At 44.8% G+C, this 57,671-nt stretch carries 55 protein-coding genes (1 of these 55 running past the window's edge); 37 read left to right on the top strand and 18 right to left on the bottom strand.

All coding sequences use genetic code 11. From position 1 onward, the window contains the following. The 7 genes from AC1XUF_RS08870 to AC1XUF_RS08840 all read left to right on the top strand — a co-directional run. Nucleotides 1–3,223: the 3' portion of an RHS repeat domain-containing protein gene (locus tag AC1XUF_RS08870; RefSeq protein ID WP_483341359.1), read on the top strand. The gene continues 26 nt to the left of window position 1, outside the view; the window shows 3,223 of its 3,249 coding nt (coding positions 27–3,249); its start codon lies beyond the left edge, outside the window; the stop codon is at nt 3,221–3,223. Nucleotides 3,224–3,228: 5 nt separating this feature from the next. Then, the gene (locus AC1XUF_RS08865) at nt 3,229–3,627 is read left to right on the top strand and encodes a hypothetical protein (protein ID WP_483341357.1); all 399 of its coding nucleotides are present in this window, start codon (nt 3,229–3,231) and stop codon (nt 3,625–3,627) included. Between the two features lie 99 nt (nt 3,628–3,726). Then, nucleotides 3,727–4,554 carry an RHS repeat-associated core domain-containing protein gene (locus AC1XUF_RS08860; RefSeq protein ID WP_483342017.1) on the top strand — a complete coding sequence of 276 codons (828 nt, stop codon included), beginning with the start codon at nt 3,727–3,729 and terminating at the stop codon, nt 4,552–4,554. An 8-nt stretch (nt 4,555–4,562) separates the two neighbouring features. Then, nucleotides 4,563–4,985 (top strand): hypothetical protein, encoded by a 423-nt coding sequence (locus AC1XUF_RS08855; protein ID WP_483341355.1) that lies wholly within the window; start codon nt 4,563–4,565, stop codon nt 4,983–4,985. A gap of 30 nt (nt 4,986–5,015) precedes the next feature. Next, nucleotides 5,016–5,402 (top strand): RHS repeat domain-containing protein, encoded by a 387-nt coding sequence (locus tag AC1XUF_RS08850; protein WP_483341353.1) that lies wholly within the window; start codon nt 5,016–5,018, stop codon nt 5,400–5,402. Nucleotides 5,403–5,709: 307 nt separating this feature from the next. Beyond that, nucleotides 5,710–6,765, top strand: coding sequence for an RHS repeat-associated core domain-containing protein (locus AC1XUF_RS08845; protein ID WP_483342016.1), 1,056 nt, complete (start codon nt 5,710–5,712; stop codon nt 6,763–6,765). Continuing rightward, nucleotides 6,755–7,117, top strand: coding sequence for a hypothetical protein (locus tag AC1XUF_RS08840; RefSeq protein WP_483341351.1), 363 nt, complete (start codon nt 6,755–6,757; stop codon nt 7,115–7,117). The genes AC1XUF_RS08845 and AC1XUF_RS08840 overlap by 11 nt, the downstream gene beginning before the upstream one ends. 95 nt (nt 7,118–7,212) lie before the next feature. On the opposite strand, the gene AC1XUF_RS08835 is transcribed toward AC1XUF_RS08840, so the two are convergent. After that, nucleotides 7,213–7,800, bottom strand: a complete 588-nt coding sequence (locus tag AC1XUF_RS08835) for a transposase (RefSeq protein WP_483341349.1) — start codon at nt 7,798–7,800, stop codon at nt 7,213–7,215. Continuing rightward, a complete protein-coding gene (locus tag AC1XUF_RS08830) occupies nt 7,778–8,002 on the bottom strand; it encodes a transposase (protein WP_483341347.1) in 225 nt (74 codons plus the stop codon). The genes AC1XUF_RS08835 and AC1XUF_RS08830 overlap by 23 nt, the downstream gene beginning before the upstream one ends. Nucleotides 8,003–8,205: 203 nt before the next feature. Here AC1XUF_RS08830 and AC1XUF_RS08825 point away from each other — a divergent pair, with 203 nt between their 5' ends. The 6 genes from AC1XUF_RS08825 (at nt 8,206) to AC1XUF_RS08800 (ending at nt 13,579) form a co-directional block, all read left to right on the top strand. After that, nucleotides 8,206–8,568, top strand: a complete 363-nt coding sequence (locus AC1XUF_RS08825; protein WP_483341345.1) for a hypothetical protein — start codon at nt 8,206–8,208, stop codon at nt 8,566–8,568. Between the two features lie 537 nt (nt 8,569–9,105). After that, the gene (locus tag AC1XUF_RS08820) at nt 9,106–9,738 is read left to right on the top strand and encodes a hypothetical protein (RefSeq protein ID WP_483341343.1); all 633 of its coding nucleotides are present in this window, start codon (nt 9,106–9,108) and stop codon (nt 9,736–9,738) included. Nucleotides 9,739–9,823: 85 nt separating this feature from the next. Continuing rightward, nucleotides 9,824–11,239, top strand: coding sequence for a BamA/TamA family outer membrane protein (locus AC1XUF_RS08815; RefSeq protein ID WP_483341341.1), 1,416 nt, complete (start codon nt 9,824–9,826; stop codon nt 11,237–11,239). 119 nt (nt 11,240–11,358) lie between these two features. Then, nucleotides 11,359–11,943 carry a hypothetical protein gene (locus AC1XUF_RS08810; RefSeq protein WP_483341339.1) on the top strand — a complete coding sequence of 195 codons (585 nt, stop codon included), beginning with the start codon at nt 11,359–11,361 and terminating at the stop codon, nt 11,941–11,943. 5 nt (nt 11,944–11,948) lie between these two features. After that, complete coding sequence (locus tag AC1XUF_RS08805) at nt 11,949–12,656, top strand: peptidylprolyl isomerase (protein ID WP_483341337.1); 708 nt, start codon at nt 11,949–11,951, stop codon at nt 12,654–12,656. 11 nt (nt 12,657–12,667) lie between these two features. Next, nucleotides 12,668–13,579: an SDR family oxidoreductase gene (locus AC1XUF_RS08800; protein WP_483341335.1), complete on the top strand. Its 912-nt coding sequence runs from the start codon at nt 12,668–12,670 to the stop codon at nt 13,577–13,579. Here the strand turns inward: AC1XUF_RS08800 and glgP are convergent. The 6 genes from glgP to AC1XUF_RS08770 all read right to left on the bottom strand — a co-directional run bounded on the left by glgP (nt 13,573) and on the right by AC1XUF_RS08770 (nt 19,178). Then, nucleotides 13,573–15,219, bottom strand: a complete 1,647-nt coding sequence (gene glgP, locus AC1XUF_RS08795; RefSeq protein ID WP_483341333.1) for an alpha-glucan family phosphorylase — start codon at nt 15,217–15,219, stop codon at nt 13,573–13,575. The genes AC1XUF_RS08800 and glgP overlap by 7 nt on opposite strands. A 94-nt stretch (nt 15,220–15,313) precedes the next feature. Beyond that, the gene (locus AC1XUF_RS08790; protein WP_483341332.1) at nt 15,314–16,453 is read right to left on the bottom strand and encodes a multinuclear nonheme iron-dependent oxidase; all 1,140 of its coding nucleotides are present in this window, start codon (nt 16,451–16,453) and stop codon (nt 15,314–15,316) included. Nucleotides 16,454–16,471: 18 nt separating this feature from the next. Further along, nucleotides 16,472–16,633, bottom strand: a complete 162-nt coding sequence (locus AC1XUF_RS08785) for a chryseobasin-related MNIO class RiPP peptide (protein WP_483341331.1) — start codon at nt 16,631–16,633, stop codon at nt 16,472–16,474. 145 nt (nt 16,634–16,778) lie between these two features. Beyond that, nucleotides 16,779–17,645, bottom strand: a complete 867-nt coding sequence (locus AC1XUF_RS08780) for a hypothetical protein (protein ID WP_483341330.1) — start codon at nt 17,643–17,645, stop codon at nt 16,779–16,781. 94 nt (nt 17,646–17,739) lie between these two features. After that, a complete protein-coding gene (locus AC1XUF_RS08775; RefSeq protein ID WP_483341329.1) occupies nt 17,740–18,306 on the bottom strand; it encodes a hypothetical protein in 567 nt (188 codons plus the stop codon). 107 nt (nt 18,307–18,413) lie between these two features. Further along, nucleotides 18,414–19,178, bottom strand: coding sequence for a 3-keto-disaccharide hydrolase (locus AC1XUF_RS08770; RefSeq protein ID WP_483341328.1), 765 nt, complete (start codon nt 19,176–19,178; stop codon nt 18,414–18,416). 220 nt (nt 19,179–19,398) lie between these two features. On the opposite strand from AC1XUF_RS08770, the gene AC1XUF_RS08765 reads away from it, so the two are divergent. The 3 genes from AC1XUF_RS08765 to AC1XUF_RS08755 all read left to right on the top strand — a co-directional run bounded on the left by AC1XUF_RS08765 (nt 19,399) and on the right by AC1XUF_RS08755 (nt 25,936). Then, on the top strand, nt 19,399–21,243 hold the full coding sequence (locus tag AC1XUF_RS08765; RefSeq protein WP_483341326.1) for a 3-keto-alpha-glucoside-1,2-lyase-like domain-containing protein: 1,845 nt from the start codon (nt 19,399–19,401) through the stop codon (nt 21,241–21,243). Between the two features lie 28 nt (nt 21,244–21,271). Further along, entirely contained in the window at nt 21,272–23,209 is a 1,938-nt protein-coding gene (locus AC1XUF_RS08760) for a c-type cytochrome (protein WP_483341325.1), read from the top strand. Between the two features lie 201 nt (nt 23,210–23,410). Then, the gene (locus tag AC1XUF_RS08755; protein ID WP_483341324.1) at nt 23,411–25,936 is read left to right on the top strand and encodes an ATP-binding protein; all 2,526 of its coding nucleotides are present in this window, start codon (nt 23,411–23,413) and stop codon (nt 25,934–25,936) included. Here AC1XUF_RS08755 and AC1XUF_RS08750 read toward each other — a convergent pair. Next, entirely contained in the window at nt 25,924–27,294 is a 1,371-nt protein-coding gene (locus AC1XUF_RS08750; RefSeq protein ID WP_483341323.1) for a sigma-54-dependent transcriptional regulator, read from the bottom strand. The two genes, AC1XUF_RS08755 and AC1XUF_RS08750, sit on opposite strands and share 13 nt — an antisense overlap. Nucleotides 27,295–27,417: 123 nt before the next feature. Further along, nucleotides 27,418–27,720 carry a hypothetical protein gene (locus AC1XUF_RS08745; RefSeq protein WP_483341322.1) on the bottom strand — a complete coding sequence of 101 codons (303 nt, stop codon included), beginning with the start codon at nt 27,718–27,720 and terminating at the stop codon, nt 27,418–27,420. Between the two features lie 580 nt (nt 27,721–28,300). On the opposite strand from AC1XUF_RS08745, the gene AC1XUF_RS08740 reads away from it, so the two are divergent. The 13 genes from AC1XUF_RS08740 to cysM all read left to right on the top strand — a co-directional run bounded on the left by AC1XUF_RS08740 (nt 28,301) and on the right by cysM (nt 41,022). Next, nucleotides 28,301–29,026 (top strand): ferritin-like domain-containing protein, encoded by a 726-nt coding sequence (locus AC1XUF_RS08740; RefSeq protein WP_483341321.1) that lies wholly within the window; start codon nt 28,301–28,303, stop codon nt 29,024–29,026. A 25-nt stretch (nt 29,027–29,051) separates the two neighbouring features. Beyond that, entirely contained in the window at nt 29,052–29,843 is a 792-nt protein-coding gene (locus AC1XUF_RS08735) for a ferritin-like domain-containing protein (protein WP_483341320.1), read from the top strand. Nucleotides 29,844–30,067: 224 nt separating this feature from the next. After that, the gene (locus AC1XUF_RS08730; protein WP_483341319.1) at nt 30,068–31,297 is read left to right on the top strand and encodes a sulfite oxidase; all 1,230 of its coding nucleotides are present in this window, start codon (nt 30,068–30,070) and stop codon (nt 31,295–31,297) included. Nucleotide 31,298: 1 nt separating this feature from the next. After that, on the top strand, nt 31,299–31,712 hold the full coding sequence (locus tag AC1XUF_RS08725) for a hypothetical protein (RefSeq protein ID WP_483341318.1): 414 nt from the start codon (nt 31,299–31,301) through the stop codon (nt 31,710–31,712). Further along, nucleotides 31,709–32,263 carry a thermonuclease family protein gene (locus AC1XUF_RS08720; protein ID WP_483341317.1) on the top strand — a complete coding sequence of 185 codons (555 nt, stop codon included), beginning with the start codon at nt 31,709–31,711 and terminating at the stop codon, nt 32,261–32,263. The genes AC1XUF_RS08725 and AC1XUF_RS08720 overlap by 4 nt, the downstream gene beginning before the upstream one ends. Nucleotides 32,264–32,275: 12 nt before the next feature. After that, nucleotides 32,276–32,875 carry a hypothetical protein gene (locus AC1XUF_RS08715; protein ID WP_483341316.1) on the top strand — a complete coding sequence of 200 codons (600 nt, stop codon included), beginning with the start codon at nt 32,276–32,278 and terminating at the stop codon, nt 32,873–32,875. A 99-nt stretch (nt 32,876–32,974) separates the two neighbouring features. Beyond that, nucleotides 32,975–34,117: a hypothetical protein gene (locus tag AC1XUF_RS08710; protein WP_483341315.1), complete on the top strand. Its 1,143-nt coding sequence runs from the start codon at nt 32,975–32,977 to the stop codon at nt 34,115–34,117. 77 nt (nt 34,118–34,194) lie between these two features. Further along, on the top strand, nt 34,195–35,586 hold the full coding sequence (locus AC1XUF_RS08705) for a hypothetical protein (RefSeq protein WP_483341314.1): 1,392 nt from the start codon (nt 34,195–34,197) through the stop codon (nt 35,584–35,586). Between the two features lie 31 nt (nt 35,587–35,617). Beyond that, a complete protein-coding gene (locus AC1XUF_RS08700) occupies nt 35,618–36,127 on the top strand; it encodes a GNAT family N-acetyltransferase (protein WP_483341313.1) in 510 nt (169 codons plus the stop codon). 125 nt (nt 36,128–36,252) lie between these two features. After that, nucleotides 36,253–37,971 (top strand): AMP-binding protein, encoded by a 1,719-nt coding sequence (locus AC1XUF_RS08695; protein WP_483341312.1) that lies wholly within the window; start codon nt 36,253–36,255, stop codon nt 37,969–37,971. A gap of 67 nt (nt 37,972–38,038) precedes the next feature. Then, a complete protein-coding gene (locus AC1XUF_RS08690) occupies nt 38,039–38,770 on the top strand; it encodes an alpha/beta fold hydrolase (protein WP_483341311.1) in 732 nt (243 codons plus the stop codon). A 78-nt stretch (nt 38,771–38,848) separates the two neighbouring features. Beyond that, nucleotides 38,849–40,060, top strand: coding sequence for an alpha/beta hydrolase family protein (locus AC1XUF_RS08685; protein WP_483341310.1), 1,212 nt, complete (start codon nt 38,849–38,851; stop codon nt 40,058–40,060). Nucleotides 40,061–40,149: 89 nt separating this feature from the next. Next, on the top strand, nt 40,150–41,022 hold the full coding sequence (gene cysM / locus AC1XUF_RS08680; protein WP_483341309.1) for a cysteine synthase CysM: 873 nt from the start codon (nt 40,150–40,152) through the stop codon (nt 41,020–41,022). A 63-nt stretch (nt 41,023–41,085) separates the two neighbouring features. Here the strand turns inward: cysM and AC1XUF_RS08675 are convergent, their stop codons facing one another. Beyond that, on the bottom strand, nt 41,086–41,505 hold the full coding sequence (locus tag AC1XUF_RS08675) for a cytochrome B (RefSeq protein ID WP_483341308.1): 420 nt from the start codon (nt 41,503–41,505) through the stop codon (nt 41,086–41,088). A gap of 153 nt (nt 41,506–41,658) precedes the next feature. On the opposite strand from AC1XUF_RS08675, the gene AC1XUF_RS08670 reads away from it, so the two are divergent. The 3 genes from AC1XUF_RS08670 (at nt 41,659) to AC1XUF_RS08660 (ending at nt 43,043) form a co-directional block, all read left to right on the top strand. Next, entirely contained in the window at nt 41,659–41,961 is a 303-nt protein-coding gene (locus AC1XUF_RS08670) for a DUF4286 family protein (RefSeq protein ID WP_483341307.1), read from the top strand. A gap of 229 nt (nt 41,962–42,190) precedes the next feature. Next, the gene (locus AC1XUF_RS08665) at nt 42,191–42,562 is read left to right on the top strand and encodes an HPF/RaiA family ribosome-associated protein (RefSeq protein WP_483341306.1); all 372 of its coding nucleotides are present in this window, start codon (nt 42,191–42,193) and stop codon (nt 42,560–42,562) included. A gap of 67 nt (nt 42,563–42,629) precedes the next feature. Further along, nucleotides 42,630–43,043, top strand: a complete 414-nt coding sequence (locus tag AC1XUF_RS08660) for a MaoC family dehydratase (protein ID WP_483341305.1) — start codon at nt 42,630–42,632, stop codon at nt 43,041–43,043. Between the two features lie 56 nt (nt 43,044–43,099). On the opposite strand, the gene AC1XUF_RS08655 is transcribed toward AC1XUF_RS08660, so the two are convergent. The 3 genes from AC1XUF_RS08655 to AC1XUF_RS08645 form a co-directional block, all read right to left on the bottom strand. After that, complete coding sequence (locus tag AC1XUF_RS08655; RefSeq protein ID WP_483341304.1) at nt 43,100–43,279, bottom strand: histone H1; 180 nt, start codon at nt 43,277–43,279, stop codon at nt 43,100–43,102. A 260-nt stretch (nt 43,280–43,539) separates the two neighbouring features. Then, nucleotides 43,540–44,811 (bottom strand): aminotransferase class I/II-fold pyridoxal phosphate-dependent enzyme, encoded by a 1,272-nt coding sequence (locus AC1XUF_RS08650; protein WP_483341303.1) that lies wholly within the window; start codon nt 44,809–44,811, stop codon nt 43,540–43,542. Nucleotides 44,812–45,043: 232 nt separating this feature from the next. After that, the gene (locus AC1XUF_RS08645) at nt 45,044–45,832 is read right to left on the bottom strand and encodes a hypothetical protein (RefSeq protein WP_483341302.1); all 789 of its coding nucleotides are present in this window, start codon (nt 45,830–45,832) and stop codon (nt 45,044–45,046) included. A 509-nt stretch (nt 45,833–46,341) separates the two neighbouring features. On the opposite strand from AC1XUF_RS08645, the gene accC reads away from it, so the two are divergent. The 4 genes from accC to AC1XUF_RS08625 all read left to right on the top strand — a co-directional run bounded on the left by accC (nt 46,342) and on the right by AC1XUF_RS08625 (nt 50,998). After that, complete coding sequence (gene accC / locus AC1XUF_RS08640; RefSeq protein WP_483341301.1) at nt 46,342–47,847, top strand: acetyl-CoA carboxylase biotin carboxylase subunit; 1,506 nt, start codon at nt 46,342–46,344, stop codon at nt 47,845–47,847. Between the two features lie 269 nt (nt 47,848–48,116). Next, on the top strand, nt 48,117–49,166 hold the full coding sequence (gene queA, locus AC1XUF_RS08635; RefSeq protein ID WP_483341300.1) for a tRNA preQ1(34) S-adenosylmethionine ribosyltransferase-isomerase QueA: 1,050 nt from the start codon (nt 48,117–48,119) through the stop codon (nt 49,164–49,166). A gap of 84 nt (nt 49,167–49,250) precedes the next feature. Continuing rightward, nucleotides 49,251–49,919 carry a 2-C-methyl-D-erythritol 4-phosphate cytidylyltransferase gene (locus tag AC1XUF_RS08630; RefSeq protein WP_483341299.1) on the top strand — a complete coding sequence of 223 codons (669 nt, stop codon included), beginning with the start codon at nt 49,251–49,253 and terminating at the stop codon, nt 49,917–49,919. After that, on the top strand, nt 49,916–50,998 hold the full coding sequence (locus AC1XUF_RS08625; protein WP_483341298.1) for a winged helix DNA-binding domain-containing protein: 1,083 nt from the start codon (nt 49,916–49,918) through the stop codon (nt 50,996–50,998). The genes AC1XUF_RS08630 and AC1XUF_RS08625 overlap by 4 nt, the downstream gene beginning before the upstream one ends. A gap of 18 nt (nt 50,999–51,016) precedes the next feature. Here the strand turns inward: AC1XUF_RS08625 and AC1XUF_RS08620 are convergent, their stop codons facing one another. From AC1XUF_RS08620 to AC1XUF_RS08605, 4 genes are all read right to left on the bottom strand, one after another. Further along, a complete protein-coding gene (locus AC1XUF_RS08620) occupies nt 51,017–52,312 on the bottom strand; it encodes an alpha/beta hydrolase family protein (protein WP_483341297.1) in 1,296 nt (431 codons plus the stop codon). Between the two features lie 4 nt (nt 52,313–52,316). Further along, a complete protein-coding gene (locus AC1XUF_RS08615; RefSeq protein ID WP_483341296.1) occupies nt 52,317–53,459 on the bottom strand; it encodes an acyltransferase family protein in 1,143 nt (380 codons plus the stop codon). A gap of 70 nt (nt 53,460–53,529) precedes the next feature. Then, nucleotides 53,530–54,288: a glucosamine-6-phosphate deaminase gene (locus AC1XUF_RS08610; protein ID WP_483341294.1), complete on the bottom strand. Its 759-nt coding sequence runs from the start codon at nt 54,286–54,288 to the stop codon at nt 53,530–53,532. Between the two features lie 5 nt (nt 54,289–54,293). Then, on the bottom strand, nt 54,294–55,697 hold the full coding sequence (locus tag AC1XUF_RS08605; protein WP_483341293.1) for a Gfo/Idh/MocA family protein: 1,404 nt from the start codon (nt 55,695–55,697) through the stop codon (nt 54,294–54,296). A gap of 146 nt (nt 55,698–55,843) precedes the next feature. On the opposite strand from AC1XUF_RS08605, the gene AC1XUF_RS08600 reads away from it, so the two are divergent. Next, nucleotides 55,844–56,860, top strand: coding sequence for a LacI family DNA-binding transcriptional regulator (locus tag AC1XUF_RS08600; RefSeq protein WP_483341291.1), 1,017 nt, complete (start codon nt 55,844–55,846; stop codon nt 56,858–56,860). Nucleotides 56,861–57,671 lie beyond the last annotated feature (811 nt).

Here is a 57,671-nt window from a genome sequence, read left to right as displayed (position 1 = left end):
GCTGCTATTCGCATCATTTGAAACTGCCAACGCACAGCAAACCAATTCACAGAATTACATCATTTCAAAAACTTATAAACAGGCTGGGGCGAATGAAAACGATGTCAGCCAGGTTACGACGGACGTTGCATATTTTGATGGGCTGGGAAGGCCTGTCCAGCATATTGGTGTGAAGCAAAGTCCCGCTGGCGATGATTGGATTCAGCCCGGCGAATACGACAATCTGGGCCGAAAGTCAAAGGATTTCCTGCCTTATGCCTCAGCCGGCAACGGTGCCTTTCAGCCCAGCGCGACTACCAGTGTGAATGCCTGGTACGCCGCAAACACGGCAGGACTACAAAAGCTGGGCGCGAATGATCTCGACAGGCCATTTACCGAAAGCTTTTTCGAGGAGTCGCTCAACGGGTCAACCGGCCAACGCGCGCCAGGCAACAGAAGTGCAAACTCGTCCGTCCAGTATTTCACGAATGCTGCGAATGAAGTTAAAAGGTACGATTACAATCCGGCCAACAATACAATTTCTCAAAACGGCAGCTACAACCCGGCGGTGCTGACGAGGATTCAGCTTACCGACGAACAGGGAATTGTCAGTAACCAGTACATGGACAAAGCCGGACAACTGGTGTGCAGGTACGACCCGGGTAGCGGCTACACTTACTATGTCTACGACAATTTGGGATTGTTAAGGGGTGTACTGCAACCTAAATTCCAGGAAGACGCCAACTTCTTCAGTTTCGCATTTCTGTACGAGTACGATTCCCGGAACCGGGTGGTAAAGAAGCAGCTTCCGGATGCAGGCGCGGTTGAGATCGTCTACGACCAGTTTGACCGGCCGGCGCTGTCAAGGGACGCCAATCAGCTTGCGCGGGGCGTCTGGGGGTTTACCAAATACGACGCATTAAACCGACCTGTCGTGACCGGCGAAATCGCGTCTAATGACAGCCGGGCTACCTGGGCCACGAATGTGAATGCGGCCGTGCAACACCACGAAAGCAGGAATAATGCAGTTATCGCAGGTTACACATTGAACAACACCGCACCCAAAACAGCTTCCGAAACCGACATTTTAACGATCACATTTTATGATGATTATGCTTTTTCGAAGGCGGCAGGCCTTTCATATACCGGCACTTATTATCCAGCCAGTAATCTCAGTGTCAAAGGTTTTCAAACAGGCGGGCGGACAAGAATGCTGCCTGGCAGCGGCGGGGCGGGAGGTTTTCTCACTTCGGTCACTTACTACGACTATGAATATCGGGTTGTGCAGACAGTCCGGGAATTGTACGACCTGGGCGCCACTGCCCTCGAGCGGGTATCGACCAAGTACAGATTTGACCTCGCACCGGTAGTTGAGGAGCAGAAGACCGAGCAGATCCTTTCCGCAGCAGTTACCAACATGCATTTGGCAACTTATTCTTACGACCACGCAGACAGGCTTTTGAGTATCAAAGAGAAGGTTACGGCAGGCAACAAAACCAAAGAAGTGTACACGCTTGCGCAACGTTACAATACGCTCGGGCAACTACAAAGCAAATGGTTCCACTCCAAAGACGGGACTAAATTCCGCCGCCGGACAGACTTTACCTACAACCTCAGAGGCTGGGAAACTGACGCCAAAACCGTTTACAAACAATCAGATGCCACGCCTCAGCAGACGTTTTACGCGCTTCATACCAGCTATCGTAACAATGCGAATTACAGCAACGGCAGCGTGGATTCGCTTTTGTGGCGGAATGTAAATGAAGCTTCATTCACGGCAGGTTTGAAATTCAGCTATGACGGCGCAGGCCGGTTATCGGGCTCACTGGGCCTTTTCGGCAATACAAATGTCGAGAGCGGGATTACTTATGATAAAAACGGTAACCTGATGACGCTGAACCGTGCAGGAGCCGCTGTGGACAACCTGACCTATTCTTACACCGGCAACAGGCTTTCGGGTGTTATCGATGCTTCGGGCAATAGTTCGGGCGTAAAAAACGGACCCAACAGCTACTCGTATGACGCCAACGGAAACATGACCAACGACGGCAACCGCGAGGCCACGCTCACCTACAATTATCTGAATTTGCCTAAAACCGTCACAATCGGCGCAAATCCGGCCTTCACTTATGACTACGACGCTACGGGCCAGAAACACAAATATGTCAATGCAACCGACGCATTTACTGCGAAGTATGCCGGTATCTTTCAATACGACGGCAACAATGCCTTGAAGCGCGGCGCAACTTCGGAAGGCCAGGTAATCGTTACGCCGGACTCGCTACGCTTTGAATACTATCTCAAAGACCATCTGGGTAATGTCCGCATTGTATTCAACGAAAAAGGTGAATTTGTGCAGAGGACAGACTATTATCCTTTCGGTCTGGCTATTCCGGAAGACGGAAAAACCGTAGCCGAGCGCAACAATGTTAACCGTTTTCTGTATAATGAGAAGGAGTTGCAGGTGGGTAGTGGCTTTCTGGATTATGGGGCGAGGATGTATATGCCGGAGGTTGGGCGTTGGGGTACTGTTGATCCGCTGGCAGATTTATCCCGCAGATTTTCTCCCTATGTTTACGGATATAATAATCCGCTCAGGTTCACTGATCCGGATGGAAGGTTAGCCGATGACCCGCAAAAAGGCATACTGCAACGTATTTTTGATTTTCTCGGGCTTTTTAAAAGACCGGAATCACAGGAAGAAGCAGCCACTTATGCGAACCGACAAGAGAGGTTTAATGAAACGGTCGGCGCTATACAAAGCGGCGCGGATGAGCTGAAAAGTAGGGCTGAATGGGTACCTTTTCTCGGGCCGGTTACTGATATTAGTCAGGGGGCGGTTAAGAAGGATAGGACGCAGGTTGTGCTGGGGATGGCTGGGTTGGTTCTTGATGGAGTGTCCGGGTCACGAAGTCCCGGAAGGAACCTTGCGCTGGGTATCGATAAACACCTATTTGATTTTGCTTCCCGTTTCCGGTTTGACACCTACCGGAACTTTTCAAATGGATGGCAGAGAGAAAAAATTTTGGCCGAAATCATTAATACTGATAATGCTTTACATTTTAACTTAACCGACTTTTCAAAATACCAATATTCGAGATTCAAACCCACCGATTTTGTGACTTACGGCAACATTACAAATTGGGAACTATATACTATTTACCATACCCCCGGTGCTTTGGAGAGAACAACTTTCTACAAGTTAGTTAACGGAGTTTATCAAGTAGTAACGAAACCATTCTAACCATTATGACTGAATTTAAAAATAGGCAATTTAGAATTTGGGCTTACACGATTAGTCACAGAGGACTACTATTAAGAAGTGAGCAAAAATACGAAGATGTAGAAGGCTATGACGAGGTCTATGGATTCAATATAGACATCGAATTTGATAGCGTTGCATACATTGACATCCCTTGTTCAATTATCAACTTACAGCTTAAACAAATAGAAGATGGATTTCCAGATAAGCTATTAAAATTCACAAAGCATCCTGATTCAAATGTGTTTGAACTGACTTCTAATGAAGGAATATATTATATCGTTGCAGATAGTTATTTGATTGGACGTAACAACTGGGATCCATCAGAGAGTCGAATTTCAAATATGTGGCTGAACCATGATGAAATTTTAGCTACCTCAAAATAATAATAGTAAATAGAAATTGAATGTCTTCGGCCACGGACGCACGATAAAGTACTTATTAATAAGAGCTTTATCGTGCTTTAAGCAGTATGTTGAACAACCATAAAGGTCTGTAGTAGCTTTCTGGATTATGGGGCGAGGATGTATATGCCCGAGGTTGGGAGGTGGGGTACTGTTGATCCGCTGGCGGAGAAAGGAAAAGAATGGTCTCCCTACGTGTATGCTTTCAATAATCCAATACTATTTATTGATCCCTTAGGTCTGAGTCCCTCAACACATACTGATGAAGATGGCAAAGTGGTGGCTGTCTATGACGATGGAGATTTAGGGGTGTATAAACATGATGGAAACAAGGATGAAGCCGAAAAAGCTGTAAAAAGTGGGTATAGTAAGACTAATACAGATGCTGATGGCAAAAAAATGGGAAAGAGTTTGCACGCCCTAAGCTTTGCAGATCAAAGTCTCTACAATGATTATGGTATAGTAGCAGCTGGTCGAATCAAGATTGATTTTGGTTCCACCGCCCTGACCGACAGAGTTCAGGGAATAATCAATTCTGATCCCTTTGTGATTGATTATTTCAATAGGGCTGGCACTGGTGGAGATTGGGATATTAAAGCACATGTTTCTAATGGATCGTTGTTATATGGCAGATACGCATCGCCAAGGGATGCGGGGAATTTCGCAGCCGGGGCGGTAGCACAATCGTCAGGGATGGAGCCCATAGTTCAATTTGGTTTTGGTGCCTATAACCTGACTGGAAATAACAAACCATTAACCCTCGCCTTGACTGCCGGAGTTAGCTTATTAACCAGGATCAGCCCTGCATTGGGTTTGGGGACGGCATATTTGATTGGAAAATATGGAGAAGACAAACTCTCCCAACGATCAATAGATATTGGTAAAGAATTTATTCGCAAAAGAAGATGATGAAGGATATGAAAAATTGGCTCATTTTAATGGCAGTGGTGCTTTGCTCTTCATGCTGCGACACGCATATAGAAGTCACCTATGAGTATGAGGGCACAGTAATTAAGCGAGTGGACGAGTGTGGCGTTTCCACCTTTTACTACAATGAAATTTCAGGGAAGTCTTCCCAAGTGTCGGCTAGATACTCGGGAATCAACGATGGGTTTACCGGGTATCTCGTTTTCGGTGAAAAGGGTAAAGTGACGCTGCTTTCCGGCGACGGTAGTTTTCGATCAGAGAATAACGGCACAAATAAATTTAATTTTAAAAGAATTAGCTACGAAGATGTTCCGCCAGGCAAGGGCGTTTATTACATTATGCTTGCTACCAAAGCCGAGAGGAAAAGGAATGCGAATACGGGAAGTGATGTAAAGGTCACTTACGATGATTAATCTCGATGGGTAGTAAACAACCCTCTTCTATTGGAAACTAAACTGGTTGATAATTATAAGCAGAACAGGCTCCGTTCCGGACCCTGTTCTGCTCCCTACCTGGTAGCATTGACTGAAGGCCAGGCAAAGCTCAAAAATGGGTCCGCGAAGTTTGAGTATTATCTGAGTGACCATTTGGGGAATGTGAGGGTTGTTTTCGACCTATTGGGACCGATTGAGCAGCAGACGGATTATTATCCATTCGGATTAAGCATTGACAGAAATAATCCCGTAACCACTCCGGCAGCTAGAAATTCCGTTAATCGCTATCTTTACAATGAAAAAGAATTGCAGGTGGGGACTGGTCTTCCGAATTATGGAGCGAAGATGTATATGCCCGAAATTGGACGTTGGGGCGTTGTTGATCCGCTGGCATAAAAGCGGGAGTGGCTTTCACCATACAATTATGCTCAAAACAATCCTCTTATTAGGGTTTATCAAACAGGTGCTTTGGATGAACCTTGGTACAAAAGAGTTTGGGATACGGTACAATCAGCGGCAGCTCCGGCCTCGTTTACTCTTGTAAAGTCTGAGCAGGTAAGACTTCTGTAACTGGGATTTTGCCTGTAAAAGTGCCACAACTAGCTAAACCGCAAATCCGGCCTTCACTTATGACTACGACGCTACGGGCCACAAACACAAATATGTCAATGCAACCGACGCATTTACTGCGAAGTATGCCGGTATCTTTCAATACGACGGCAACAATGTCCTGAAGCGCGGAGCAACTTCGGAAGGCCAGGTAATCATTACGCCGGACTCGCTGCGCTTTGAATATTATCTTAAAGACCATCTGGGCAATGTCCGCATCGTATTTAATGAGAAAGGGGAAGTCATTCAGAATACGGAGTATTATCCCTTTGGGCTTGCCATTCGGAAAGACGGGAAAACGTTGGCTGAGCGGAATGGCATTAACCGTTTTTTGTATAATGAGAAGGAATTGCAGGTCGGGAGCGGATATCTGGATTATGGGGCGAGGATGTATATGCCGGAGATTGGGAGATGGGGTACGAGCGATCCGCTTGCGGAGAATAATAGGCGATGGAGTCCCTATACCTACGGGAATAACAACCCGATCAGATTTATTGATCCTGATGGAATGCTCTCAGTACACGTAAATGAAGAAGGAACCGTTCTGGGGAACTACAACGATGGCGACCAAAGTGTTTATCTTCATGAAGGAGCTAAATCATTTAGGGACTATAAAAAAGACTATGACAAACAGACCAATACTTCTGCTTACGGCGAAAAAATAGGTGAACTAGGAGGTGAAATTAATATCGAAAAAATCTACTCCAATATCTTAGAGAAAAATTCTTCGGTGGCCGAAGGGATGGGTTTGATAGAATATTATAATAAGGTGAAAAATGGCGCAGAATGGGATTACAAAAATCGTACGAACACAATTTTTGGCCTTGTAAATGTCCTTGGAGATAATACCAAATTTGTGTTTGAGGGCAACAAAATGGAGGCTCAGGATATAGGTAATCATCATTACGGGGTAATTGGCAGGGCAGCGGGATTTAACGAAAGGCTTTTATTAGAGCAGGCAGGTTTGGCGCAGATCAGAGCGGGCACATCAATGCCTGAATGGCAAAACTACAGATGGACAACCGTGCCCGGCGTCGGTGTTAGCATGCCATCGGCAGTGCCCTTACCTCCCTATGGCGACGACCCGAGAGATCAGCGATTTATTAAAAGTGGATTTAATTACTTTAACAGGCACAATCATGAAAGGTAAAAAATTGTCAGTAGTCGCACTTTTATCATGTTTGCTCTTGATCGTCTTGGCAGTGTTTTTAATAAACTATCCATGGCTCAGTGGTGACAGAAAGCCTCTTGCTAAAATTTATTTCAACGACACAGCTCTTGATATTACATTCATTCAATCATCTATATCACGAGATTTTGTTCAGATTACCTATACTGATAAGAAAGGAAATCAGAAAATACTTAAAAATATTCAAGACAAAAATCGCCTTGATGGATATCTCACCCCAAATGACTCAACAGTCAGGCTAATTTTAAATAGAGGTCGTCGAAGTATCAAAGCAGACACTGTTGATATATCGCTTCAATCATTTAAAGAGTAATAATGCAATGGTAGAATTTTGAACAAAAAAACCGGGCTCCCTAAGCGGAGCCTGGTTTGCTCAGAATGTGTTGGGGAATTAAGTTTGGCCTATTATTAGATCCTTTGCAACATTAACTGAGTGTTTGCCAAATACAGCCAAGCTACCGAAGATGATGTGGTATATTCATAATCTTTGACAAGTCTTCGGAAATAGTTTGTCCACGCGATAGTTCTTTCGACTACCCAACGCTTTGCGACAGGCACAAATCCTTTGATGGATTCAGGCCGTGAAGCCTTTTCAAAGTCAATCCCGAATTCCTTCATTGTATCAGCAAAAACTCCATTATATGCCTGGTCTCCATAGATTTTTTTAAGTCGTTCATCGAAACATAAAATATCCGCTGCCAAGAAAAGCCCGGCCGGGCCGTCTCCCACGTTAGCGGCATGTGCATGGGCGAACCATAATCGACCGCCACTATCAACCAATAGTTGTCGTTTCCGGCCATTCACTCTTTTATTCGCATCAACTCCACGATTTTCAAAAATCATAGGGGAGAGTTTAACGCTCTGGCTGTCAACGCATAATATTGAAGGCCACTCTTCTCGTCCTTGCAATTTCCGATCTAGCTTATTAAGTGCCAGATTTATTTTTTCTAGCAGACCGTTTGTTTTCCACTTATCAAACCGGGTGGCCGGAGCCATAATAATAAATTGCTTGCCAATTAGGCCATTTAGGCGGCAAATTTCGCCACTGGCAACCCGTGCGAACTATGAAAAGTAAAGCATTCATAACTTCTCGCAGGTCTAATTTTCTTCTTCGTTTTAACCGGGTCGCCGGGCGATTAAAAAAGGGCGAAATTGCCTCCCATTGGGGGTCGGTCAGTTCTAAAAACTGTTTGTTCACATCTTTGAAGTTTGGTCACAACAAAGTTGATACGATCCCCGATAATTTCAATTTCCCAACAAGCTCTTAGGCTTGATATCATTGTTGATCCGAACGGAGCGGAGAGCTCACAACAGTATCTTTTAAATGGAAACGGTAATCCATTCAAGGGAAATAATGGGAAATACGGTAGCGGAATTAATTATGCTTCCAATATGGGTTAGGTGGACGAAAACAATAACCTGCATAGCCCTCTGTCAGGCTTATACCACGAATTAATCCACGCCAATCTAAGATTTGAAGAAGCCAGCGTTTTCAATAAAGCTATAACTGCCGATCAAAAAAACAGTGCAGGGGATTGGATGAAAAAGCGCAATAGTTGGACAGCAGGAGGAACAGGAATTCCAGGATACATGAATAATGAGGAGTATTTCGTGACAAAGAAAGAAGCAGCATACCAAAGGAAATATTTAGGAGAGATTGCCCGTCCTAATCACCGCGGAGACACCTATAAAACTACTGGTGTTTCTTCCATCATTCCTGCCAATAGGGTTACTCCAAAATTTAAACCAAGAATGAATCCATGAAAATTATAATGCTTCTTTTAATATGTTTTTTGAGTCTCTCTAATCTCAGAAATAATCAACCAAAAGTGATTTACACAAAATGCTGGGGCTTTCGCACAACGACGACAGTGCCCACCTATGAAAAGTCATTTGATCAGAAAAACAGTAAGAACACCCCATTTCTGGTAGAAAAAGCGATCTCAAACAAAGATAGTATTGCAAAGATTGTTCGCATTTTGTCCTCGATTTTGAAACAGCAGCCGGTCAGGTTGGACGACTATAGCATAAGAGCCTCCATTGCGTTGAGCAATTCTCCAAGCTCTAAATATTACTTTAACTGGGATAAAAAACATCTTATATACAACCAAAAAATATATGTACTATCCAAAGCTGAAATGAGTAATCTGTCAAGTCTGCTTGAACTTTGCAATTAATTTATTTCGATGATACTTGAGAGTGGTGGAGATCAAACCCACTACTTTCAAGTCATTCATAAATTCACTATTGCAACCGCCATCGATACATTAAATCTCCATCACACATTAACAATGAATCAAAATGAAAACAAAAATTATTCACTGCCTTTTCCTGCTTCTTACTATCGCCTGCAAAAAAGATGAAGATGTAATCTTCGATTCCAATTCCTATAATGGCGAGTATCCTAAAAATCCCGACGGGAGTCAGATTACGACTTACACTCCGGAAATCCAGGGAGGAAAACTGAATATCAGTTACAATGGTCATCCATGGAACCATACGCCCTATTTTTCAATAGCATGTCAGGAAATATATCCTGCGGACACCGCCGTTAAAACCCGGCAATTTGAAATCGACATCAATGCATTCAGCAGATCCTATGATCAGCAAATATGCACGCGGGAAATTTTGCACTTCCTGCTTCCACTGAAACTCGACGCTTTTGTTCTCAATGCCTACTCCAAGGATGAGCAGTCCGAATCTGATATCATCAGGTTCGGTACCGAGAATTGCGATGTTGCGAAAGATAGCTACAAGCTCGACAGGAGTAAACTGAGCTTCATCAATATCAAAGAGTTTGATAAGGATACGATCAACATACGCATCGATTTGAATCTAAGTTTCATCATGACCGGCCGCAATGCTGGTTCAGGGCCGGTGTATCCGGAAAAAGTGAACTTAGCGGGCAGCCTGCAGACCATTGTAAAAAAGTAAACACCTGCCTCTCGGCGATCTTTGACAAATTTTCACCATATTCCGAGAAAAAAATCGTTTCGATGAGGAAACCCGGGTGTGACGAATGAAGTGTTATAAAGGAATTTACTTTCTGCTGTTTTTTTTAACCACTGCCGGATCTGCTTATTCTCAAACGGTTGTACCGGATTCCAGCAACCGTGTCCTTATCGGCGAGATCAGGGTAGAAGGCAATCATAAAACCCGCTCAGGCATTATCCTCAGGGAAATCGACATCAAGCCTGGTGATACCCTCACAGCCGAAGCCCTGAAAGAAAAACTTGAAATCGACCGGCGAAAAGTGGTCAATACCAACCTTTTCATAACGGTGGAGCTGCTTCCTCAGGCAGCAGCCGACTCAGTGCACACGGATATCCGCATCGTTGTAAAAGAAAGGTGGTATTTTATCTCATTACCTGTATTCCAGCTGGCCGACCGGAATTTCAACGAGTGGTGGTACGAACGCAAACGGGACCTTTCACGGACTACTTACGGCGTTTACCTGAGTTACGGAAATGTAAGCGGCAGGGCTGACAAACTGCGATTTCTCGCAGAATTCGGGTTTATACCCAAATTCGAACTTGCTTATTCACTCCCCTATATTGACAAGGCCAAGAAAACAGGTATGACCATCGGAACATCCTATTCTATTAATAAAACAACCGCATTCCGCACCTGGCGGGACAAGCTGCAATATTTTAACAGTGAGGATATCAACAGAAAGAGGTTTACCACCTACGTGAGCTTCACACGACGTAACAAGTTTTACACTTTCCACTCCGTAGACCTGCGGTGGAGCTATACACAAATCTCGGACACAATCGCGTTGCTCAATCCCAACTATCTGCTGCATGCACGGAAGGAACAGAAATATTTCCAGCTGACCTACACGTTCAGTTACGACAGAAGGGACAATGTACAATATGCATTGCTTGGGCAAACGCTGGGCCTCCAGATTTCCAAGTCGGGGCTCCTGCCGACAGACCATGTAAATACCCTTTATTTATATGGTTCCTATCGCAAATATTTCGCTCTGGGCAAAAAATGGTTTTTCAACACTGGCTTAAAAGGGCGTGTTTCCTTCCCTAAAAAACAACCATATCTGCAGACGATCGGCCTGGGTTACCGTAACGACCTGGTCCGGGGTTATGAGTTATATGTGGTTGACGGACAGGATTACGGACTTATTAAAAATGAATTGAAATACCGCCTTTTTTCTGTTCAAAAACACCTTTCGTTCATCCCGCTGAGGCAATTTAATACGCTCCCGCTAGCGGTTTATATCAATTCTTTCGCAGATGCCGGGTACGTCAAAAACAGTTATCCGGAGTTCAGTAACACCAAGCTTGGCAACTCAATGCTTTATGGCGCCGGGGCTGGCCTTGACGTGGTTACTTTTTACAATATCGTTACGCGTTTCAATTTTACAGTCAACGGAAAAGGGGAACGGAGGTTCTTTTTCAATGTGGCGAGAGAATTTTAGCGATTTTCTAACCTCGGAAATATGGCTAAATTGCAAATATGTCCTGTCCTGATGACCCCGAAGGCATGACTATTTTACCGGATTTTAAACCTGAATGAACGAACATAATATACACCTTCATGAAATATTTGAAAAGCTGGCTGCCAGCCGTCCTATTGGCAACGATTGCAATAGCTTGCGACACCAAAACCAGTGAAAAGACCGAAAACTCCCCTGATTCAGTACTATTACCGTCGCCTGCGGCAAACGACCTGAACAGCAATCAATCGGCGTTGTTGAAGATGATTCTGGGAAATTCCGACGGCAGTATCGTGAGAGGCGTAGCCTTCGGGGACCCTATCAGCAAGGTCAAGGCCGCCGAAACCTTTGAGATGTTCGAGGAAACGCCTGACCACCTCGGATATACGTCTGAAACAGCACAACTGGAAACCATTGATATTCAATACTTTTTCGCGGCCGACAAAAAGGTCAACAGGATAACCGTTGATGTATACCTCAACAGCACCGAAGCTACCAAACAATTGTGGAACGCTGGCAAAGCCCATTTTACGGAAAACTATGCCGCGCCAAAAGAGGAAGGCAAGAAATTGACCTGGAACAACAAATCAATAAAAGTAAACATGGAAGATGTTTCGGAAGGAAAGGATTATGGACTGAAATTCCAGTTTTCCCCCGCCGATAAAACCGTTTTAGCTGCAAAATAATATCTATGAAAAACCAGAAAATAATAACCCTGGGCGTCCTGTGCCTAATTTCTGTCCATATTTTTGCTCAAAAAAAATCGAAGAAGGACGAAGTCGTCACCATTGCCACAGACAAAGGCACCATGCGTTTTATCCTGTTTGACGAAACCCCAAAACACAAAGCCAACTTCCTGAAACTGGCAGGCGACAAATTTTATGATGGGACTCTTTTCCACCGGGTGATCGATGATTTTATGATCCAGGGCGGTGATCCTACTTCAAAGAACGCCAAGCCCGGGGACCGTGTCGGCAATGGAGAAAATGGGTACAAAGTACCGGCTGAGTTCAGCCCTAAACTTTTTCATCAGAAAGGGGCGCTCGCCGCTGCGCGGGATAACAATCCGGCCAAGGAATCGAGCGGATGCCAGTTTTACATCGTGGAAGGAAGAAAATGGAGCAAAGCCGACCTTGACAAACAAGCAGCCCGCGCCGCAAGAAAATTGACCGAAGAGCAGCGGACAGTATATGAAACCATTGGCGGAACACCACATTTGGACGGGTCTTACACCGTTTTCGGTCAGTTGGTCGACGGAATGGAAGTAGTGGACAAAATTGCTTCGGTAGACAAGGACGAAAGGGACCGGCCTGAAAAAGACATTTCCATGAAGGTTTCCGTTAAGAAAATGAAGAAGAAGAAAATCACAAAAAAATACGGCTGGAAATACGAGGCATAAAACACTACCCATTGGAAAAGACAAAAATCCTGATAACCGGTTCCAATGGTCTTTTGGGCCAGAAATTAGTTGAATTACTTATTCAGCAACCCGGATTTGAAACAACGGCCACGGCTATTGGACCTAACCGTCTGCCCATCCGGGAAGGTTACCAATATCTCGAAATGGATATCACCAATCCGCAGCAAGTGAACCAGATCGTTGGATCGGTGCGCCCCGAGGTACTGATCCATACCGCCGCAATGACGAACGTCGATCAATGCGAATTGGACAAAGAAGGTTGTTGGAAACGCAATGTTACGGCTGTTGAAAACCTGATCGGGGCCTGTAAAAAATATGACGTTTTTCTGCAGCATTTATCAACAGATTTCGTTTTCGACGGCACTTCGGGCCCGTACAGTGAGCATGATTTGCCGAATCCAATCAGCTTTTACGGCTGGAGCAAGTATGCGGCAGAAAAGGCGGTTAGCCATTCGGGAATTGACTGGGCCATTGCACGGACGGTCCTGGTTTATGGCATCGCGCACGATATGAGCCGCAGTAATATTATGCTCTGGGTAAAAAAATCATTAGAGGAGGGCAAACAGATCATGGTGGTGACCGACCAGTTCAGGACGCCTACACTTGCCGAAGACCTGGCAATGGGTTGTTTCCTGATTGCCGAAAAAAAAGCAAAAGGAATATTTCATATCTCCGGAAAAGATTTTCTCACGCCTTATGATATGGCGATCATGACTGCGGAATATTTTTCTCTGGATACCGCACTGATCTCGCCCACAGACGCTTCCGCATTTACACAACCCGCCCGCAGGCCACCCAGGACGGGCTTTGACTTAACAAAATCAAAACAAATCCTGGGTTACCAGCCGCATTCGTTTCAGGAAGGAATTGCAATATTGGCCAGGCAAATGGGAGCTCAATAAAGCTTCTCATAATATTCTCTCGCCATGCGATCCGAATTGAATTCGACGTTCACGTCGTTCATGCTATTGAAAACCAGCTGTTGCCATTTATCCTGATTGGTATAGTAAGTTGGGATCACCGTCGTTTCCAGCTTTTCCAGGAGATTATCACAGTCCTGCTTATTGATATCATCGCCTTTTGCAACAGGCAGAATGAATGAATTCTCACCGTCCTTGGCGAATTCACAAATCCAGCCATCATAAGTTGACAGATTCAAAGAAGCATTCATGGCAGCCGTCATCCCACTGGTGCCGGAAGCCTCTCGGGTTACGACCGGTGTATTGAGCCAGACATCGGAACCATCCTTTAATAATTTGGAAAGCCCCAATTCATAGCCTGTAAGCACAGCCATATTGGGAAAAAGGTGGCTCAGATAGAACAGGTGATTGAAGGTATTGATCGCCCCCTCGTCTTTTGGATAGGGTTTGCCCGCCCAGATCACCTGGATAGGCTGGTCGGTGTCGGACATCAGCTTCTTAAATCTCTCCAGATCCCAAACCAGCATATCGGGTCTTTTGTAAGCAGCAAATCTCCTGGCCCACACGATGGTCAGGACTTCCGGATCAAAGATCTTTCCACATTGGTCAGCCACTGTTTTGAACAGTACCGCTTTCAGTTCCTTCTTTCTGGCGGCAATTCTGGCATGATCTGCGCCGACTCGCGCCTTTTCAAGCTCTTTATCTACCCAGTAATCGTTATTTTGGGCATTGGTGATGTGATCGATCGGTGCAATCTTAGGATAGCTCTTCCACATTTCCCGAGAAACCTCACCGTGCAGTTTGGAAACAGCGTTCGCCTTCCGGCTCAGGCTCAGTGCCGCCAATGAATGATTGAAGATATTATCCTTACTGCCACTGATTTTTCGGACGGTTTCGAGATCCAAGCCCGAAAAGAATCCGAGGTTTTCGAGAAAATGAATTTCATGCTTTTCATTGCCGGCTTCTTCCGGGGTGTGGGTTGTAAAAACCACACGCTTCTTTACCTCGGCTACCTTTCCGTATTTTTTAAATAAATGGAAAACGGCCGATACGGCATGAGCTTCATTGAAATGATATACCTGAGGTTCGTATTGCAGTTCTTCCAGAAGCCTTGCCCCTCCAATCCCTAAAACCATGCACTGCGCCACTTTGTAGGAAGCATCTGCATCGTAAAGCGAATAGGAAATGGCGCGCGTGCTTTCGTCGTTACCGTCGGTATCAGTTGTCAATAAAAACAGGGGGGCAGACCGGAAAACATCAGGTGGCAAGTAATAAGCGGCAATCCAAACCTGCTTTCCCATGATGGGGACCTGAAAGCGTATACCTGTATCCGTTAAAAAGGAATACATTTTTTCGCGGAATTCCGGTTGCATACTGCCATCGCGCTTTCGTCCCTGGTCGTAATAGCCGAGTTTCCATAACATACCAATCCCGATCAGGTTTTGTTTCAGGGAATAAACGCTTCGCATATGCGAGCCGGCCAGGAAACCCAGCCCTCCCGAGTAGATCTTTAAAGCCTGATCGACGGCAAATTCCATTGAAAAATAGGCAACTGATTTTTTATACTTTTTATCCGGAGTGAATGGATGCTGGTAGGGAATTGAAAAAGTTGGTTGTGACATCAGGGAGTTTTTTTGTGAAAGTAAGATTTCAGAAAAACCAGGCTATAAAATTATGCCATGATCTGCCGTGAAATTTACTGATTCACCACGAGATTTATGAATCAAAACCATTTTTCCATTTTTGCGCGATGGCAATGGCAGTGTCCAGCATAACCGGTTCCCATTGTTCAATACCCCACTCTGACCGGGCCAGCACAGAATTTGCGAGCATTTCCCTTGCCTGATCAATATTTGCCGCATTTTCAAGAATATGCGACAGTTGTGTTTGCTGACTATATAACAAGGCATTTTCGGGCGGCTTTTGGTCCAGCATCAACGGGTACTTCGGAAGGAAGGTATTAACGGTAAGTCCCGAAGATTTGATGGCGGCACTTTTAACAATTTCGTCCATCCTTACAAAATCCGCGCGGAACGCTTCCTGCTGTTCCTGCGTCTCCAAGGCTGTTCCCAGCTGTTCCAATACAACGTATTTGAGATTTTGGCAACGGGTAACAGCCCGTTTCAGATAATCAAAAACCTCGGCCGGCACGGATTCGTCATGAGTATCCCTTCTGACTATTTTATGATGGTACTCTGACTGATCATCCCAGCTGCCTCCGGAAATGTGGATCTCCCTTACCCGGTCGATCGGATACAAAGACATCATTTTTTCAAAAGGAATGCCAAAATTATGACTTTGACAATACAGGTTATGCAAATCCAGAATGATAAACCCATTGACACTTCCTACCAGTTGATCGAGGAAATCTCCATGTTTTTTAACTTCCTCGACCGAGTAAGAAAAAGCCAGGTTTTCGAGCCCCACGGGGCACTGGCAGGCATCCTGAATTCTTTTCAACCTGTCTTGACCAATATGTAAAGTAGATGCAGTAAAGGGTATCCCAATCGGAGCGCCTTTGTGGAAATCATCACCAGTCATAAAACCAAAGTGTTCCGACACATGGTCAAAATGAAAATCGGCACTCAATTGCCGGAGGCGGTCCAGCCAATGTTGCTGTTCAGGGGACCATTTGCCCGAAAACAGTGAAAAATAAACGCCATGACCAACCAGCCTGCCATTCTTACCAAATTCGCCGACCAGATCGGCAAACCAGGAAGGAATTTCTTTCCATTTGAAAAGGGTATCAAAAGACCATTCGACGGCCTCTACTTTTTCCTGTTCAAACAATGGCAGCGATGCCATCAGCATGTGAGGGTCAAGATTGCAGGCGATGGAAGAGTGAATCACTGACATAGGCTGACCTTAAATGGGTTAACCCATTCCGCAAGCAGGACAAGGATCCATTTTTTTGGTGTTTTCCTTTTTTTCGCCGTTCGGTTTAATCAGGCTATCCGTACAGGCAGCTGTGGAAGCGATTGTGGCAATAGCAACCGACACGGCTACTGCCTGTAAAATAGATTTAGGGATTTTCATGGGACGGAATGTTAAGGTGAATTGAAATACCCTAACAGGATAAAAAATGGCAGAAATAGGTTGTAACCATTTTTTATTTTTAAATCCGCAATAAACAAAAAGTGCCTGATCCGGCCGGATCAGGCACTTGGCTATATGCAGTTCCTTATTTACCAAATAACCTGGCCCAAAAACCTTTTGCTTTCGTTTTGGTTTCTACGATTTTTTCTGAGGCCACTTCCTTCAGTTCTTCCAATTCTTCGGCGGCTTTTGCTTTTAGCTCCGCTGCCTTGACCTTCGCTTCTTCCAGTTTTTCTGCTGCAACTACTTTTGCTTCCTCAAAAGCTTCGGTTGCATCTTCCCTGAGGTCTTCAAATTTCTCAGCCGCTGCTTCCTTGAATTCACCTGCTTTCTCAGTCAGGTCCGCAATCACTTCTTCTGCCTTTACTTTCCCAGCCGCAATGCTCAGTTCTACTTCATTTTGAAGCTGTTCAGCTTTGGCCGAAAAGCCTGATTTGACTTCCTCAGCTTTCTCAGCCACCTCTTCCTTGACTGCTGTTGCATCTTCTTTAACCTCTTCCGCCTTGGAGGCGGCTTCTTCCTTAATCTTAGCCACAATTTCTTTCGCCTCCTCCGTTTTGTCCTCAGTAGCAGCTTTCACTTCCTCTGCTCTTTCTTCCGCCTCTATTTCCAGTTCATCCACCTTATCAGAAATATTTTCCTCGATTTCCAATGCTGCTTCTTTGGTCTCATCCACCTTGGTTTCCGCTTCGGCTTTCAGGTCGTCCAGCGTTTCATAAGCCTCGGATTTAATACCGTCGGCTGCGTTTTCGGCCTCTTCCAGTTTTTCTTCGGCAATAGCTTCTGCTTTTTCAGCTTCTGCTTCTACTGCATCACCTGCCTCATCTTTAATTTCCAGCACTTCCTCCACGATCTCGTCCTTGGCCTCCGCAGTTGTAGCTTTCAGTTCTTCGGTTTTGTTTTCCAGCGATTCCTGTGAATCCTCAGGAATAAGTTTCTCATTTTCGGGCATGGGAATCAGGTTTAAGGGTTTTAAAGTTGAACAGGATGAATTCGAAAGCTACAAAGGAGTTCCCAACGTTGCAAACAATGCGGGCACCTTTCTTTCACTCTAACCTTCTTATCATCAAATTTTTAACCAATTCAAAAAAAGGCTCGGGCTGCAGGGTTCGCCAGTTATTGAGGTGCAGCGTACCCCCAAAATTGATATAATAATCGAGCCTGAATTTCTTCCATTGCTCCTCCACGTGCTCCCTGAAACTGACTGCCGCAATCCATCCGTCTTCCACGTCGTCAAACCATTCGGCATAATAATCGTCTTCTCCGCCGTGAAAGTCCAGTACATTTTCGCCCAGCAGAATAAACCTGTTGATCCCCTGATCGATCAGCGGGTCCACAACCTGGCGCTTGAAGAACATGATATCGTTGTGCAGAGCGTCATTCCATTCCCCGAACATTTCAACGATGGCATAGTGCTTATTGTAATCGGCATAAAGGATTTTAACATATAGTGTTTCCGAGCCTATTTCATCCCAAAGCGGGTGTATATAGTAGCCATAGATTGCATTTTCATAGTAATCGAGATTATAGGTCCTTCCAAAAAATGGCGAACGCTCATCATGACTGGCTACATAATGTTTTTCCCAATTGTAATAGGGTTCAATTTCCTGCATGGCAACGGTTTCTTTACTGGCAATTAACGATTGTAATGATAACAGAAAAGGCTTAAACGATGTTTCAACCGTTTAAGCCTTTAAAATTTTCATTCCTGACCCTAGTCTTACAATTCGCGGATCCAGATATTCCTGAAACTCGTCGTGTTGTTGTGGTCCTGCAATTTGATTGGGCCTTTTCCGTGAGGTTCGATCATCGGCTGACCAACATAAGGGGTTGTTCCCTGGATCATCGTATGGTTTTGAACCAAAACTCCATTGTGGATCACGGTAATATAAGGAGGGATAAGCATCTGGCCATCTTTGTTGAAGTGGGGTGCTGTGTAAATCACATCATAAACCTGCCACTCACCCGGACCTACAGAAGCATTTACCAAAGGCATCGTTTGCTTGTAAATAGAACCTGCCTGACCATTGGAATAAGTTACATTGTTATAGCTGTCCAATACCTGCAATTCGTAAATACCCTGCATAAAAATACCGCTATTTCCACGTCCCTGGCTGCTTCCTTCCACTTTCGCAGGGGTACGCCATTCGATATGAAGCTGATAATCACCGAAAGTCTGCTTGGTTACGATATCTCCGGATTTAGGAGCGACCGTGATGGCACCGTCTGCCACTGTCCAGGGAGCCGGCGATTTTCCGTCTTTACCCGAAACCCAGGCGTCCAGGTTTTTACCATCAAACAACACGATCGCGTCGGAGGGCGCAGTGAAGCCGGAAAGGGCCGGAGTGATTTTACCAGGCGTTACAATACGTGGAACCGGGCTCCATAGTTCACTCGATTCGGGCGTTTGCTTGGCAGGTTGCAATTGCGCATGAGCTGCAAAGGCAGAGGCCAGGCTGAACGCGGTAAGCATTAATTTTTTCATTTTGAGAAGTAACTGTTTAGTCTAATAACTCATTGAAATAATATCAAAACACAACATTAATTAAAAAGCATTAACAAATGCGTTTCTCACCTAATTAAATACGGATTCTTATCACGTAATTTGCACCGCCTTCGTCCCGGAAAGGCCGGGCCCGGTGCGGTTCGACTCCCGGAGTTCTCGCGGAGGTTGTTATGTAAAACCGACCAAGCTTAATCCAAGTATGTTTAAATTCAAAAGTACTTTGTTGCAACTCGCTTGTGGCATCGCAGCTGTTTGTGTACAGGACGTCTGTGCCCAGCAGACTATCCCCCTCAACGACCTCAGCGCATTCACTACCAAATCGGACAACTGGAAAATCGTAGGTAATGCATCTGCCGACATTTCCAAGGAAAACGTACTGGTTACCACTCCGGGAAAAGGCGTTTTGGCTTGTATTCATGAAAAAGGCAAGTATGGAAATGATTACGAGCTGATCTCGAACTTCAAACATGGCGACCTGGATATCGAACTCGACTTCATGATGACCAAAGGATCCAACTCCGGAATCTATCTGCAGGGGAATTACGAAGTACAGCTTTTCGACAGCTGGGGCAAAAAAACAGCCAAATACAATGATAATGGCGGAATTTACGAACGCTGGAACGATGCGAAACCCGAAGGACAAAAAGGATATGAGGGATATGCGCCGCGTTTCAATGTAGCGAAAGCACCAGGCCTTTGGCAAAATATCAAGATATCCTACCAGGCACCCCGTTTCGACGCCAATGGCAAGAAAATCTCCAATGCTGTTTTCTTATCCATTGTTTTAAACGGCGTTACCATTCATGAAAATGTGGAGGTAAGCGGCCCGACACGCGGAGCATTGACGGAGGATGTTCCAATGGGCCCGATCCGTATCCAGGGCGACCACGGTTCACTGGCGATTAAGAATATCATCATCAATAATTTCGATCAAAAACCGGGAACGTTGTCGGAGCTTACTTACAAAACTTATTACGGTGGATTGCTCGAAACGGAGGATTTGTCTAAACAAACCCCAGATGAAACTGGCAAGTCAGAGGCATTGACCTGGGAGATCCTGAAAGAGAACAACAATTACTCCTACGTTTACAACGGCCGATACAATGCGCCAACCGCCGGCGACTACAATTTCAAATTACAGGCTTCCGGAAATTCGTATCTGAAAATCGACGGTAAATCAGTGATTGAACCTGAGTGGAAAAGCAACAATGAATTCCGCAATGGAAAGGTTAACCTCAAAGCGGGTGACCATACCATCGAAATATTCAATAACAAAAGAGATGGCTGGATGCGTCCGGTCCTGGGTCTTTGGGTAAGCGGTCCGGGTTTCAGAGAGGTGGCTTACCATACCAAAAGCTCGGCAATGGCAGCGGGCTCTACTGATCCTATCCTGATCAACGCCGGAACCAATACCATTATCCGCAGCTTTATGGATTTCCAGAAAGATGATAAGGCTAAAAGACAACGCATCGTGCATGCAGTTTCCGTGGGAAGCCCTTCTAACCTGCACTATACCTATGATCTTGACAAAGGAAATGTGCTTCAGATCTGGCGAGGCGAATTTCTCGACGCTACCCCGATGTGGCACGATCGCGGCGACGGATCTTCACGTCCGCGAGGTAGCGTGACTTTATTGGGCGACGATATGCTGCTGGGCAAAGTGACTGGCAAATCCAAATGGGTAACTGATACGACAGGCAGCGGATACCGCCCGAAAGGGTATGTATTGGATGAGATGGATGTGCCTACTTTCCAATACCAGGCATTCGGCTCGACGGTTACTGATTATGTTTCGGTGGTTAACAACCAGTATTTCGAAAGGATAGTAAAAGTGAACAACCCTGCCAAAGGTTTGGTAGCCCGACTGGCCGACGGCTCTTCGATTGAGAAAGTAGGCGAAGGCCTTTACGCGGTGGATAATAAATCCTATTACATCCAATTGGCCGACAAAAGTATTAAACCTGAGATCAGAAGCGCTGATGGATTGCAGGAATTGCTGATTCCCGTTGGAACCGGCGAAATAAAGTATTCAATCCTGTTCTGATATTAATCCTGATATACCTCAATAGATAATGAAAAAATTAATTCAATTAACATTAATCCTTTTGGCTGCTCTTACCTCGGCAAGAGCTCAGGAATCACCAAAAGAAGAAGACTTTTATAAAATCATCACGCCGCCGATTCCCGAGGGAATTATATTGGAAGTGGGGGGATTAACGACAATGCCCAATGGTTCCCTGGCGATTTCAACACGTCGCGGTGAGGTTTGGATCGTGGATAACCCTACCAGCCGTACGCCGTATTTCAGGAAATTCGCAACAGGCCTTCATGAAATTCTTGGACTTGCCTACAAGGAAGGCGCATTGTTCTGTGCGCAGCGTGGTGAATTGACCAAGCTGATCGACAAGAACGGCGATGGTAAGGCTGATGTTTACGAAACCGTTTATGCATGGCCATTATCCGGTCATTACCATGAATATTCATTCGGGCCCAAACTGGCTCCCGATGGCAGCTTCTTTGTAAGTGGTAATGTGGCCTTCGGAGACGAAGAATGGTGGAGGGGCGAAAGTCGTGTTCCGGGCCGCGGATGGATTTTCCATATTACCAATGACGGCAAATACGAACCCTGGGCTACCGGAGTCCGTTCCCCTGCGGGTATCAGCATGCTGAACGGAGAACTTTTCTATACGGATAACCAGGGCGACTGGATGGGTACCGGTGGTATTTTCCAGGTAAAAAAAGGAAGCTTCATGGGCCATCCTGCCGGCTTGAAATGGGCTGGATTGCCTAATTCGCCAGTTAAGCTGACGGAGAAGCAATTTTTCGCAGAGCGCGACAACCGCCAGGAAAAAGACGCCAAAGGAAACGCGATCAAACCTGAAAATACCCGCAATGAAGAGCCGCAGTTTTTGTACCAATTGAAACAAAAATATGATATGGTGCAGCTGCCGGCTGTATGGCTGCCTTATGGGGTTCACGGAGTTTCTACTTCGGAACTGATCCTGGACAATACCAATGGAAACTTCGGACCATTTACCGGTCAGGTTTTCGTGGGCGATCAGGGCCAAAGCAACATCATGCGGATTGTACTTGAAAAAGTAAAAGGCGAATACCAGGGCGCGAGCATTGGTTTCCGCAGCGGTTTCCAGTCAGGTGTCTTGAGAATGGCTTTTGACAAAGACGGCTCCATGTTTGTGGGTGAAACCAACCGCGGCTGGGGATCGGCAGGAGATGCCAACCAGGGATTGCAAAGGCTCGTCTGGAATGGGAAAATGCCCTTCGAAATGTACACAGTAAAAGCACAGCCAGACGGTTTTGAAATCGAGTTCACCATGCCGGTAGACCGTAAGTCGGCCGAAGATCTCGATTCATACAAGGTGAGCAGCTACATCTACAAACACTACCCTGTATACGGAAGTCCTCAGATCAACCTGGAAGAAGTGAAAGTAACTGGCGTGAAAGTTTCCGACGATAATAAAAAAGTGCGCATTGTATTGGACAAGTTGAAACAGTATTATGTTCACAAGATCCAATTGGAAGGAGTTCGAGCCGCCACCAACAGCTGGTCTCTGGTTCACCCGGATGCTTATTATACATTGAACAACATCCCTGACGGCGAAAAGCTGAAAGTTTCCGAACTGAAAACGACACGTTCCGGAAGTGCGTCTTCTTCCACAACGACGGCTACTGAAAAAGAGCATGTATCTCCGGACGGGAAAGGTAAGGCGACAACTGCTGCATCTACCAAAACACCCACATGGGCTGAAGTAAAACCGCTTCTTGAAAAAAATACCTGTCTGGCCTGCCATGCGGCCGACAAGAAAGTGGTAGGTCCCTCGTACACGGACGTTGCCAAACGCAAGTACAGCAATGAAAAAATCGTAGAGCTGATTTACAGTCCAAAACCTGAAAACTGGCCGGATTTTGCAACGCCAATGGCCCCAATGCCCCAAGTTTCCAAAGCCGACGCAGCTAAAATTGCAGCCTGGATCAATTCATTGGCAAAATAAAACCAGCGATTTAAACCATTTTTGCAAAATCGTTTCGAAAGACTGCCTTCTTGTTCGGGCAGTCTTTTTCCTTTCGTGACCTGTTACGGGATTCTCTGTTAATACATTATATTCACGCTAGAAATCAGATAGATGCATATCAATTGCACCATTTAATAGCTAAAATGCGTTACTTGGTATTGTAAGATTTGCCCGTTCACTATGCCAACGTTAAGTGACCCGTCCATTTTAAAATCGGTCAAAGGAAAAGTCCTGCTCGGATTTTTCATTGCCACACTTGCGCTATCTGCCTCCTGGTTTATCAGTAGATATGCATTTGCTGAAATGGTCGACAAACTGGACGTACTATCAACGCCCAATGATAAGCTGAGATTAGTCAACAAGATCTTTAAGAACATTCTCCAGCTCGACCAGCTTCAAAACAGCCGTACTGTAAAGGGCGAAGAGCAGAGCGAGCAGGTACAAGCCCAATCCAAGGAACTGATGGCTTCCCTTGATTCTCTGAGTAATTTGAGTATCGGGGACGATGAACAAATCATCCGGATTGACTCGATGAGGACCATTCTGAAGCAAAGAGAGGAGATATATGGCAATTATGTAAAGGTAAGGTCCAAACTGGTAAACAATAAAGACCTCGAAGACGAAGTCAAATCGATCTCCGGGCTCATCACTACCACCAAAGCAAAGCCAGATAGTACTGTTGTTAAAACAGAAAAACGAACCACGACTACTACTGTCTACACCGAATTGCCAGACTCAACACAGAAGGCGACTCAAAAAAGGGGCTTTTTTAACCGGGTTTTCAAAAGTTCAAAAAAAGCGAAAAAGGCACCTGTGGAGCCCGCAAAGGTGGTACAGAAACAGGAGGTAAATATTCAGGTCGATACGATTACAGTAGCCCAGGAAGACAGTACCATTGAGAAAGTCGGGGAGGCTGTGCAGGCGATTGAGAAATCGCAGAAAGTGCGGACAACCAGTTTTGTGGACCGGGAGCAGCAGCTTGCGGTTGCCGGCAATTCATTGGTTAAACAACTTCTGGACGTCATGCAGGAAGTAGAGCGTGGGGTTTTGAAACAGTCCGACAGCCAGACGGAAGAAGCCAAAAGGTCTGCCAGGGAAAATGTGGATTACCTCAAATGGGTGATGCTGGGCTTTTTCTTTATGACTGCACTGCTGGCTTACTTCATTTTTACGGATATTACAAAAAGCAACCAATACCGCCGCGAGCTGGAAGAGGCCAAAGAAGAAGCCGAATACCATAGTATGGCCAAACAACGGTTTTTGTCCAATATGAGCCATGAAATACGGACGCCGCTGCAATCGATCATCGGGTACACCGAGGCCTTGAAAAAGGACGAAAAACCAAAAAAACAGGACCTCGAAACGCTGCATTCAGCCTCCGAGCACTTGCTGTATCTGGTCAACGAGGTTCTGGATTACAGCCGGATCATTTCCGACCGCTTCACGTTTGAAGACCGTGTTTTTTCCATCAACCCGTTGCTGAACGAAGTTGTACAGGTTTTACGCCCTACTGCTCTTTCCAAAGGGTTGATCTTGAGGCTTGAAAATTCGCTTTCCTCCAATCTCTATTTAAATGGCGACCCTTTCCGGCTGCGCCAGGTTTTATATAACCTGTTGACCAATTCGATTAAGTTTACCGAAAACGGAGAGGTTGTGCTCAAAGTGAATGGTGTTGAAAATGGCAACGATATTAAGCTGGAATACCACATATCGGACACAGGTATCGGCTTGTCTTCCGAACAGATACAGAGAGTGTTTAACCAATTTGAACAAGCCGACCCTTCTATATCACGCCGTTATGGAGGTACTGGCCTGGGATTAAGCATTGTGAAAGCCCTGGTTGAAGGTATGGGCGGCACCATCAGGGTCAAAAGTGGACTTGGCCAAGGCACGACTTTTTCGGTTACCACCCGCATGAAAAAGGCTGAAACACCCGAAATCGAAGAAGAAACACTGGAAAGGAGCTACCATATTACCGGCAAAGTATGGCTGGTGGATGACGATGCCTTCATTCTCAAATGGTGTTCATCCGTACTGGAAATGAACGGTATTGCGCACACATCATTCTCCTCTGCAGAAGAAGTGCTGAGCAGGCCGTGGGATGACCAGGTAAAGTTTGTCCTGACCGACATGCGCATGTCTGGCATGAACGGAGCGGAAATGTGCAAACGTCTTCGAAAATCTGTGCCCTCGGATACGAAATTCTTTGTACTCACAGCGCAGGCGCTCCCCGAAGAGAGAAACAATCTGCTGAGCATGGGATTCGATGGCTATCTGATGAAACCTTTTCATTCGAAAGAGCTATTAGAGCTGTTGGAAACATCGTCATCCAAGGCAGAACCCTCCTCCCCCATTACGACAGCCGAGATCGATTTCACTTCGTTAAATGAAATGACATTTGGCGATGAAAGTATAATGCGGGAGATTCTGGACCAATTCGTAAAGGACTCACGCCAGGATATAAACGCGCTTCATTTTCACCTCAGGAGAAACGATTGGGCAGAAGTACAGGAACTGATGCACAGAATGGCGGGTAGGACTGGTCAGATAGGAGCCAAGGGCATTTCGGCGAGATTCAGGCATTTCGAAATCCTGCTCAGGGAAAATCCGGCAGAAGCGGTAATGGGAAATATGCAAGTGCTTGTAGCTGATGCCTGCCAAGTTATCGAGCTGGTAGAGGAAAGGGCGCTGGCCTACTCAATATGATATTTTTCGATCTTGTAATACAGCGTCTTTCTGTCGATATTGAGCAATTTTGCCGCTTTGCTTTTATTATAGCGTACCTCTTGCAAGACCTTTTCGATCATCTCTTTTTCATGTGTTTCTTGGAGCGCTTTTAAGTCAGACCCAACAGGCTTTACCTGTTCTTCCAGGGCGGTAATCATCTCGGCTGGCAACGCACTCGTTGTAGCGACTTCCTCCTTTGAAAGCAGCACCAGCCTTTTGATCACGTTGTTCAATTCGCGTAAGTTCCCTGGCCAATCATATTTCTGGAAAACATCCATTACATCTTTGGATAGCTCACGAACATTCCTGCCGAGCTCCTGATTGGCCTTATCAACAAAATATTGAATGAAAATTCCCAGATCTTCTCCTCTTTTTCTGAGGGGAGGAACCTCGATTTTGAATTCGTTCAACCGGTGATAAAGATCCTCCCGAAAATCTCCTGTTGCCGCATTGGCCATTAAATCTTCATTGGTCGCTGCAATCAAACGGACATCCACTTTTACCTGCTGCGTCGCGCCGATGGGTACGATAATACGCTCCTGCAAGGCTCTCAGCAACTTGATCTGCACATCGTAACCAAGGTTTCCTATCTCGTCCAAAAATAACGTACCTCCATCAGCGGCTTCAAATTGACCGATCTTATCTAACAAAGCGCCTGTAAAAGCTCCTTTTTTATGGCCAAAAAGTTCACTAGCCGCCAAGTCCTTAGATAAAGAGCCGCAGTCGATGGCAACAAACGGCCCGTTGGCACGCTTGCTGAGACGGTGGATGGATTTAGCGACATGCTCTTTTCCTGTTCCGCTTTCTCCCTGGATAATTACAGACATGTCTGTCGGTGCCACCAGCCTGACGTACTCATAGAGTTGCTTGGATATCTTGCTTTTCCCTTCAATATATTCCAGCGATTGCCTGTCGTTTTTGATGTTTGGCTTTGCTTTGGCTACCGCTTTCACACCGCTCACTTCTCCTTTATTGAGCGCTTCCCTTAAAACCATCAACAACTCCTCCGGGTTAACCGGCTTCGTAATGTAGTCAAAAGCTCCGATTTGCATGGCAGTAACTGCCGTCCTGACGTCATGAAAAGAGGTCATAATAAACGCCGCCGTCCGGTTTCCCTCGTTGCGGAGCGTTTTCAGAAAATCCACTGAATTACCATCCGGCAATCTGTAATCAAGCATCAAAACTTCAAACGGGCCCTCCGGGCCACCGTTTGTTAATGCTTCTCTTGCTTCTCTAAGATTAGAGCAAACCTTTACCTGATGTCCGTGTTTTCCAAGAAAATTGGAAAGTAGTTTGGAGAATGTAGTATCGTCTTCAACGAGGAGCAGGTGAGCCATGGATTCAAAATATTGATATTTACTTACGAGCGGGTAAATGTAAAATTATAAAAACAAAACCCAAAAGCCGGAGAAATCTCCGGCTTTTCATCAGGCAATAAATAATTTCCGCAACTACACGGCTTAATCGAGCTTCTTGCCGTATTTATCCATATTGACTGTAGTAGTCTCCTCCCCCTTTCTGATGTTAATTTCATAGTACTGAGAGTTATCCTCCTTGGTAACCAGGAAGGCGCTGCTTACCTTCCACTCCGCATAGCTGCCCGATAAAGCCGACTTAATGGCTTCGGGGAGATCCTCCGGCCTGACGGAAACTTTGTCAATAGTGATATCCGTCACGATATCCGTTTTATAGAAGGTATTCCCGGTCACGGAGATATGCTCCGTCAGGGCAAGTATTGCAAAAGCAAGCGTTACTATTCTCATATTGAATTTTAAGTTTACCAATTTCTGTCTTGGATGATGAAGCTATCAAAATCCGAACTGCGCCGTACAAAAAAAGTCGATTACGGGCTTTAAAAAAATTAATGCGGAAGATTTGTTTCATGACTGTGTACGATCACTCAAAAATTTGTAGAAATAAACATCAGAATTTTACTAACAATATATCCCTGGTTACCGTAGGATATTGATGCATCTAAAAAAAATTCAAAATTTTTTGGGCATTCTTTTCGACTTAGAAACATATTCCATTATATTTGAACTAAAATAGTTATGAATATTTTTGTAGTAAATGAGCTACAAGACAAAATATATCTTACGCTATACATTCATTTTTAACTCTCCTGAAGACATTATTGCTCAACGTTATTTGATACTTATTATCGGTTGGTCCAAAAGCAAAAGAGTTTAGAAATAGGCTCTTTTTTGCTTTTGGGACTAACTGGACACCGTTCCTTCAACTTGATATTTCACCATCATCTGATCTAAAGCAAAAGCAAGGTCGTAGGTCTTTTCAAATTCATCTTTTCGACGAACGATAAGAGACTCAGTAACCACTATTGCTATGAACAGATTGATGAAATCAAAAGACAATTCCGGTAAAGAGAAAGAAGTAATCACGTCGGTAGTAAACAGACGTTTGTTTTTGCGCTCTGCCGGACTGGCCACTTCCCTGGGCACCATTGTGATAAGCGCTGCCTGCAGCGACGACGATCCCGATCCGATGATCCCAGGCACAGGCGATGCCGTTGACCTCGGCTCGGGGGACATTGGCGTGTTGAACTATGCATACGCTCTGGAACAATTAGAAGCTGCGTTTTACATTCAGGTAATCGCAACCCCTTATGCTGGCATAACCGATGCCGAAAAAACAATCCTTACCGACATCCGGGACCATGAAATAGTTCACCGCGATTTTTTTAAAGCCGCTTTGGGCGATAAAGCGATCAAGGGCCTTACGCCCAATTTTGCCGCTATAGATTTCACTAAGAAAGATGCCGTGCTGGGAGCTGCCAAGCTCTTTGAAGACACGGGAGTTGCTGCTTACAACGGGGCTGGAAAACTGCTCAAAGACAGTGGTTACCTATTGCTTGCAGGAAAAATTGTTTCGGTTGAGGCCCGCCATGCGGCCGTGATCCGCGACCTTATTAACCCCAAATCAGCTGATTTCGCCGGCGACGATATCCTGGACGCCAATGGCATGGATAAAGCCGTTGCACCGGCGGATATTCTTGCAGCTGTTAAAGGGTATGTGACCGATACGATCACAGGGGCCAATGTCGGTAAATAATTCAACCTTAATCTGATTAGAAATAATGGATATTTTCAAAATAATAGATGATTTTCAAAAAATAGATGGTGATGCGATTGGCCGTATGGAATTTGCGACCCGCCGTCATTTTATGAACAGGATTGGCAATAAAGTTGCACAGGTCGCCGTGCCAACACTCTTTGCTTCGATCGTTAATAAAGCATTTGCGCAGTCTGCAGATGCCATTGCAGTACTCAACTACGCCTTGACACTGGAATACCTGGAAGATGAATTTTACAAAGCGGGTAACGCTGCGGCAAATTTGATTCCTGCTTCAGACAAGGTTATTTTCACTCAGATCGGCAAACATGAGTCGCAGCATGTCGCATTTCTTGTAAAGGCATTGGGTGCCAAAGCAATTGCCAAACCAACTTTCGATTTCAAATACAATGGCGCCTTTGCTGATGTATTTACCAATTACAAAACATTCGTAACCGTCTCGAGCGCGTTAGAGGATACGGGCGTAAGAGCGTATAAGGGGCAAGCCGGCGCATTGCAGGCTGACCCCGATATACTCCAGTATGCATTACAGGTCCACTCTGTGGAAGCGCGGCATGCAGCTATTACACGCAGGCTGGCAGCGACTGTAACCAGCAATCCGGCAATGAAGGGATGGATAACTGGTAAAGAAGGCGCAGTTCCTGCTATCTACGCAGGAGAAGAAAACATGACTCAAGGCGGCAAGGATCTTACCGGTCTGGCCTCAAAATCGAATGCTGTAATTACCGAAGCGTTTGATGAGCCGTTGACCAAAGAAGCTGTGCTTGCGATTGCAGGGCCGTTCATTAAGGCGTAGAAAGCATTTAGTTAATTCTCCCCGTCGAACGCGTACACACACTTTTTTAAGTGAGCGTAATGTTCTAACTTTTGGAGACACACTATTCAGTAAACCAAAGAGGTTGCCTTCCGGCAGCCTCTTTTTTATGTTTAGACCGTTAATTGAACATTACAACTGGTGGGTTAAACAATATCGTTTATGTAAATTTGATGTTTTCATCCACCCATTCCCGGAACCATAAAATGAACTCCGCACAGAACAGAAGAGCATTTATCAAAAATAGCGGGATCGCCGTGCTAGGCACGGCTCTCAGCGGCCATGCGTTCCCCAACAAAATGCCTGGCGGCGACGGTCCGATATTTTCTGGCGAAAATGATGCATTAAAAGGGAAAAGCACTGAAATGACCGTGCTGGGAGATAAACCCTGGAATGTAGAATCGCCTGTTCATTTGCTCGACGATCGGATTACGCCTGTTGAAAAAATGTTCATACGTAACAATGGGCTCGTCCCCGAAAAAATTGACGTCGAAGGCTGGACTTTAACCATTGATGGAGAATCGGCGAAAGTCCCTAAAACTTACACGCTGGCCGAATTGAAGAAAAGATTCAAGCAACATACTTATCAGTTGGTGCTGGAATGCGGTGGAAACGGTCGCTCAGGTTTTCAACCCCAGGCATCGGGAAATCAGTGGGGACAGGGAGCTGTACATTGTGCTCTGTGGACGGGCGTGCGTTTAAAGGATATTCTGGCTGATGTCGGAATCAAAGACGACGCAGTTTATATAGGTTACCACAGCAAAGATCTCCACCTCAGTAAAGATCCTAAAAAAGAATCCATATCCAGAGGCGTGCCTATAGCTAAGGCGATGGAGGATGAAACGCTGCTTGCCTGGGAACTGAATGGAAAAGACATTCCCGAATTTCACGGATATCCGCTGCGGCTGGTCATTGGCGGATGGCCTGCATCTGTTTCAGGCAAATGGCTGAGCGGAATTTCAATCCGAAATAAAGTTCATGACGGTGCTAAAATGGACGGTCATAGCTACAAAATGCCAAGAAATCCAGTAGCGCCGGGGGAAGATGTCCCTCAAACCGATCAATATTTCAGAATTATTGAGTCGATGCCTGTCAAATCCCTGATCACCTATCCGAAGTCAGGTGCGATGATTGAGGCAGATACCGAGCTAACATTGCGTGGCCACGCATGGGCAGGCGATCTTGCGATCAGAAAAGTAGAGATTTCTACCGATTACGGGGCAACGTGGAAGGAATGTAGGCTGGAAGCTCCCGCAAACAGGCTTGCATGGCAGCATTGGAATACAAAAATCAAATTTCCTGTGAAAGGATACTACGAGGTCTGGGTACGCGCCACCGATACCAAAGGAGTTGCGCAGCCGATGGTGATCCCGGCATGGAACCCCGGGGGTTACCTTAATAATGCGTGTGAACGAATTGCAGTTAAAGTCGTATAATATGAAAAACATCGCAAAAGGATTGTCAGGACTGATGCTCACTTTGGGATTAATGTCCGGCGTTTGGATAAAAAAACCTACACCAGCTTACTCCTCAACGCGGCAGATTTTACCGCAATCAGATACCATTAAAAGAGATCCGGAAACCGGACTCATTGCCGATGAAAATCTTTATATGGTAAAAGCGCAATGTATGAACTGTCATTCATCCAAGCTGATTATCCAAAACAGGTTCACTAGGGACGGCTGGAAACAGAAAATACGATGGATGCAGGCCAATCACAATCTTTGGGATTTAGGAGAAACAGAAAAACAGGTATTGGATTATCTTGAAAAAAATTACAGCCCAACGGTCGGTATAGCGAGAAGGGCGCCATTAAAAAATATCAAATGGTACAAGCTGGAGCAAAGATGAATTGTTTTAAAAGTTACAGCCTCTACCTGATAGTTTCATTATCGTTTTTTTCACCCGTATCCATTGAATCAACCCAAAAAACAGTTGATAATGCTGTTCAAATTCCCAGCGGGAGTACTCTGCCAAATCCACTCAAAGCCGAAGTAATTGGAATTCAGGACGGGGACACCATTGAAATGAAGTTTTTGTTTTCAGGAAAAAAGGCGGGTCATCGGGTAGGCAAACCATTGCGCATCCGGTTTTTACATATCAACTGCCCGGAGCGTGGAAAGCCTTTTTACAAAGTCGCCAAACAATTTACCAGCCAGCAAAGCTTTCACCGGATTGTTCAGATCAGGCACAACGGTAACTTTGACAAATACGGCCGGTTATTAGGAGAGGTTGTTCTTCCGGACGGAAAAATCCTGAACAAAGAACTTGTTAAAAAGGGGCTGGCAGTGCATTTCAAAAAATACTCCACCAGCGTAGAATATTCCAATCTGGAAATTCAGGCACGGAAACAAAAACTTGGCCTTTGGAGCCAGCCAAATGCGTTCCTGGGGAAACTTTAACAGCGAAAATTTATGAGTAATTCCATCGCGCTTTTCCAGATCCTGTATCAAAACGAGACATTGTTCCAATTGGAAGAACACATAACGCCAGAATTATCGGAAGCGAAAGAGATAAAGACAGAGGCGTTACCACTGTCGGCCCCAACTCAACCAAAGCTCCGTATACCCTCTAACGAGGTTCAAGAAACAGTCCCTGCAAAAAATAATATCATCGCCGCCGACAGGGAGAGCTTCCCAACCCTTCAACATCAGATCCTGATCCTGCTTGACGAGCCCGGGCAAAAGGAAATGATCGCCTCGGAAGCTTTATTTCTCGACAACATTCTGAAAGCAGTGGGCCATTCGATCGAAAAGTCGGACATTCTTAATTTCAGTTTCCTGCCAGGTCAGGACGCCAATCGCGTTCTTAGAGAAAAGAAAATCAATTTCTTCATCACCTTCGGCGTTCCTCTGATCAAGCTTCATTTGGACCTGTTGTTAGCTCCATACACTCCCAAGCTGATAGATGGAATCTGGTTCCTGCTGACAGATCCACTGGTAGTCATTGAAGCCGACCGGAACCTGAAGAAAAAACTCTGGCAAGCATTACAGAAGATGTTTGAAATATCCTAATTCAGAGCACGTTACGTTTTTTACCAGCCAGTCATCACAATATTGTAGTTATATTCCCTGTTTTCATGGATAATCGCAGGTTAACCCCCATGAAAACTTATGGCAAAACTGACTGAATACCTGGCCGGCTTGTTTCGTCCCAAAGAATCAGACGAACACCAATACTATGACGATGAGCCTGTTGCAGAAACTGAGCTATCAAACCGACCTGCTCACGTTACCACAAACGTTCCTGATTTATCCCTCAAAGAGGATCCACAGACACCTGCAAGGATATTTGAGCCGCTTCCCGTTCGGGAGCAGCCAGAAATCAAAAAAATTGAGATCGTAATTCCTTACTGGCTGGAAGACGAAGACACGCTTCGTGACGAAGGTGTGTTATTCGGACTTTCTGAGTCCGACCCTCATGAAAAAACCGACATTATCCAGAAATATTTCTCAAATCTGGCGGCGGAACATATTGCTAATATCGAAGAACAAAATGAGAGGATCCAGGAACTGAATCTTTTCATTGGCCAGAAAAGCAACCGCATCGAGGAGCTTCAGGAAAGACTTAAGAGTCCGGCTGGCCGATCCGAGCGCGAGCACTACCTGCCACGCACGCTGATAGGCATTAGCTTGTGCGTTGTTATGTGCGTAGGCAACTTTTTTCTGATCCGAGAATCCCTGAAACCAGTGTTCAACGACAATTCCTGGATCGCACTGGGTGTATTTCTGGCAGGTATGTTCAGCTTATTTGGCCGGATATCCCTGTTTCACGACACCGAATCTCAGGTGACCTGGAAATCACTGCTGGAAGAAGTGGGCTTACCCTTCGCTACTGCTTTGTTTGTATTTGCCAATGTAATTACCTACCAAACCTGGTGGCAGGCATTTGCACTTTTCATTTTTGTTCTTTTCCTTTTCCTTTTTGCCGGCAAGCTCCTGCTGAGCAACATTACTGTTTTGCGCAACGACCTGCAAGCATGGTTCACCATCCGCAAAGACCAGCGGGATTTTGACGACAATAACTATAATTGGGAAACGGAGTGCCAGAATCTGCAAAGCGAAATTGACGAATTAAGGGTCAAAAAATGGCAGATATTACGCGAACAGAGTGCCGCGGAAACAGAGCGGGACCGCCTTTATGCCAAAAGAGACATGCTGATCAAGCTCTTCGAAAGCGAGTTCTACCTGGCCCGCAGGATGAAAAATGAGCTGACAACACGGCAACTCAACCTGATCCAAAGGGGGACCAAGTAACAATTTCAATAGACTACATAATCCGCGATGGCGCGGTTTTTACAATACTCCAAATCGATCAACCAAAATAAGAGGTCATGAACGAGCAAAATCCAAATGAAAATGGCGATTACCAACGTGGTTACACCCGTGGAATAGAGGGCATTGAACGAGATGTTTATGAGGCCTATTTGTCCAGCGACGTCAATCACGATTGGATCCAGGAAAGACTTAATTCTAAAAAAGAGGAATTAATCTCGGTCAGAGGTAAGCAGCAGGAAACTACACAGCAGCATAAGTCGGCCTACGATAAACTACAAAATGAAGTAATGGGGCTTAACAATGCTGCAAGGCAAATGAAAGACCTGGAAACTGCCGTTACCGATATTGACAAACAAACCGAAGGGCTTAGAGAACGGAGGCTGGCAAAAGCTCCTTCCTACTCCCTTGTTGCGGGATTGATATTCCTGGCAGCCGGCATCTCCTTCATTGCAGGCGATCTGATCATCTCACATGAAATCGTAGCATATGCCCTGAATATCAGAAATAGCAATGAGGCCTGGGCTTTTGCGATCGGTCTGGCGATGTTATCGATCCTTTTAAAACCAGCATACGATCGCTTGGTGGAAGAACCCTATCATAAAGATGAATCCCCCAAGGCAAGATCCAGATATGCAGGGTTTAAGCTTGTACTATCCATTTTTGCCATAGTTACCCTGATCATTCTCGGATGGTTCAGATACGAGGCATACCGGACTGACAAGCTGAAAGAAGCAATTAACAAATCCGTAAAAAACCTTCAGCTTAATGCAGTTGATCCCTTAACAGGGGCTCCAGTCAATAGTCCTGAACTGACCAATAAAATTGAAGAAGCACTGCGCAATTCCGACCAGTTAAACCTAGACCTGGTGAACAGCCCATGGGCATTGCTATCTTTTGTATTGAGCGGTGTACTTTTTGCGGTTGCCGGTGCGGTTTCGTTGGGAATGGCGCTGCCGGTTCTGCAGGGATTCTGGTACCGATGGCTACAAATTGACCCAAAACTCGCCACACTGCGGCGCCGGAGGAAGCGGATCTTGAAACAGATCGAATCTTTGCAGCCAGCGGTTACCCAGCATATGACGCAAAAAAGCATTTATGAAAACGATATAGCGGTCATGCCCAAGCTCGAGGAGCTGAAAGAAGAGGAATCCAGGATTAAAGCGGAAATTGAAGAATTGGAAAATGAACGTAAGCGGGCATTGACAGACAGTCGTATTCAATCGTTTGGCGATGGATATGCACATGGTAAAGTAAGCCGGGATGTAATGACCGAAGAAGAATACGATTCATGGAGAGATAGTCATCTGACGGTTTCAAACCTCGCCCTCCGGGCCAAATCAAATGCTTCTGCCGACAGGCAAGTGCCCCGGGCTAAGAGCTCAGGAATGCGTCCGCATCAGGCCATACGGAAAGCAATTACCGATCGCTTTGACGAAAACAATTCATAGTTTCTTAAATTGGGGGGCTGATTTCGCTTTTATGATTGAAACCCCTCATTTAAGGTTAGTGCCCTGCGACGATACACTCTACGACGCAATCCGCATGGGAAATAATACGCTTGCCCGCGTGATGGGCGTTAACGTCCCCAAAAAGTGGACGGAATTTCGAGATACATTCACACCTTCATACCATCGATGGAAAGCCCACCCGCCACTTCGTGATTGGTGGGTTTATCTTATCATCTACATTCCGGATAATCAGCTGATTGGTTCTTGCGGGTACAAGGGCGAGCCAGACTCCAACGGAATGGTGGAAATAGGGTACGAGATCATGCCTTCGCACCGAAAAAAAGGCCTGGGAACCGAAACCGCCAAGGGTCTTCTGGATCACGCATTCAACCACAGTGCAGTCAGAAAAGTACTGGCTCATACTCTCGCAGAAGAAAATGCTTCGGCACATATTCTTGAAAAAATCGGGTTTGTACAGACAGAAGACGTAAACGACGCGGAAGAGGGTTTACTCTGGCGCTGGGAAATTACCCGCCGATAGCAAATCAATCCGTTCTTTCTTCGCGCATTCAAAAATAATTGCACTGATTAAATAAAGTTTTGTCTTAATTAATTACCTTAATTTTTGAATATCCCCTGTCCCGTACCCTTGGCTATTAAAATATTATGGTTGCAATATCAAAAGAATCCTTTCCCTGGCTTAAAAATTATCCTGAGGGCATTCCATATCAAATAAACCCCGATGCCTACACTTCCCTGCTGGAAATGATGGAAATCAGCTTCAGGGAGCATGCCTCCGAACCTGCTTACACCAATATGGCTAAGGAGATTACCTTCGGGAAACTAGCTATTCTATCTGAAAATTTTGCCGCTTACTTACAAAGTATAGGCTTGCAGCAGGGCGATCGTATTGCCCTGCAAATGCCAAACCTCTTGCAATATCCGGTTGTGATGATGGGTGCGCTAAGGGCCGGCCTGACCATCGTTAATACAAATCCACTTTATACCGCCCGGGAAATGCAGCATCAGTTCAAGGATTCGGGTGCTAAAGCAATTGTTATTCTGGCCAACTTTGCTCACAACCTTGAAAAGATCATTGACAACACAGATATTCAGCACATCATAACCACTGAAATAGGTGATCTGCTTGGCTTTCCTAAAAAACTGATTGTCAATACTGTAGTAAAGTACGTCAAAAAGCTTGTGCCGGCCTTTCATTTGAAAAACGCTGTCAGTTTGAGCACAGCGTTGTCAATAGGTTCAGGACTTACGTACAAAAAGCCACACATTTCTGGTCTTGATGTTGCATTCATTCAATATACAGGGGGAACCACCGGTGTTTCAAAAGGCGCCATGCTGACCCATCGCAACCTGATCGCCAATGTGGAAGGGATCAACGAGTGGTTAATGTCAAAAATGAGAAACTCGGAAACTTCGGGCCAGCTCACACTGGTTGCAGCACTGCCTCTGTACCATGTTTTTGCCATGACAATCAATGGTTTATGCGGGATCAAATGGGGAGCATTGAATATTCTGATCACCAATCCGAAAGACATACCAGCCTTTGTGAAAGAATTGAAAAAATTCAAGTTCAATATTTTCCCCGGGCTTAATACGCTGTTCAATGGACTTCTCAACAATCCCGATTTCGCTTCCATCGATTTTAAAGACCTGAAAATTACAATTGCAGGAGGTATGGCGCTTCAGAAAATCGTTGCGGAACGTTGGGAAAAAGTAACCGGATGCCCGCTTGTTGAGGGCTACGGGCTTTCGGAAACTTCTCCTGTTTTGTCCGTTAATCCCCTCAACGGCCTTCACAAGCCCGGAACGATCGGCCTCCCCTTCCCAAGTACCGAGATGCGAATTTTGAAAGAGGACAACACTTGGGCAAGTTTGGGTGAAAAGGGGGAAATATGCGCGAAAGGGCCGCAGATTATGCTGGGTTATTACAATCGCCCGGACGAAACCGCGAAAGTTATATTGGAAAACGAAAGCGGCACATGGTTCAAAACGGGGGATATCGGCATCGAAGATCCCGATGGATTTTTCAAGATCGTCGACCGCAAAAAAGACATGATCCTCGTATCAGGGTTTAATGTTTATCCCAATGAAGTAGAAGATGTTGTAGCTCAATGCCCGGGTGTGCTGGAAGTAGCCTGCGTAGGGATTCCTGATGAAAAGTCAGGAGAATTGGTGAAGATATATGTAGTAAAAAAAGATCCCTCGCTGACTGAGGAAACGATCAAAGCCTACTGCAAAGAAAATCTCACAGGTTATAAATGCCCCCGAAAAATTGAGTTCCGTACCGAGCTTCCCAAAACGAATGTTGGTAAAATTTTGAGAAGGGCTCTACGTGAAGAAGAATTGACGAAAGTTGGTAGCTAGAAGCCAACTGGTACGAGGTTTATGTATATTTAGCCAAACAAGTTCTCAACCTTGAAAGCTAATATATATGAATTTACACCGTAAAACGCTGGTTCTATTGCACGGACATGGCGTAGATGATACCATTTGGGACAGTGTAGATGCCAATCTCAACGAGTATTTCACGATTGTCAGGCCCAATATTTCGCTCTTTACTTTCTGTCAGTCTGTCGAAGATTATGCAGACGAATTACATCGATTTCTAACCAATGCGACGATAAAAAAATGCACTTTGATCGGCCATTCGATGGGTGGTTACATCGCTCTGGCTTTTGCTGAAAAATATCCGGATATGCTGGACGGGTTTGGGCTATTTCACTCAACCGCCTACGCCGACGATGAATCGAAGAAACAACAGCGCAATAAAATGGCCGAATTGCTCCGGAATCATGGAAGTGCATCTTTTATTAAAAATACCGGACCCAATATGTTCGGGGATCGTTACAAAGAACTGTTTCCCGAGAAAGTAAGTGACCACATTGCGCGCTTCGGAAAGCTTCCTGCAGAAGCACTGATTGCCGGAATGATTGCCATGAGAAACCGCCCCGACAGAACGGCTGTTTTATCCTCAATGCCCTTTCCGGTGCTATTTATCATTGGAATGCAGGATAAGCTCATCCCCTTCGAAAGCTTGATCGGGTTATCTGAGTATCCCAAAAGAAGTTACCCGTTTATTCTGGCAGAAGCAGGGCATATGGGAATGGTAGAACGTCCGGATGCCACAGCGCGCATGATTAACTGGTATATGGGCAAAATTTAATAATAAATCAATCTTTGTATCATCGAAATCAGGTCGGCGTTCGTTATGTATCTCGGAACGCTGACCTGTCTTTTATCTATGCAAAACTTTACTCCTTTCTCTTACCCGAAAAGAATTTCCCTGGTCCTGATCTGGATCCTGCTTTTACTGAATGCTTGCAAGACCGATAATCCGGCTCCTGTCGACCCGGTTGAACAGAATAAATACCTCAAGGAAAGCAGTGTTATCACTGAGCTTACTAAAGATCAGGTCACAGTAAAGGCCAACGCACTTAATCCATTGCTTGCTGCTTATGTTAAAAACGGAATAAAAGTTTATAAGATCACGTACCAAACAAAGAATACGGATGGCGCTGACATTACTGCATCCGGTGCCTTAATCCTTCCGAATACTGATCAGACTGCTTCAATGATCAGTATACAGCATGGAACGATCCGCGAGGACGCTTCTGCACCTTCCAATTTTAGCGACAGTGGCGAAGCTGCTTCTTTCGGCTCACTATTTGGTTCAATGGGTTACATTATTGCTTATCCGGACTATATCGGCTACGGAGCGTCCAAGGATTACCCGCATCCATACGAACACCGTGCAAGCCTGGCTTCCTCGACACTGGATATGCTTCGTGCTGCCAAAGAGTTTTTAAAAGGACAAACCGCAGTCAAATGGGACGAAAAACTTTATGTGGCGGGCTATTCGGAGGGAGGTTATGCGACCATGTGCCTTCAAAAAAAGATCGAAGAAGAAGCATCAGCTGAATTCAACCTGAGGGCATCGAGCTGCGGTGCCGGGGCTTATGATAAAACAGCTTTCATGGAGTATGTGATCAATAACACAACACATGGTATTTCCTCTTACAATGTACTTTACCTTTGGGTTTTATTGACATACGACAGAATTTACGGTCTAAACCGTCCGACTTCCTACTACTTTAAAGAGCCATTCGCTTCGGCTATCGCATCCAATGGATTCAATATTTCAATCAATCAAAGTTTCAACACCATTCTGACCGATTCATTTAAAAAAGACCTGAACGACGGCACGGACAAAGGATTTATAGCTGCAATTGGCGATAATGATGTTTACAACTGGAAGCCCAAGACACCAACGAGGCTTTTTCACGGCGATGCCGACAAACTGGTGTTCTATTTCAATTCCGAAAAAGCATATAACACAATGAAGGGGCTCGGTGCGGCCGACGTGCAGCTTATCACTGTTCCGGGCGGTGATCATAGTACTTCCATTGTCACATTCCTGGCTGGCACACTGGCATTTTTCACCTCAACAAAGTGATTATCGCTTATATTTGCAATCTACCAACTGAATAGAGTAACTATTCTTTGATTTTTGGTGTTAATTTCTGCAACACGAATTACAATCTGATGTCCTCATTGCTTGATCTGGTCGGTAACACGCCGCTTGTTGAATTAAAAAAAATCAATCCCAACCCCAACGTTAAAATTTTCGGAAAACTGGAAGGGAACAATCCAGGGGGGAGCGTGAAGGACCGCGCTGCCTTCAGTATGATCCAGGGCGCGCTTGAACGCGGGGAGATCAAGCCGGGAATGAAGCTGATAGAAGCGACCAGCGGAAATACAGGCATTGCCCTTGCTATGATTGCGAGGCTGTTTGATCTTGAAATAGAGCTTATTATGCCTCAAAGCTCAACAAAAGAACGGGTACTGACCATGGAAGCCTTCGGTGCAAGAGTGATCCTGACGGAGACAATGGAGAGCGCCAGGGACTTTGCAGAAGAGAAGGCTTCAGCGGGTAATTATTTCATGCTTAACCAATTTGCCAATCCCGACAACTGGAAAGCGCATTATCGCACTACCGGTCCTGAAATCCTGAGGGACACCAATCAGAAAATTACCCACTTTGTTTCTTCCATGGGTACCACCGGGACTATTATGGGTGTTTCCCGCTATCTGAAAGAAGAGAATAGCGCTATACAAATCATCGGATGCCAGCCGACTGATGGATCAAGTATTCCAGGTATCCGTAAGTGGCCGCCCGAATATCTGCCTAAAATTTTCGAACGAAACCGTGTAGATCGTGTGGTAGAAGTGACTCAGGAAAATGCAGTGACAATGACCCGCAAACTGGCAAAAGAAGAGGCTGTTTTTGCCGGGATGAGTAGTGGCGGCGCGGCATGGGCAGCAGTTGAGCTGGCAAAGGAGTTAACTGCGGGAGTAATTGTCTTCATAATCTGTGATCGAGGTGACCGGTATCTTTCGAGTGATTTGTTCGGGTAGTTACTTTCGGCAGTCAGCTTTCGAATTTAGGTTGCAGGCTTGACTGCCGAAAATAAATCCTCTTCAGAACCATCCAGCCCCGAGATTTCTGAATGGCCAGGGAATAGCAACCAGAATGATGATAAGCGCCATTGCGTAAAAATACAGTACCGTCCGGTGCTTATCCGCTCCGCTCAATTTTTTGGAACGGGATCTTCCTATGGTAATCAGTACTACAGCGATAACCATCATCAGAACATGTTCAACCGAATAGAACCTGAAAACAGCCACACTCAGTTGCTTAAAATTCACTTTAGCGCTCATGACGTAAAGGATCAAACCAATGAGCAGCTGAGTATGTGTTGCGATCAAGGCAAAGAGGTAAAGCTTACTATCGCCCTCCTTTGAATTTTGCCAATTGGAATAAGCAGCAAAAATAGCCGCAATTAATAGGCCCAATACTACATAACGAAGTCCCGAGTGGGCCCGTAAAAGAATATTCATGGTAAAACGATTATGGTGAATAAGTACAAGCATGCAAATGTAACGCGCATTCATCCATCGCCCAAATGCAGCAAGCCTGCATTCAACCGTTTGCAGTTATTCTGAAATAATAAACAGATATTTGCCGGTTTACAAGATCAAACATCTTACAAAATGATTATTTATAACATCACAGTCAACATCAGCCATGACGCTGAAAAAGATTGGCTGAATTACATGAAAGACATTCATATACCAGCTATATTAGAAACAGGCGTGCCTTTGGAATGCAAATTGCTGAGGTTGCTGACCGAAATTGACAACGAAGGCTCTACCTATACCACCCAATTTTCCTTCCTGACTATGGAAGATTTTCTTGCATATCAAACACATCACCAATCCCCCTTTCAGGAACGTCACCATGAGCTGTTTAATGGTAAATATGTATCCTTCCGAACACTTTTGGAGGAAGCTTGATGCCCCTTTCAGGACTTCCCGTAAGGCCTATAAATATCATTAAAAACAAGCCGTATTACTTGACATTGGCTCAATATTTCCCTTTATTTAATTTACCGTTGAAGCAAATCAGATGCCCGCTGGTTGTCTTGAGGTGTTTATTTACAAGAATTTCAAGTTCTCCCGAGCCAGGCACGGATATTGAAGAAAGACGGATTGGAAATATGTTTTACCTTAAAACAATGTGCTTATGAGACTGCAGATGCAAGCAATTCATTTTGATGCCGATCCCAAACTACTGGATTTCATTCAGCAGAAATTAGATAAATTGGATACCTTCTATGATCGCATTACCAGCGGAGAAGTATTCCTAAGGCTTGATAAGAGTGATAATGCCAAGCTACATACCAAGCTTCTTGAAGTTAAACTTTATGTTCCGGGTGGAACCATGTTTGTGAGAGAGCAAGGGACTACTTTTGAGGAAGCTACAGATTTAGCAATAGATACTTTAAAAATGCAGGTTAAAAAATTTAAAAATAAGAGGAATAATGCACGAGCGCCGAAAGTTACCGATGGGGAAGCAGACGGTGTAATCGTTTTGGCAGAAGAAACCGAAGAATAAAACCATATATATAAAACAAAGGAAGTCGCCTGGAAAGGCGGCTTCCTTTGTTTTAATCCTTACCATTATGCAAATAGAACCTGTTGTTGATTCCACTTTTGAATATCCATTTCGCTTTACCCAAAGCGAGGTACAAAGTTTCGCAGACCTCACCGGTGATAATAATCCGATCCACCTTGATGCCGAATATGCGGCTGCCACGCCGTTCAAAAGGCCGATTATTCACGGCATGCTCGGCGCCACGGTGTTTACCAAGGTATTGGGCACACAGTTCCCCGGCTACGGGTCGATTTACGTGAAGCAGACACTTGAGTTTTTAAGACCGATGTTTGTTGAAACAGACTATAAGGCTGTTTTCAGGATCGTATCCATCAATGCTGAAAAACATATGGCAGATATTTCCACCGAATTGGTAGATATTGTAACAGGGAAAGTAACCACCAAAGGGGTGGCAACCATGATCAACCGGGAAAAATTCTAAAAAATGAGGCCGGGTTAGCTGACCCGGCCTCAAAGATTTTCCGTGTGCTTCTTAAATTATTCGCCTGCGTTCTTCTTGTTCTGAACCTCTGCACGAATATCCTGAGCTAATGTTTTTAGGTCTTGCATACCCTTACGAACGCGGGTACCAGCAGCTTGGTTGCCTTTTGCATAAAACTTATCGAAATCTCCTTCCAGCGAAAGGATAAGATCTTTTACTTCCTCAAATCTTGTCATGTTTTCTTTTGTTTTTTAGTTTAAAAATGCCTCTAACACGCCAAAAACGCATGTTTTGACCGAAATTTAGTAATTAAAAGCATTTTCACAATCCAAAAAACAAAAAAAAACACCTCTAAAATGCAATTATCCGATTGTAATCGGTTAAATCTTTGAATACCAACAACTTATATAAAAGCAAAAATTAACAACAAATACACTAAAAAAGAGGACACTCTGTGTAAATGCCCTCTAATTGCGAAAAAAGCCTATTTTTTGTACTACTCTACAACTTCCTGAACATCCTCTATCTGGTACACACGGTTCTTAAGTTTATCCGCCAAAGTTGTAAACGCATTCAATGTATACTCCACATCTTCAAGCGTATGCGCCGCCGTAGGAATGATCCGCAACATGATTTGACCTTTTGGAACGACCGGATAAACGACAATGGAACAGAAAACACCCATATTCTCCCTTAAATCCCGAACCATACGCGTAACCTCCGGAACCCCTCCTTCACTGTGAAGAAAAACCGGCGTTACGGGCGATTCGGTCTCCCCGATATTGAATCCCCTCTTCCGTAACCCGTCCTGCATGGCTCTGACATTTTCCCACAGTTTCGAGCGAAGTTCCGGCATGGTCTTTACCATCTCCAGGCGTCTGCGGCAACCTTCTACATAAGGCATCGGAAGCGCCTTCGCATAGGTTTGTGAACGCATATTATATTTCAGGAACATGATGATTTCGGGATCGTCCGAGGCGATAAAAGCACCGATTGCCGCCATAGATTTAGCGAATGTGGAAAAATAGAGGTCAACTTCTTTTTGCACACCAAGCATTTCACCAACTCCTGCACCTGTTGCTCCCATGGTACCAAAACCATGTGCATCATCGACCAATAGCCTGAAATCGTATTTTTTCTTGAGCTCAGCGATTGCTTTCAAATCGCCAACCTTCCCGGACATTCCGAACACCCCTTCGGTAATAACAAGCACACCTCCACCTTTTTCATTTGCAAGCTTGGTAGCCCGGATGAGGTTTTTCTCAAGACTAACCATATCATTATGGTTGAACTTATAATACTCGCCTAATTTTGCCTTATGCAAACGGATGCCATCGATCAAACACGCGTGTGATTCGGCATCATACACAATTACATCTTTATGGTCACAGAGACATTCGATTGCGGACATAATACCCTGATAGCCATAATTCAAAAGAAATGCGTCCTTTTTACCAACAAACTCAGCCAGTTCCTTTTCAAGAATCTCGTGTAGCGTAGAATTGCCCGACATCATTCTCGCTCCCATCGGATAGGCTAAACCCCACTTAGCAGCTGCCTCTGCATCTACTTTACGAACTTCCGGATGATTTGCAAGGCCTAAATAATTATTAAGGCTCCAGTTCAACACCTCACGTCCCATAAACCTCATGCGCGGGCCCAACTCTCCTTCCAACATCGGAAATGAAAAATAATGATGGCTATTCAGCATTTTTGCCGGTGTTCCTATCGGACCTGAGTTGTTGCGCAATTTCTCGAAAATATCCACTCTCTTCTGTTTTATGTGGGTAACAATGATTACAAATGTTAGATAAATGCAAAAATAAAAAATTTAAGCTTATATTAATGCATCAACGTACAGCTGTGTCCCGTAAGTTAGCAAAATATCAAAAACCCGTTATTGTTATTTTTTCATTATACCACACGGAAAGCCCCCGGCAAATACATTCGCCGAGGGCTTAAAACTACAGAAGGTAGTATGGTTTTTCGTCGAGCGCCTACTACTGCCAGACGTTTATCCAGGTCTGAACAATCACGGCATTTTCAGTAGTCTTGCCACTAACCACATACTTATCGGCATCCAGATCGTAAGAAAAATCGAAATTCGAAATCTTGCCGTTAAACTCGTTTACCCGGGTTTTTATCATGTGTTTCGCTTCCCTTGGAAACAAAGTGCCTGACATACTTGTGTTAAATTGCCCAAGAGATCCAGACTTATCCGGGAGATCTTTATAGTAAGTGAACGTGCTTTTCCTCGTCATAACCTCTTTACTATCGTACGTCTCAAAATGTTCCATATCTCCGTCAGCGTCGTAGAACATTTTAGCTGAGCCATTTGGCAACCCGTTTTGAAAAAAATTCTGTTTTACAAGCAACCCTTTCTCGTAAGTAAATCTGGTTTCACTGCTACCTGTTAGGTTACCATTCACATCATAATAGTTAGTGGTTAACTTCTGCGCAATTCCTTTGTCAATAGAATAGAGTTCTTCTAAGATCTTTTCCCCATTCTGTATCCATAGGTAAGTAACCAGGTTCTGCCCGTATGTGATGTTCACAGTGAACGTTCCGTATACATACTTCTTTGGCGTTTTGTCAATATTGTATTCGATGTTGGTTATCTCCTGACCAAGATATGTTGTAGAGAGCAATAGTCGATCATTTACAACTGGAACCGGTAGTATGTCTGGATCTTGCGGAAGAGGGTGATCATCGCAAGAAAAAAAGACAAATACCGTTGCTAATGTTCCGATAAAGTAAGTAAGCAGATTTTTACGATTATGGTTTCTCATTACCTTGTGCTTTTGGGTGTAATGCTAAAATTATAGTTGCTTAATTACCGCAGCTAGCTTGAAGGTCGTCTAGTTATCTGCCGGTGCACAAGACTTATCCATCGGTCGATTTTTTTGGTACATAACCCATACGTTGCGAAAAGACATCGGCGAGAAATGTAAATGTCAATGTTGCTATACGTTAAATTGTCGCCTTCTCGTCCTTAATAACATTCGCTTTGTGAACATAACCTTCGGAGTCAAGCTCGTAGGAAAAATCGAGCTTTTCCACTTTACTGCCTTTCTTCAAATTCGTGTTTTATCAAATGGATTTTTCGGTAAATAGATTTCCTGTGCCGGGAGTAGTAATTTGCCCGAAAGCCTCATACCAAGACAATTTCAGTCTTTAAAAATCCATCGGTAGTCGGTCAATTATTTACCGGAAAGAAACCACTTTGATTTATGCCGAGTAGTGCGCAGCTAGCATGATACTTTTATGAGTACTGACTTCTGACTCATATTTTACTCTGATGCCTTCAATCAAAAAAATACTTATTGCCAATCGCGGCGAAATTGCGCTCCGGATTATGCGTACGGCGAAAGAAATGGGTATTGCTACTGTGGCAGTGTTTAGCGAGGCCGACCGGAAATCCCCGCATGTCAGATATGCCGATGAAGCCGTATGCATTGGACCGCCGCCTTCGTCCGAATCGTATTTGAATGCCGAAAAGATACTTCAGGTCTGCCGTGACCTGAATGTCGACGCGATTCATCCGGGTTATGGCTTTTTGTCAGAGAATGCCGTTTTTGCTCAAAAAGTCAAGGATGCAGGCTTCATTTTCATAGGTCCATCGGCAGCTTCAATTGAAGTTATGGGGAGTAAGCTGGCCGCCAAACAAGCCGCGTCGAAGTATCATATCCCGATGGTTCCCGGCACATCTACGGCGATTCAGGATGTGCAGGAAGCGAAACAGATCGCGACCGAAATTGGATATCCGATTTTGATCAAAGCAAGTGCTGGAGGCGGTGGGAAAGGGATGCGGGTGGTAGAAAATGAGGCTGAGTTTGATGAGCAAATGGCCCGTGCAGTTAGTGAAGCGCAATCTTCATTTGGCGATGGCTCCGTCTTTATTGAAAAATACATAACCTCTCCAAAGCATATTGAAATCCAGGTCTTAGGTGATCAGCACGGCAACATCATCCACTTGTTTGAGCGGGAATGTTCGGTACAGCGCCGCCATCAGAAAGTGGTTGAGGAAGCTCCGTCTATTTCGATAACCGCTGAGATCCGGGAAGAAATGGGTCGCTGCGCCGTCGACGTTGCCCGCTCCTGCGGATATTATGGTGCGGGCACGGTGGAATTCATACTAGACGAGAACCAGAATTTCTATTTTCTGGAAATGAATACCCGCTTGCAGGTGGAACACCCCGTTACCGAGCAAATCACGGGAATTGACCTGGTAAGACAGATGATCAGGATAGCAGAAGGCCGCCCTCTGGAAATCATGCAGGAAGATCTCGCGATCAAAGGCCATGCTATTGAAATCAGGGTTTATGCCGAAGATGCTTCCAACGGTTTTCTTCCAGATGTGGGAAAACTGTCTACTTATGTCAAACCTGATGGAAACGGGGTAAGGGTTGACGACGGCTTTGAAGAAGGTATGGATATTCCGATTTATTATGATCCAATGATCGCCAAATTGATCACTTATGGGGAAAACAGGGAGGAGGTAATCGCAAAAATGATACGTGCGATCGATGAATATCACATTTCAGGTGTGCAAACCACCCTTTCCTTCTGTCGTTTTGTAATGACGCACCCAGCCTTTATATCCGGCACCTTTGATACCAATTTTGTAGCCAGATACTTCCACCCGGATATAATTAAACCAAGTCATGACCCGAAAACTCAGGAGCTTGCCGCATTAATTTCTGCCTTCCTAGTAAACAATGCGCAAAGCCCCGAACTGATTCAAAATGAGGAACAGACGGCCCCTACATCTCAATGGCAATTGCGACGCATGCGTCGTAATTAGGGTTTTAGCTTATTGGATTTTCGCATAAAAATCCTTACTTTTGCGGTCTTAAATTTTTGTAATGCTGAGTTGCCAAAATTAATGCAATTTGGAATGTGCCTGCAAGTATGCCCATTGGCAAATTTTCTTTAATGATGAAGAAAAGGTCTTTCAGACAAACCGTTCAAAAGTTATAAGAGAATTAAATGAATGGTCAACAGTTCGCCTTCTGAAAATTCGTTTGATTACCATATTGTCCTACGACTAAGATATTCACAGATTATCCAGCTATGAAGCTATCCGAATTTAAGTTTGATCTCCCTCAAAGTCTTATTGCCCTTCATCCTTCTGACCGCGGCGAATCCCGACTGATGGTTGTTCATCGTAAAACGGGGGAAATCGAACATAAAACGTTTGCCGACCTCATTAACTACTTTGACGATGGCGATGTAATGGCCATTAACGATACTAAAGTCTTCCCTGCGCGGCTTTATGGCCAAAAAGAAAAAACAGGGGCTAAAATTGAAGTCTTTCTACTACGCGAACTGAACCGAGAAATGCGTCTTTGGGATGTATTGGTTGATCCTGCACGTAAAATACGGGTGGGCAACAAGCTTTATTTTGGGGACAGTGACCTCGTGGCAGAAGTAATAGACAATACGACCTCCCGTGGCCGCACGATACGTTTCTTATACGACGGTGACAACGACGCATTTATGAAACTGGTGGATGAACTTGGCGAGACGCCGCTTCCTCCTGAGATCATTTCACGACGTAAAGTTGAAACCGCGGATCGGGAACGTTTCCAGACCATTTTCGCTGAGCATGTAGGAGCAGTTGCGGCTCCAACCGCTGGAATGCATTTTACAAAGGCAATCATGAAGCGCCTCGAAATCAAAGGCGTGAACTTTGCTCCGGTTACTTTACATGTCGGCCTTGGAACATTCCGGACAGTTGACGTTGAGGATCTGACCAAACATAAAACGGATTCCGAAAATTACAGGATCAGCCAGAGCAGCGCCAATATAGTCAACGCTGCCATTGATGGAAAAAAACGAATTTGTGCTGTAGGCACCACCTCTCTTAAAGCCATTGAATCTTCCGTATCTGCCAGCGGACATCTGAAACCAGTTGAAGGATGGACTGACAAATTTGTGTTCCCGCCGTATGATTTCAAGATCGCAAATGCATTGCTTTCCAATTTTCAGCTGCCCGAATCCATTCTTCTGATGTCGGCATGTGCATTCGGCGGTTTTGATCTGGTGATGAAAGCCTACGAGATGGCAATCAAGGAGAAGTACAAATTTTTCACCTATGGTGACGCGATGCTGATCGTATAAAATTTCCTCTTTAAATGAAGTGGTCATTTATATTAGGGACTGTTGGTCCTTAACATAAATGACTTTTTTTTAAATAGCTACCGTATGCAGGAACATGCCATTATAGTTGCCGGGGGATCGGGGAGCAGAATGAAAAGCGATATTCCGAAACAATTTCTGACCATTCACAGACTTCCTGTCTTAATGCATACAATCAAGGCTTTCAGACGTTATTCTGATGATCTCCATATCATTCTCGTCCTGCCTGAAAATCAATTCAATTTCTGGAACGAATTGTGTGTTAAGCATGATTTCCCTGAAATCTTTACTCTTGTAAAAGGAGGGGAGACACGTTTTCATTCGGTGCAGAATGGCTTAAACAGCATTGCAGCTGATGGACTTGTAGCCGTTCACGACGGTGTGAGGCCCATCATTTTCAAAGAAATTATTGCTGACAGTTTTAGGCAGGCCGAGCGTTTCGGTACTGCAGTCGTAAGCGTTCCTTTGAAAGACTCCATAAGAGAAGTTCATCACTCAAATGAAAACAAAGCACTCGACCGGACTAAGTTTCGCTTGATCCAGACGCCGCAAACTTTTCGTCTCGACTGGATGCGGAGGGCCTTTGCAGCACCTTATCAGGAAACATTCACCGACTGCGCCAGCGTCCTTGAGGCTGCGGGATATTCGATCCATTTGATAGAAGGAAGTTACGAGAATATAAAAATCACTACCCCGGAGGATTTACTTTGGGCGGAAGTTTATTTAAAGCCATGACAATCAATGACATCATCCATATCAGGTTATATAACCAGCTGGTTGCTGATCAACGCTTTAACTCACCAAAAGAAGTTGTATCATGGCTTGGCGCTGCCCAGGCACAGGATTACCTAGGGGCGAAATGGTCAATTGGACTAAGGATAAAGGGAGGTACAGAGCTGGATATTGATAAGGCATTGGCTGCTCGTTCCATTATCCGCACCTGGCCGATGCGAGGTACTTTGCATTTCGTGGCATCAGAAGATGCACGCTGGATGCTTAAATTACTGACACCCAGGATTATTGCAGGATCGGCAGGTCGCCACAAGCAGTTAAATCTGAATGAAAAGGCCTTTGAGCAAAGTATGGATTTGCTTATTAACGCAATGACAGGAGGAAAGCAACTTATGCGTAAGGAAGCCTTCAAATTATTGGAGGAAAATGGGATTTCCACAGCCGGGCTGCGGGGTATCCATATCATCAATTATCTGGCGCAAAAGCAGATAATCTGCCACGGCACCCACAACGAGAAACAACCTACCTACGCTCTTTTCGACGACTGGGTAACAAGTTCGAAAGACTTGGAAGGAGAAGACGCGCTTTGCGAATTGGCTCTGCGCTACTTTGTCGGCCACGGACCGGCCACTCTCAACGATTTCATCTGGTGGACAGGACTGAAAGTGTCCGACGCGAAAATCGGCGTTAATCTGGCGAAATCAAAACTTGAATCATCCGAGGTTGATGGAAAAATCTACTGGCACGCACCGGACCTTCCTGATGTCGCAAAGTTCAATTCGGCCCTACTGCTTCCCGGTTTTGACGAATATATGATGGGGTACACCGACAGGTCTCTTATTTTGGAGAAGTCCCACTTGCAAAAGATCATTCCAGGCAACAATGGCGTGTTCATGCCAACCATTGTCATCAAAGGAAAGGTGAAGGGAACCTGGAAAAGGGTGATAAAAAAAGATTCCGTCCAGCTTGAATTATTTCCGTTTGAAAAACTGAGCTTGTCGACAAAACATTCAGTCGAGGTAGAGGCCCGAAAGTTTGGTAAATACCTGATGAAGAAAGTTTCCTCTGTTAATTGGATGTAAGCAGTTATTCGCTCCATATCAGAGCCATTTATCAAACCAGTCGAAGGCATCCTGCTGCATTTGGACATCGAACTTATGCGGTCCGTCATAAAATTTGGCGATATATTTTTCAGGAGCATTGGCTTTCTTATACACCTCACCAAGTACTTGATCCGCCCTTTTCATTTCAGACAAAGTGTAAAGTTCATCCTGATTGTTATTTTGCACCAGGGTGGGTAGAGGCACCCGTAGACCCAGAATTTCAGGAAAATCAAGATATTGCGGTAATAATGGCGTATAAGTCATCCAGGTATGATTGAACGATTTATTAAGAACCAGGTCGGCCCAGGTTGTCATAAATCCAATGCAGACCGCACATTTGATTCTTTCATCCAGGCCACCCAGATAAACTGTCCTTAGTCCGCCGCCCGATAGCCCGGCACATCCGATACGTCTTGGATCAACATCCTCACGGCTGCTTAAAATATCCAGGGCAATCTGATCCTCCGACAAAAAAACACCGGGCCAGGTGGTACCGGCACTAAATAACGATTTGGACATTACGTGCTCGTGTTCGGACGACCACTTATTGTAAGTCTCAATATTTTCACTCTTTTCAGGATCAATATCACTCTTGCCACTGGTATTCACTTCGCCCCAATCCAATCCCTTTACATCTTCATAATAAACACGTCGGCTACCGAATGCAAAGGCATCGTGAACCATCACAACGTATCCCCGTCTGGCTATTTCATTTGCCCATGCTTTACCTCCGTAATCCGTTTCCTGGTGTTCCTTAAGAAGTGGATGCTGGTCGTCCGAAGTTTTAACGATCTTTCTTAATCCAAAATACTTTTTGCCTGCGTGATCGTGCAATCCTACGATTGCTGGCAGGGGTTTATTTGTTCCTTTTGGCTTTAAAACTACCGCGCTGGTTGGCCTTCCATAAGACAATTTCCAAGTAAGCTCTTCAATGTCCAGTCCATCGTAAGTGTATTTTCTAACAACCGTTACTTCTGGTAACTGGCCCTTGGGTGGACTGGCAACGAGTTCACGAACCTTAGTTAATGTGTCTTTTCTCCATTTTGCAATGTCTTTGAAATGACTGTTACGAAATGACAAAGGGGGCATTGCAGGTAGAAGAGATGCCGCCCAGGGGCCGTAGCCGCCAATTAAGCTCTTTTCTGACGATATGGACATCATGTTCTGTTTTTCTGAGGAAAAAATCTCCGTGAATAGGTTTTTACCCTTGAGAAGAGTCAGTGAACCAAGCGTTGTCGCTTTAACAAATTGTCGTCTTTTGATATCCCCGTTTTCGTCTTGATCTATTTTCATAATCTCAAACCTTTACGAAGATTTTTTGACGATATAGTACATATAAGAAAAGCCATACCAGTACGAAGCCTCCAAGGGCGTTATATACCTCATGCCATTTTTCAGGAGCGTATTTATAGAAACCTTCAAAAAGCAGCTTAGAAGTATAGTTAAAATCCACAAATCTGACGGCCAAATAAATGACTAGTGAGTTCATCCCGATGACCCGGAAAAAAAACGCCCATTTACTGTAACCCTTCACGTCGATTATCCAATAAAAAATGGTGAGCAATGTAAAGGCCATTCCTGAGGTCAGCATTATAAAAGAGCTGGACCAAAGATGTTTGTTGATAGGAATAGCGTAATTCCATGCTATTCCCCCGATAATTCCTGTGACTCCCAGCAGAAGCAGTTGTTTCAATTTTTCGGTTGAAGGAATTGCCTTCTGAAGAACATCGCCTGCCAGGGTTCCAAAGATGGTCAAACACAATGCGGGAAATTGGGTTAGCAGAGCCAATTCATCATACGTACCTTGTTTGAGTTTTCCGGGCATGAAGCTTCGGTCAAACCATCCTATCAGGTTTCCTTCAAAAGAGAAATCTCCTGGTCCAAAGCCCGGCACAGGTATTAGCAGCAAAGCGAGATAATACAATGCCAAAATGCCCAATGCAATATAAAGCCTTTGTCTCCAGGAATATTTCATATACAAAATAGCACCAATAAAGGTAGCAAGGCCGATGCGGCCCAACACACTTCCGTAGCGAATGTGCGCCGGATCAAAAACATCGATCGGCGCATTTTTATCAAGGATACCTAAGGCAATAAGGATTAACATTCTTTTGAAAAGCTTATTCCTAAGGTCGGCATGGCTGATTCCCTTAGCGATACCACCTGTAATACTGAATGTCATAGAGGTCCCTGCCAGAAAAAGGAACAAGGGAAAAATGAAATCAAAAAAAGTGAATCCATGCCAAGCAGGATGCTCGAACTGGGACGCAACCCAGTCAATAATGGGTATACCTGTTTTCCCACCCAATAAAAAAATAAATGCCCCTCCGCCGGAAATCATCAGCATATCGAAACCTCGTAATGCATCTATGGACGCAAGCCTTGTTGAAGAATTGGCTTGCTTGATTTCAAGCTGCTTGGTTTCGAATGGTGCTTCCATCAAATCACTGTTACAATTTACACTATAAGAAATTGATTATCTGACTCTTACTGCCTATTTCCTTGCAATATTATTCCTCTATACTGATTTCTTTCCCAAGTAAAAGGCTCGACGAATCTCTATCAAGAAAAAAGGTGCAATTAGGATGTTGCTGCAGAATGCTTGCCGGGAATTCGTTACTCACTTTATTCTCAATGCTATTCCTTACCGCAATGGCCTTTCGCATATCAGGCACTGAACAAATAATATGTTGCGATTTCATGATTTGCTTTACAGACATGCTGATAGCCTGCAACGGAACTTCGCCAATCGATGCAAACCATCCCTCTCCCATCTGTTGTCTACGGCATGGTTCATCCAAATTAACGACGAGATAAGGCTCTTCTGTTAAGAAATCGGCGGGAGGGTCGTTAAAGGCAAGGTGTCCGTTTTCCCCTATCCCCACCAGTGCAATATCAATGGGATGCTCACTAATTATTTTTTTCAAGGTTGAAATTTCTACGACGGGATCCCCCTCCCCATTAATCAGATAGCTGGCTTTGAGGGGCGGTACTTTTGATAAAAACCGACTTTTCAGGTACCTCCTGAAACTCGCCGGATGAGATAACGGTAGACCTATATACTCATCCAAATGAAACATGGTAACTTTACTCCAATCCACCTCTTTATCCTCGATTAAGTGTGATAGTGTTTCAAATTGACTTGTACCTGTAGCCAGGATTACATTGGCTTCTCCCTTTTCTGCAATTGTATTCTTGATCACCTTCGCTGCATACGCCCCTGCCAGCCGCCCTAAATCCTCCTTATTATCCGATATAACAACTTTCATCCGAGTTATGATTTGACTCCTGTATTTCCACCTTCATTCAATGCAATATCAACTGGTTTGTTCTTTTTCCATGCGCCATTTGTAAAATCAGGGATATCAATGGAATTAGATTTGTTTGCCACCGACCACTCGCTCAACGGAGAAATTACACTCCAGGAAGCCGCGTCATATACATCTTGATCCAGTGGCAGACCATTTCTTAGGCAATCTATGAGCCGCCAGTCCATCAAAAAGTCCATTCCGCCATGTCCGCCAACCTTCTTCGCCAATTCTCCGATTCTCTTTACGATTTCAGGTCGGTACTTTTCTTCAAGTGCTTTAAAATCACTTTCACTAACCCATTCATGACCCTGTGAAATTCGGCCTTCTTGTCCATTTTCGGGGAGCGGATATTTTTGTGCAGATGCCTTCGTACCGCTTACCAGATGCAAGCGGGAATATGGTCTCGGTGATGAGACGTCGTGCTGCAACATGATTGTTTTGCCTTTGCTTGTTTTGATCGTAGTGGTATTCATATTTCCACGAAATCGTTTGCCAGCAAACTCCTTAAAATCAGGGTCTTTGAGGGCCAGCTCATCGGCTCTGGCTTGTAACATAAAGTCATTACTGCTCATGGATACAAGAAAGTCCATCTTATCTCCACGGTTAATATCAAGTATCTGGGCTATCGGCCCAAGTCCGTGTGTTGGATATAAATTTCCATTACGCTCGTTTTCCCGGAGTCTCCATAAATCAAACCTTTTGTCTTTTTCGAAAAGAGAATCAAATATATCGTGAATGTAAGCTCCTTCTACATGGACTATTTCCCCAAAAAAACCCTGTCTTGCCATATTCAGCGTCAGCAACTCGAAAAAATCATAACAACAATTTTCGAGCATCATGCAGTGCTTTTTAGTGCGTTCAGAAGTTTCAACTAGCTTCCAGCAGTCGCTGACAGTGGTTGCGGCAGGAATCTCAACAGCCACATGCTTACCCTGTTCCATTGCGTAAAGAGCCATCGGAGCGTGCAGGCTCCATGGTGTACAGATGTAAATCAGGTCGAGATCCTTCCTTTCACAAAGCTTTTTCCAGGCATCCTTCGAACCAGAATAGGTCTCCACCAAATGACCCGTGGATTCCAATTGCTTTTTAGCAGCGGCAACTTTCTCCGGCACGATGTCAGCAACGGCCTTTACCTCGACATGATCGAGATTCACTATTCGTTTGATCGCCCCACTACCTCTGTTTCCCAATCCAATATATCCGATCCGGACTGTATCAATCTTTGGAGCAGCATAACCACTCATGTTAAAAACCTGCTTTTGTACATTTTCATTACCTCCAAATAGACTAGAAGGGGATCCAATTTTCTTGCTTGTCAAACTTATCCCACCCAAGCCTGCCATTTTGAGGAATTCTCTTTTTTTCATTTTGCAGTTATTTAAATTAAACTGAAAAACTCTTGCGTTTCTACAATTTTACAATGTTTTAGACTGGCATTTCGGATATTTACTTAAAATAGTTGCGAGAACGTTATCGGAGCGAACTAATTAACTCAGGACATTCCAAACAGTACATGGCTAAACGATACGCCACAATTAAAGACATTGCGAAGGCTTTACAGATATCTGTGTCAACAGTCTCCCGCGCCCTCCGCAACACGCATGACGTAAGTGAGGATACCAAACTGCGGGTTATTGAAACCGCTTCGCGGATCAATTATCGCCCTAACTTTAATGCTACAGGCTTAGTGAAAAGAAGTAGCCATAAAATAGGGATCATAATTCCGTCCATCACTAACTACTATTTCTCAACCGTAATTACAGGGATCCAGGAAGATGCTTTCGAAAAAGGTTATCAGGTTATTCTGTATGTAACCAACGACTCCGCGGAGTGGGAAGAAAAAATAGTAAAAGAGTTATCACCTGGCAGCGTTGATGGCATACTGGTTTGTATTACCTCCAATACGCAATCCTTTAAACATTTTCAGGACTTGATTGATGAAGGTTTCCCGGTCGTGTTTTTTGACCGTTTCCCAGCTGCGCTGAATGCCTCACGAGTATTGCAGGATGATTACAATGGTGCGTGCATAGCAACCGAACATTTGGTGCAATCAGGATACAAGAAAATCGCCCACATCACAGGTCCTGGGAATCTGAGTCTTACGCAGAATCGTTTACGGGGATATCATGACACCCTTCGGAAACATGACCTCCATTCTACTGGTATAATACATTCCGGTTTCAGCAAGGAAGACGGTTTCCAAGATCTCCAAAAAATTCTTGCTCTCGAAACAATTCCCGATGCCATTTTCGCAGTTAACGACCGGAAAGCCATAGGAGCAATGCTGGCCCTCAAAAAAATGAAAATCGAAACCGGCAGGGAAATGGGTATAATAGGTTTTACAAATGATCCAATTTCAGAAATAATATCTCCATCTCTCACAACAATAGCCGAACCTGCATACGAAATCGGCAAAAAGTGCTGTGAGATATTAATCCGCCATATACAGAAAAGCAGTTATCCCATTCAGGAGGTTGTCCTTCCAACAGAGCTGATTATCCGTGAATCCACCAAACGGCACGGCTGGTAAACACTGCTATCATGACTGAGCCCCATTGCTCGCATTTAAGAAGTGCGTTCTGGCCAAGCAGAAAATATAGAAGATATCGAACATAGTGCCCGCCAAATGCAATAAATATAGGTTTCCTGGACGTCATCATATGTCGGCTTCAGCATGTGAAAGTGATCAATAACCGCGATGCCTTTAAAAACCATCAGTTAACGATCAATCCGCAGCGGCGGCCGCCAATATTGGCAACCATGCTCCGCTTATACCTACCATAATCCTTCAATACGCTCTGGATCTTTTTCCAAACCCTAAATAACGGAGCCCGCTTGCATAGTTGATCATGGCAACCAATGAGCCTCCACGGCTTTTGCAGCTTTGTTGGTTACAGGGGTACAGCTCGCAATTGGATAGTAAAGTTGGGCAATGCCTAAATACGAACCTGTGCTCTGAAGTATAAAAGTCATTCGCCGCATGTTCACGCTGAATCCAGCCTTGTAAATCGCTGATATCGTCTTGCTTCGGCGATCCAATTATATTGCAGCTGATAATTGTTTGGGGCCCAAAATGGAAATGTTCGCCTATTTCAAAGCACAGAAGGAACTATTATCAATACAACCCCAACCAGCCAAGTTTAAAAAATGAGCAAACTCTTTGGTCATTCGAGTTCCTCTTGCACTGCATTCCTTTCCTGACCTTATCTCACCTGTATCCCTGACTTCCCACCGACGGCGCTCGATACAAGGCGTACCCGCTGATTGCAAATAGTCAGTAGGTAGAAAGGTTCTTTTCTTCTATGTAAATATGAAGACCCTTGAGAAGCCCCCATTTTTGG

It is taken from the genome of Dyadobacter sp. HNCC25DJ185 (assembly GCF_056895195.1).
The sequence above is the reverse complement of the archived record's forward strand: the minus strand, read 5'-3'. Positions and strand labels throughout refer to the sequence as shown.

Excerpts from the sequence above, each read along its gene's own strand:
- AC1XUF_RS08865 (WP_483341357.1), top strand. The coding sequence starts at position 3,229 with ATGACTGAATTTAAAAATAGGCAATTTAGAATTTGGGCTTACACGATT.
- AC1XUF_RS08855 (WP_483341355.1), top strand. The coding sequence starts at position 4,563 with ATGAAAAATTGGCTCATTTTAATGGCAGTGGTGCTTTGCTCTTCATGC.
- AC1XUF_RS08840 (WP_483341351.1), top strand. The coding sequence starts at position 6,755 with ATGAAAGGTAAAAAATTGTCAGTAGTCGCACTTTTATCATGTTTGCTC.
- AC1XUF_RS08835 (WP_483341349.1), bottom strand. The coding sequence starts at position 7,800 with ATGGCTCCGGCCACCCGGTTTGATAAGTGGAAAACAAACGGTCTGCTA.
- AC1XUF_RS08820 (WP_483341343.1), top strand. The coding sequence starts at position 9,106 with ATGAAAACAAAAATTATTCACTGCCTTTTCCTGCTTCTTACTATCGCC.
- AC1XUF_RS08815 (WP_483341341.1), top strand. The coding sequence starts at position 9,824 with ATGAAGTGTTATAAAGGAATTTACTTTCTGCTGTTTTTTTTAACCACT.
- AC1XUF_RS08810 (WP_483341339.1), top strand. The coding sequence starts at position 11,359 with ATGAAATATTTGAAAAGCTGGCTGCCAGCCGTCCTATTGGCAACGATT.
- AC1XUF_RS08805 (WP_483341337.1), top strand. The coding sequence starts at position 11,949 with ATGAAAAACCAGAAAATAATAACCCTGGGCGTCCTGTGCCTAATTTCT.
- glgP (WP_483341333.1), bottom strand. The coding sequence starts at position 15,219 with ATGTCACAACCAACTTTTTCAATTCCCTACCAGCATCCATTCACTCCG.
- AC1XUF_RS08790 (WP_483341332.1), bottom strand. The coding sequence starts at position 16,453 with ATGTCAGTGATTCACTCTTCCATCGCCTGCAATCTTGACCCTCACATG.
- AC1XUF_RS08785 (WP_483341331.1), bottom strand. The coding sequence starts at position 16,633 with ATGAAAATCCCTAAATCTATTTTACAGGCAGTAGCCGTGTCGGTTGCT.
- AC1XUF_RS08780 (WP_483341330.1), bottom strand. The coding sequence starts at position 17,645 with ATGCCCGAAAATGAGAAACTTATTCCTGAGGATTCACAGGAATCGCTG.
- AC1XUF_RS08775 (WP_483341329.1), bottom strand. The coding sequence starts at position 18,306 with ATGCAGGAAATTGAACCCTATTACAATTGGGAAAAACATTATGTAGCC.
- AC1XUF_RS08770 (WP_483341328.1), bottom strand. The coding sequence starts at position 19,178 with ATGAAAAAATTAATGCTTACCGCGTTCAGCCTGGCCTCTGCCTTTGCA.
- AC1XUF_RS08765 (WP_483341326.1), top strand. The coding sequence starts at position 19,399 with ATGTTTAAATTCAAAAGTACTTTGTTGCAACTCGCTTGTGGCATCGCA.
- AC1XUF_RS08760 (WP_483341325.1), top strand. The coding sequence starts at position 21,272 with ATGAAAAAATTAATTCAATTAACATTAATCCTTTTGGCTGCTCTTACC.
- AC1XUF_RS08755 (WP_483341324.1), top strand. The coding sequence starts at position 23,411 with ATGCCAACGTTAAGTGACCCGTCCATTTTAAAATCGGTCAAAGGAAAA.
- AC1XUF_RS08750 (WP_483341323.1), bottom strand. The coding sequence starts at position 27,294 with ATGGCTCACCTGCTCCTCGTTGAAGACGATACTACATTCTCCAAACTA.
- AC1XUF_RS08745 (WP_483341322.1), bottom strand. The coding sequence starts at position 27,720 with ATGAGAATAGTAACGCTTGCTTTTGCAATACTTGCCCTGACGGAGCAT.
- AC1XUF_RS08740 (WP_483341321.1), top strand. The coding sequence starts at position 28,301 with ATGAACAGATTGATGAAATCAAAAGACAATTCCGGTAAAGAGAAAGAA.
- AC1XUF_RS08735 (WP_483341320.1), top strand. The coding sequence starts at position 29,052 with ATGGATATTTTCAAAATAATAGATGATTTTCAAAAAATAGATGGTGAT.
- AC1XUF_RS08730 (WP_483341319.1), top strand. The coding sequence starts at position 30,068 with ATGAACTCCGCACAGAACAGAAGAGCATTTATCAAAAATAGCGGGATC.
- AC1XUF_RS08725 (WP_483341318.1), top strand. The coding sequence starts at position 31,299 with ATGAAAAACATCGCAAAAGGATTGTCAGGACTGATGCTCACTTTGGGA.
- AC1XUF_RS08720 (WP_483341317.1), top strand. The coding sequence starts at position 31,709 with ATGAATTGTTTTAAAAGTTACAGCCTCTACCTGATAGTTTCATTATCG.
- AC1XUF_RS08715 (WP_483341316.1), top strand. The coding sequence starts at position 32,276 with ATGAGTAATTCCATCGCGCTTTTCCAGATCCTGTATCAAAACGAGACA.
- AC1XUF_RS08710 (WP_483341315.1), top strand. The coding sequence starts at position 32,975 with ATGGCAAAACTGACTGAATACCTGGCCGGCTTGTTTCGTCCCAAAGAA.
- AC1XUF_RS08705 (WP_483341314.1), top strand. The coding sequence starts at position 34,195 with ATGAACGAGCAAAATCCAAATGAAAATGGCGATTACCAACGTGGTTAC.
- AC1XUF_RS08700 (WP_483341313.1), top strand. The coding sequence starts at position 35,618 with ATGATTGAAACCCCTCATTTAAGGTTAGTGCCCTGCGACGATACACTC.
- AC1XUF_RS08695 (WP_483341312.1), top strand. The coding sequence starts at position 36,253 with ATGGTTGCAATATCAAAAGAATCCTTTCCCTGGCTTAAAAATTATCCT.
- AC1XUF_RS08690 (WP_483341311.1), top strand. The coding sequence starts at position 38,039 with ATGAATTTACACCGTAAAACGCTGGTTCTATTGCACGGACATGGCGTA.
- AC1XUF_RS08685 (WP_483341310.1), top strand. The coding sequence starts at position 38,849 with ATGCAAAACTTTACTCCTTTCTCTTACCCGAAAAGAATTTCCCTGGTC.
- cysM (WP_483341309.1), top strand. The coding sequence starts at position 40,150 with ATGTCCTCATTGCTTGATCTGGTCGGTAACACGCCGCTTGTTGAATTA.
- AC1XUF_RS08675 (WP_483341308.1), bottom strand. The coding sequence starts at position 41,505 with ATGAATATTCTTTTACGGGCCCACTCGGGACTTCGTTATGTAGTATTG.
- AC1XUF_RS08670 (WP_483341307.1), top strand. The coding sequence starts at position 41,659 with ATGATTATTTATAACATCACAGTCAACATCAGCCATGACGCTGAAAAA.
- AC1XUF_RS08665 (WP_483341306.1), top strand. The coding sequence starts at position 42,191 with ATGAGACTGCAGATGCAAGCAATTCATTTTGATGCCGATCCCAAACTA.
- AC1XUF_RS08660 (WP_483341305.1), top strand. The coding sequence starts at position 42,630 with ATGCAAATAGAACCTGTTGTTGATTCCACTTTTGAATATCCATTTCGC.
- AC1XUF_RS08655 (WP_483341304.1), bottom strand. The coding sequence starts at position 43,279 with ATGACAAGATTTGAGGAAGTAAAAGATCTTATCCTTTCGCTGGAAGGA.
- AC1XUF_RS08645 (WP_483341302.1), bottom strand. The coding sequence starts at position 45,832 with ATGAGAAACCATAATCGTAAAAATCTGCTTACTTACTTTATCGGAACA.
- accC (WP_483341301.1), top strand. The coding sequence starts at position 46,342 with ATGCCTTCAATCAAAAAAATACTTATTGCCAATCGCGGCGAAATTGCG.
- queA (WP_483341300.1), top strand. The coding sequence starts at position 48,117 with ATGAAGCTATCCGAATTTAAGTTTGATCTCCCTCAAAGTCTTATTGCC.
- AC1XUF_RS08630 (WP_483341299.1), top strand. The coding sequence starts at position 49,251 with ATGCAGGAACATGCCATTATAGTTGCCGGGGGATCGGGGAGCAGAATG.
- AC1XUF_RS08625 (WP_483341298.1), top strand. The coding sequence starts at position 49,916 with ATGACAATCAATGACATCATCCATATCAGGTTATATAACCAGCTGGTT.
- AC1XUF_RS08620 (WP_483341297.1), bottom strand. The coding sequence starts at position 52,312 with ATGAAAATAGATCAAGACGAAAACGGGGATATCAAAAGACGACAATTT.
- AC1XUF_RS08615 (WP_483341296.1), bottom strand. The coding sequence starts at position 53,459 with ATGGAAGCACCATTCGAAACCAAGCAGCTTGAAATCAAGCAAGCCAAT.
- AC1XUF_RS08610 (WP_483341294.1), bottom strand. The coding sequence starts at position 54,288 with ATGAAAGTTGTTATATCGGATAATAAGGAGGATTTAGGGCGGCTGGCA.
- AC1XUF_RS08605 (WP_483341293.1), bottom strand. The coding sequence starts at position 55,697 with ATGAAAAAAAGAGAATTCCTCAAAATGGCAGGCTTGGGTGGGATAAGT.
- AC1XUF_RS08600 (WP_483341291.1), top strand. The coding sequence starts at position 55,844 with ATGGCTAAACGATACGCCACAATTAAAGACATTGCGAAGGCTTTACAG.